This is a genomic window from Streptomyces sp. NPDC054770, assembly GCF_053611985.1.
In genome coordinates this window covers 213,529-270,149 of the sequence record NZ_JBSHBL010000001.1, presented here as the reverse complement: position 1 = coordinate 270,149, position 56,621 = coordinate 213,529, and the positions used below count along the sequence as shown (strand labels likewise).

Below are 56,621 nucleotides of genomic sequence, written 5' to 3'. Positions count from 1 at the left end.
GCCAGCGAACCGGCGACGACACCGACGACGACCTCGACCGCCATGAACGCGGTGATGAGGGTGAGCGCGATGGCCAGCCAGCGGCGGTCGGCGTCCGCCGAGACACCGTGGGAGTGCCCGGCATGCCCGCCCGCGCCGTGCCCCGAGGCGTGGTCGTGCCCGTGGTCGTGGTCGTGATCGCTCATGTTGACGTCTTCCCCCTCGCGACGGGTGCCCTGTCCGCAGTGAAACGCACCTGTCGGGGAATCGCCAAAGGCTGCACCGGTGACCGTTGTCATCTCCGTTAGCACGCCGCTGACCTGCGGAGATTCTCCAGGCCGGAGGAGCGGCGGAAGACGGCGGCCGGATCCGCTACGTCGCGCTCGGTTCCGCCGCCGGGCCGAACCCGCGCAGCTGCCGGATCGTGCCGCCGAGCCTGTCGCGGAACCCGCCCAGCATCTGCGGCTGGGCGCTGACGATCCAACGGGTGCCGACCAGGTACTTGCCGCCGTACCCGGAGGCGGAGTCCAGCCAGGTCTCCTTGAGCTCGTCGCTGGGGAAGGTGGTGATGAGGTAGTCGACCTCCTTCGTGTGGCACAGGCCCTGGCGCAGCTCCGCCGCGTCGATGCGGATCTTCGGCTCGCAGCCGGTCAGCTCGGCGATCACCTCGACCTTGGCCGGGGCCACCACACCGTTCGCGGGGGCGTCGGTCACGGCGGTCCTCGACTGCTTGCGCTCGCGCTCCGAGTCGTCGTCACCGCCGCCGCAGGCCGCGGTCAGGGGGACGAACGCCAGGGTCGCGGCCAGGGCCGCGCCGCGCATCAGGCGGCCGGGGTGCTGGACTCGGGGCTGCTGTGACACGTTGCCTCTCCGTCTCCGGGGGTCCCGCCCGCGGCCGAGGCCGACGGGCAGGTGTACGCCAAGGGGTACGGGTGAACATCCGTGGCCGTTCACCCCCTATGTCACGGCGAGTCCTTACGGGCCGCAGGCCTGGTCGGGCAGGGCGCCCGGCGTTACGCGCCCGGTCGCACGCCGAGGTCGGCGAGCAGGGCTCGTACCCGGGTCTCGATCTCGTCGCGGATCGGGCGCACCGCCTCGACGCCCTGCCCCGCGGGGTCGTCCAGCTTCCAGTCCAGGTAGGTCTTGCCGGGGAAGACGGGGCACGTGTCGCCGCATCCCATGGTGATCACCACGTCGGACGCCTGGACGGCCTCGGTGGTCAGGATCTTCGGGGTCTCGGCGGAGATGTCGACACCGGCCTCGCTCATCGCCTCGACGACGGCGGGGTTGACCGTGCCGGCGGGGGCCGATCCGGCGGAGCGGACCTCGACCGCGTCCCCGGCGAGGTGGGTGAGGTACGCGGCGGCCATCTGCGAGCGGCCGGCGTTGTGGACGCAGACGAAGAGGACGGAGGGGCGGTCGGGGGGCGGGGTGCTCATGGTGGCGTCTTTCCGGGAGGGGTCAGGGGAGGGTGGGGGCGGCGGCGGGGTCCGGGGCGCCGTGCGGGGCCGGGGTGTCGGTCCGGGCCGGGACCGTGCGCTCGAAGAGCCCGGCCGCCAGGGCCAGTCCCAGCCCGGCGCCGACCAGTTGTGCCGCGATGAACGGGGCGACCGAGCCGGGCGCGATGCCGGCGAAGGTGTCCGTGAAGGCGCGGCCGATCGTGACCGCCGGGTTCGCGAACGACGTCGAGGACGTGAACCAGTAGGCCGCGCCGATGTACGACGCCACGGCGACCGGGGCGAGAGCGGCGCGGCCGGCCCGGGACAGCCCGATGACCAGGAGGACCAGGCCGGCGGTGGCGACGACCTCGCCCAGCCACAGGTGCCCGGCGGCGCGGTCGTGGGTGGACCACCGGATCAGCGGCCTGCCGAACATGGCGTCCGCCAGGAGCGCCCCGGCGATCGCTCCCGCGGTCTGGGCGGGCAGGTAGGCCGCCAGGTCGCGTGCGGTCGGTCCGTCGCCGGTGCGGCGGCCGTCGAGCCAGGCCGCGAGCGTGACGGCCGGGTTGAAGTGGGCCCCGGAGACCGGGCCGAGCAGTGCGACGAGCACGCCCAGGCCGAAGACGGTGGCCAGCGAGTTGGCGAGCAGTTGTACGCCGGCGTCCCGGGAGAGTTCGGTGGCCTGGATGCCCGAGCCGACCACCACGGCGACCAGCGCCGCCGAGCCGACCGCCTCGGCGAGGGTCCGGCGCCCCAGGGAGGCGCTCACGCGAGCGCCGCCGCGGTCGCCGGCGTCCTCAGGAACACGGCCAGCCGGTCCAGGGCCGACGGCAGCACCCAGTAGTAGACCCAGGTGCCGCGCCGCTCGCAGTCGATGAGGCCGGCCTGGCGCAGCAGCTTGAGGTGGTGGGAGATGGTGGGCTGGGAGAGGTCGAAGGCGGGGGTCAGCTCGCACACGCACACCTCGCCGCGCCCACGGCCCTCGCCGCGCCCACCCCCGCCGTTCTGGCTGTCCTCGCCGTCCTCGCCGACCTCGCCGCGTGAGGCGATCATCGACAGCAGGCGGAGCCGGACCGGATCGCCGAGCGCCTTGAAGACCCTGGCCAGTTCGGCCGCCCGCTCCTCGTCCAGCGGGGCCTCGGACACCCCCGGGCAGCAGGCCGCGCCGCCGTCCTGGCCGAGCACCTCAAGCTCTTGTTTCGACATCCCTCTATGTTGACGTCTTTCGATTCAAGGCGCAAGGTTGCATCGACAGATGTCAATACAAGCCAGTGCCAGCCGATACAGCCGTCCCTCCGGGAGTGAGTCATGAGCGAGCAGTCCACCGGCCCGTCGACCGACCTGCGCGAAACCGTCCGGGCGCGCTACGCGGCCGCGGCCCTGAAGGTCACCACAGGCGGCGCCGGCGCCTGTTGCGGACCCGAGCCGGTCGAGGTCGACGACCACTTCGGCTCGGCGCTCTACGCCGCCGACGTACGCGACACCCTGCCCGCCGAGGCCGTCGCCGCCTCCCTCGGCTGCGGCAACCCCACCGCCGTGGCCGAACTCCGCGAGGGCGAGCGCGTCCTGGACCTCGGCTCCGGCGGCGGCATCGACGTCCTGCTCTCCGCCCGCCGGGTCGGCCCGGCCGGGAAGGCGTACGGGCTGGACATGACCGAGGAGATGCTCGCCCTGGCCGTGGCCAACGCCGAGAAGGCGGGGGCCGCCAACGTCGAGTTCCTCAAGGGGACCATCGAGGCGGTCCCGCTGCCCGCGAACACCGTCGACGTGGTCATCTCCAACTGCGTGATCAACCTGTCCGTCGACAAGCCCGCCGTCTTCGCCGAGACCTACCGGGTGCTCAGGCCCGGCGGCCGTCTCGGCGTGACCGACGTCGTCGCCGACGACACCCTCACGCCCGGACAGCGGGCCGAGCGCGGCGACCACGTCGGCTGCATCGCCGGGGCGCTCTCCTTCGCCGAGTACCGGGCGGGCCTGGCGGCCGCGGGCTTCACGGACATCGAGATCACTCCCACGCACCCGGTCGCCGACGGCATGCACTCCGCCGTCATCCGGGCGGCCAAGCCTGCCGACTCCGGTGGGACGAGCGGCTCGGCGCCGACGACGGCCGCCTGTTGCGGTGTCACCGCCTGCTGCACGCCGGACGAGCAGGCCGCCGACCCGTCGGCCACGGTGGCCGAGGCCAAGGCGCGCTCGGGGTGCGGTTGCCGGAACTGACAGCCGCACCGGGCGTCGTACCGGCGACCGGGCCTTCGGCGGCTACGCGGCCCTTCGGCGGCTACGCCGGCGGACGCTGACCGCGCGACGCGGGCGCACCGGGCAGTTCCACGGTGATGCGGAGTCCGCCGGCGGGGCGTGGGGTGAGGGTGAGGGTGCCGTCGTGGGCCTGGGCGATGGTCTTGACGATCGCCAGGCCGAGGCCAACGCCCGCGTGGTCGGCGTGGGTGCGTTCGGTGCCGCGCTGGAACGGCTCGGTGAGGGTCGCGGCCAGCTGCGGGGCGACCTGCTCGCCGGTGTTCTCGACGGTGAGCACCGCGGTCCTGGCGCGGACGCCGGTGCGGACCCACACGGTGCCCCGGCCGGGCAGGTTGTGGACGATCGCGTTGTGCACGAGGTTCGTGGTCAGTTGCAGCAGGAGCGCCGGTGATCCGGTCGTGGGGGTGATGTCGCCGCCGGTCTCGATGGCGATGCCGTGCTTCTCCGCGAGCGGGAGCAGGGTCTCGGTGGCTTCCTCCGCCAGGAGGGACAGGTCGACGGGTTCCCGGGCGAAGGACCGCTGGTCGGCGCGGCTGACCAGGAGCAGTGCCTCGGTGAGGTCGATCGCCCGGGTGTTGACGGCGTGCAGGCGGTCGATGATCTCGCCGGTGTTGTGGTCCGGGTCGGCGCGGGCCACGTCGAGCAGTGCCTTCGAGATCGCCAGCGGTGTGCGCAGTTCGTGGGAGGCGTTGGCCGCGAATCGCTGCTGTCCGGCGACGTGTGCTTCGAGCCGGGCCAGCATCGTGTCGAAGGAGTCGGCCAGTTCGCGGAACTCGTCGTTGGCACCCGGCAGCCGGATCCGGTGCGAGAGCGATCCGTCGGCGGCCATGCGGGTGGCGTCCGTGATCCGGGTCAGCGGGGCGAGCATGCGGCCGGCGAGCAGCCACCCTCCCGCGAGGCCGAACAACAGCAGGAACGTCAGCACGACCGCCGCGGTCGGGGCGAAGGAGCGCAGGACGGCGTAGCGGTAGTCGGGCAGGAGGACCAGCCCGACGTGTTTCACCTGGAGCAGGAAGACTCCCGCGGCCACGAGCAGCAGGATGCCGGCCAGCATGAGGAAACCGGCGTAGCTGAGGGTGAGTTTGAAGCGGACGCTCAGCCCGGGTGCCCTATCCATGCTCGCCGCCTTCGGCTCCGGCCGCCGGCCGCCGGGTGTCCATGCGGTAGCCGACGCCCGGCACGGTGGCGATGATCCAGGGTTCGCCGAGCCGTTTGCGCAGTGCCGAGACGGTGATGCGTACGGCGTTGGTGAACGGGTCGGCGTTGGCGTCCCACGCGCGTTCCAGGAGTTCCTCGGCGCTGACGACACCGCCCTCGGCGGCCACGAGCACTTCGAGCACGGCGAACTGCTTCCTGGTCAGCGCGACATAGCGGCCGTCCCGGTAGACCTCCCTGCGGAACGGGTCCAGCCGCAGTCCCGCGATCTCCCGTACCGGGGGCCTGCTGTAGCCGCGTCTGCGGTTGAGCGCCCGCAGCCTGAGCACGAGCTCCTGGAGCGCGAAGGGTTTCGTGAGGTAGTCGTCGGCGCCGAGTTCGAACCCGGACGCCTTGTCGTCGAGGCGGTCGGCCGCGGTGAGCATCAGGATCGGCATACCGCTGCCGGAGGCGACGATCCGGCCGGCGATCTCGTCACCGGAGGGTCCGGGGATGTCGCGGTCGAGGACGGCGATGTCGTAGGCGTTGACGCCCAGCAGCTCCAGAGCCGTGCCACCGTCACCCGCGATGTCGGCCGCGATCGCCTCCAGGCGCAGCCCGTCGCGGATGGCTTCGGCCAGGTAGGGCTCGTCCTCGACGATCAGCACACGCATGCCATCGAGGCTACGAGCCCGCGCATATCGTCGGCGTATCGAAAACCGCATACGCGCCGGCGACACGGCACCGCCTTGACTGGCGGTATGCATCGAGCCTCACCACCAACACGACCGACGACGCGCGTGCACCCGGCGGAGACCGGCCCAAACGCCTCCGCCCGCCCGGACACCCGCCCCGGCACCCGGCCCGGCCCCTGGAAGCGCGGCCCGGTGCTCGCGGCGTCGGCGCTGCTGCTCGGGCTGCTCATGCTGCTGCACGCGCGGATCACCGGCTTTGGGGGCCTGGGCAGTCTGGTGGAGACGTTCCTGCCGTGGTTCGGCCTGTTCGTTCCGGTGCTGCTGGCGGGGGCGCTGTGGCGCCGCTCCGCCGCCGCGGTGGTCGCGCTGGTGCTGCCGGTCACGGTGTGGCTGAGCCTCTTCGGCGGACTGCTCGGCGACAGGTCCCGCCCGGGCGGCGACCTCACGGTGGTCAGCCACAACGTCGACGCCGGCAACCCCGACCCGGCCGGCACCGCCCGCGAGCTGGCCGCCTCCGGGGCGGACCTGCTGGCGCTGGAGGAGATCACCCCGCAGGCCGAACCGGTGTACGAGAAGGGGCTGGCGAAGGCGTACCCGTACCACACGGTGCAGGGCACGGTCGGGCTGTGGAGCAGGCTGCCGCTGTCGGACACCCGGCCGGTCGACATCGAGACGGACTACGGGCCGCTGGCGAAGACCAAGCCGGCCGCCGTCAGGCTGGCCTACAACCGGGCGCTGCGCACCACGGTGACCACGGACCACGGGCCGCTGGCGGTGTACGTGGCCCATCTGGGGTCCGTACGCCTGCTGCCCGGCAGCGGCTTCTGGACGGAGAGCCGGGACCGCGGTGCGAGGGCGCTCGCCGCGGCCGTGGCCGCCGAGCCGGACAAGCGGGTGGTGCTGCTCGGCGACCTGAACGGCACCATGGACGACCGTGCGTTCGCCGGCCTCACCGCGCGGCTGCGCTCGGTGCAGGAGGCGGCCGGCGACGGCTTCGGCTTCAGCTGGCCGGCGGAGTTCCCGGTGGCGCGGATCGACCAGATCCTGGTCCGCGGGATGCGGCCGCAGAGCTCATGGGTGCTGCCCGCCACCGGCAGCGACCACCTCCCGGTGGCCGCCGGAATCGACTGGTGACGCTGAAGAGCGAGCCCTGTCCGGACACCTGCTTCGACTTTCCCGTCACCTGACGAGCGCGCCGGAGCCGGGCCAGGTGACGAAGTCGTCGGGGAGAGCGGCGGCTTGTGCGGCACGGTGTCAGGGGCCGTGCCGCACAAGCGGTCAGGGGCTGCTGTGCGCCGTCTCGCGGGTGCGATCGGAATCGGTGCGCAGGACTCCCGCGGCGGCAGCGGTGATCACACACAGCAGGGTCAGCAGCACGAAGGCGTGGTTCAGTGCCATGAGATGGGTCAGCCAGCCGATGACGGCAGGGCCGGCGAGCATGCCGCAGTAGCCGAGGCCGGCGACACGGGAGACGTTGGCGCCGGCGGCGGCGGGGTCGGCGTGCCCGGCCGCGCTGAACAACTGGGGGACGCAGCCGGACAGCCCCAGGCCGAACAGCCCCCACCCGGCGAACGCGGACCACACCCAGGGGGAGAAAGCCACGATCGTGATGCCGACGGCGGCTGTCGCCGAGCCGTGGCGGAGGATGGCCACGGACCCGAACCGGGCGACGAGACGGTCTGCGAGCAGCCGGCCGATGGTCATCGTCGCCGCGTAGGTGCCGTAGGCGAAGGCGGCGGTGCTCGCGGGCGTGCCGAGGACGTCCTTCAGGTGCAGGGCGCTCCAGTCGTTCGCGGCCCCCTCGCACAGCATGACGACGAGGGCGAGGCCGGCGAGGACCCAAATGCGCCCGGGGGCGCTGCGCCGCTTCGCGGCCGGTGCCCGCTCCGCTTCCGCGGAGCCGGAGCCGGAGCCGGTGGCAGCGGCAGCGGGTGCCGGCGCGGCCGGCAGCAGAGAACGCGCCGACGCCAGTGCGGTCACGACGCCGATGGCTCCCAGGGCGCCCATGGTCGCGGCCGGGCTCGCGCCGGTACTCGCGGCAGCCGCCGCGACGAGCGAGGCGATGACGCCGCCGACGGAGAACATGGCGTGGAAGGCCGACATGACAGGCCGGCCGTACGCCTTCTCCACGTGCACGGCGTGGGCGTTCATGCTCACGTCCAGGCAGCCGTTGGCGAAGCCGAAGACCAGCAGGGCGCCGGCCAGCGTCCCGGGATCACGGGACAGGCCGGGCAGCACCAGGGTCGCGCTGCACAGCACGCCGGCGGCGGGGACCACCACCCGTGCCCCGAGGCGGTCGGCCAGCCGCCCGGCGACCTGCATGCCGACGAAGGCCCCGAGCCCCAGCAGGACCAGCAGCCCGCCCAGCGTCGCGTGGCTGATGCCCACGCGCTCCTCGACGGCGGGGATGTGCACCACCCAGGCGCCCATCAGGGTGCCGCAGAGGATGAAGTAGACGAAGGTCGCCACTCGGGCGGCGCGAAGGGAGCGGTCCATGCCGGCCACCGTAACGAACATTTTTTATGTGCGAAAGTCATCCTTACGAACGCATTGAATGTTCATTTCGGGTGGTGTTCAATCACGCCATGACCAACACAGACCGGCACGGCCTGATCGCCCGGGCCGTCGGAGAGTCGGGCAGCGCCACGGTCCAGGACCTCGCCGAGCTGACCGGTGCCTCGGAGATGACCATCCGGCGCGACCTCGACACGCTGGCCGCGCAAGGCGTTCTCGAACGCGTCCGGGGCGGCGCGCGCACCCTGCTGCTCAGGGGCGAGGAGCCGCCCTTCGCGCTGCGGGCCCGCGAGGCCGTGGAGGCCAAGCGCCGGATCGCGGCCGAGGTGTCCTCGCTCATCGCCGACGGTGAGACCGTCGTGCTGGACAGCGGCACCACCTGCCTGGAGGTGGCCCGCCTGCTGCGTCAACGGCCGGTGACGGTGATGCCCCTGTCACTGCAGGCCATCCACCTGTTCGGCGAGACGCCGGGCCCGACCGTGCTGCTGGTGCCCGGCGGACGGCCCCGCGCCGCCGAGGGGGCCCTCACCGGCCCTCTCACGCTCGCCTCCCTGTCGGCCCTGCGCTTCGACACCGCGGTCATCGGCTGTTGCGGGTTGAGCGCGACCGAGGGCCTGACCGCCTACGACCTCGACGACGCGGCGGTGAAGAAGGCGGCCATCGCCTCCGCACGCCGCGTCATCGCCGCCGCGGACGGCGGCAAGCTCGGCCGCACCGCCCACGCCTACGTCGGCCCCTCCGCCCTCCTGCACACCCTCGTCACCGACGCCACGGCGCCCGCCGAAGAAGTCGCCGCGCTCGAAGGCACCAGCACCGTCGTCAGTACGGTCTGACGGGAGGGAGGACATCGGCGAGCTCATGAGCCACCGTGACGACATCGGGCAGCAGCCGGGGTCCGTCGAAGACGTGGTCCCGCGGGCGGTACCGGGCGAGACGGCGGCACGGGACTCCGCACTCCGGCTGGTGTCGGCCTCGCCCCTGTACCGCGGCGCGACGATCGCCCTGTTCCTGGCCGGGCTCGGGCAGTCCGCGGCCGCGCCGCAGATCGCCCTGTTCCTGACCAAGGAGCTGGGCGGCTCGCTGACCACCGCCGGACTGTTCTACCTCACCAGCCTGACCGCGCCGGTGGCCGGCTACCTGGTCGGTGCGCGGTCGGACCGCACCGGGGGACGGCTGGGGCTGTTCCGCGCGTGCGCTGTCGCGGGCTTCCTGGGCTGGGCGGGCATCGCCTGCGCGACGCAGCTGTGGATGCCCTTCGTCATCAGTGCCCTGGTCCTCGGCTTCGCCGGTGGTGCCGCCTCCCAGATCTTCGCCGCCATCCACGACGAACTGGGCGTCCGCCCCAGCGCGGCCGGCGACGGGGTGGTCTCCGTCGTGCGGATGGCACTGACCGCCGGCTGGATCGTCGGACCGTCCGCCGGAGCCGTCCTCTCGGCCCGCTTCGGGCTGCGGCCCATGCTGGCCGCCACCGCACTGTGCACCCTGGCGCAGATCGTCCCGCTGGGCGCGCTCCGCACACCACCGAAACCGGAGTCCGCGAGCCCGGAGTCCGCGAGCCCGCCGCCGGCAGCCGTGCCCGTGCGGCCCGTACCCGTGCGGCCGGACGCCGCCCCCCTTCGGACGAAGCTGCGGACGATGCGGCCGCTGCTGCTGTACACGGCGCTGTACGTATGCGTGTACGCCGGCGAGCCGATCAAGTACGCGTATCTGCCGATCTACATGACCGAGCGCCTGCACTTCCCCTCCGGGACCGAAGGCGCGGTCATCGGCGTCCAGCCGCTGGTGGAACTGGTGTTGATGCCGTTCGCCGTCCTGGCCGCCCGACGGATCGGGACGCTGCGGCTCATGGTCGTCGCGGCCGGGTTCGGTGTCGCCGCCAACATCTGCTTCGCCACCACCGGCAGCGCGCCCGGACTGTTCGCCGGTCAGATCCTGATGGGCGGGGTCTGGGGAGTCTTCGCGGCGCTCGGGATCATCATGGCCCAGCGTCTGCTGCCCAGCGCCGTGGCCACCGCTTCCGCGATCTTCATGAGCTCCACCGCGCTCAGTTCCGCGCTGGGAGGGTCCGCCGGAGGACTGGGAGTCGCGGCGGTCGGTCTGCCCCGTGCCTTCCTCGTACCGGCCGCGTTCGCGCTCGTCGCCGTCGTCGGGCTGTTTCTGCTGGACCGGTCCACCAGGAAGTCGCGGGCATCCTCCCCGGGGCCGGCGGGCCCGGCATGACCTCGCGGCTTCGGGGAACCCGGGAAGCGAACGGGGGTCATGGAACTGCAGGAGGTACAGTCATGATCGCCATCGGCCTCATCCTGCTCATCGTCGGATTCGTCACGGGCATATCGATCCTGTGGACCATCGGCATCATCCTGCTCGTCGTCGGGGCCGTCTTCTGGATCCTGGGATCGATGGGGCACGCGGTCGCCGGCCGACGCCACTACTGGTGAGCGTGACGCCGGCCGCGGACGCGGGCCTCACTTCGTGAAGGTGAAGTACTTCCAGGCGCCGTACGTCGTCGTGTTGACGCTGTCGCCCGAGCCGCTGACGTACGAGTTGCGGACCCGGTACCGGTAGCCGGTGGGCGGGGTGCCCGTGAGCGTGACGGCGGACCTGCCCTGGGAGTCGAGCTTGAAGTACTGCTTGGCCGTGGTCTGCCAGACACCCTCGGCGTAGATCTGGATCTGGAGCAGCTGCTTGCGGCCCGGGTACGGCGTCATCGTGGCGGTGACGACCGGGTCCTTGGACTGCCTGAAGTAGTAGTACGTGTGGTTCCACGCGTACTTGGTCTTGTAGGCGCCGGCGAGCGCGGTGGAGACCTTCACCCGGGCGCCGACCGTGCTCGTCGTCGTCCTCGGCGCGTAGCGCGCGTCGCCCGCGAACTTCGCGGTGAGCTCGGTCTTCCGCGTCAGGGTGAGGGTGACCGAGAGGTTGCCGGCCGAGTTGACCGTGCCCGACTTCACCAGGGTGCTGGGCTTGTCGGAGCCGTACGGGTTGGCCCAGATCTCGACCTTGCGGTTCTTGTAGGTCGTACCGAGGTGCGCCGTGAACGAGACGGACTTGGCGTAGTCGTACGCCTTGCCGTCGTTGTTCAGCGTCAGCGTGGGCGTGGCGCGCGAGACGTCGACGGTGTCCGAGGCGGTCGCCGCGGTGTGCGTGGCGTCACCGGCGTACGTCACCTTGTACGTCACCTTGCCGCCGGCCGGCGGGGTGTCCGTGAAGGAGTACGAGCCGCCCGTGCCGAGGTACTTGGTGCCGAGCGACTTGCCGTTCGGCGAGTCGAGGTCGGTGCGGGTGACCTGGAGCGGGGTGCCCGCGGGCAGCGCCAGGTTCGAGGTGAGTCTGCCCTTGACCGTGAGCGACGTGGCGCGGGTGGCCTTCGCCGGGGCGGCCGCCGTCAGGGTGGGGGCGTACATGCGGGGCGCGTCGACGGTCTGGAACCGCATGGCGTCGGCGGACCCGGTCAGCACGAACAGCCGCGAGCCGTCGGCCGACCAGACGGCGGAGTGGCCGCCCGGCATCCAGTCGCGCGACAGGTTGCGGACGCTGGCCGGCTGGGCCGGGTCGGTGCCGAAGACATACGTGTCGCCGACGTCGTCGGTGTCGAGGACGGTGGCCGCGACCGTGCCGTCCGGGGCGATGTCGACCGTCTTCGGTGCCGAGACGGTCGGGAAGGTGCGCACCTCGGACAGGTCGGAGAGACGGTACTCGGTGAGCGCCCGGGTCCCGGGTCCGGCGACGACCACGTTCTGGCCGTCCGGAGTGAGGGCCGCGTCATTGAAGAAACCATTCTTCTCGGCGGAGACGCGGATCGCCGGGGTGCCGGAGGAGATGTCGTAGACGATCATCGGGCCGGAGCTGATGCCCGCGTCCAGCGCGAGCAGCGTGCCCGGGTTGTCGGGGTCGGCGCGGAGCACGGGCGGGTCGGCGAAGTCGTGACCGGCCGCCAGGTCCAGAGTCACCGTGGGCGTCTCGGCGCTCAGGTCCACCTCGCCGAGCCCGGAGTCCCACTGGTCGCCGTAGCCGAACCACAGCCGGCCGTCGGCGTAGGCGAGGTGGGAGGGGACCGTCTTGTCGCCCGTCGGGTACTCGGCGCGCTGCGTGAGCTGCGCAGTGTCGATGGCGACGATCTTGTCGGCGCCGTAGACCGCGGCCCACAGCGTGCCGGAGTCCGGGCTCAGCTCCAGGTCGAGGACCTGGGGCAGGCCGGTGAGCCTGGTGACGACCTGGCCGGTGAAGTCGGTGACGACGATCTGGTTGTCGTAGGCGTCGCTGATGAACACCCGCTGGTGGACGCCGTCCACGACGGTGTCGTTCACGCCCCAGACCGGTATGGGCGTGCTGGAGTCGGCGGCCGCCGGTGCGGCGAGCACCACGGAGCCGAACAGGGCCGCCAGGGCGGTGGCGGCCGGAAGAGTGCGCAGACGCACGGTGTCGATCCCCCCGGAACGAAAATGAGCGCCAGGTGAGCGCCGAGTAAGCGAAGGGTAAATGACGGTCCGGGACACCGCGGCGGGGGGATGCTTTTCAGCCGCGGGGACCGTCGCAGAGGTCGAGGATCCTGGTGAACGGCCTGCGGAGCACCACGGCCATCGGCTCCGGCTCCTCCTCGGCGTACCGGGCCAGCGCGGCCCGCGCGGCGTCCGTGTCCGCGCGCGGGTCCCGCCCCGCGAGGATCGCCTCCAGGGCCCGCCCGGTGGCCTCGGCGACCGGGAGGAGGCGGGCCCGGGCCCGGGCGAGCGCCGGGGTGGGCCCGTCGCGCACGCTGAAGAACTCCACCTCGGCGGCCAGGTCCAGCAGCTGGGGCACCGCCCGTACGGCGCGGCCGATCCGGTCGCCCAGTTCGGCCACCTCGGCGCGGTGGCGCCGCCGCAGCGGATTGAACCGCATGGCTTGTTCCGCATCCCGCGCCGCCGTCCCGCAGCCGCGCAGCCGGTCGGCCGCCGCCTGCACCGTCGTCCGGTTCGCGCGCGCCGCCTCGGGTGACCCGATCGCGCGCGTGCCGCGTACGAGGCTGTCCGCCAGACCGGCCGCACACTCCCGTGCCAGCGTCTCCGCCTCCCGGCGGGGGTCCCGCGGCCAGAGCACCGGACCGAGGACGGCGGTGACCGCACCGCCCAGCGCGTTCTCCCACAGCCGGGCGAAGCCGTACGCCTCCGGCGCGGGATTGGCGAAGACCAGCAGCGAGGTCACCGCGACCTGCACGTTCAGTGTCGTACCGGAACTGATGACGGTCCCGCCGAGCAGGGCAAGACCCATCACGACGGCGAGCACGAGCGTGGTCGGCCGGAAGAGGCTGACCACGGTGACGCCCAGGGCCACCCCGGCCAGCACGCCGAGGATCCGCAGCAGCAGGGCCACCAGGGAGGAGGCGGAATCACCGCGCAGGCACAGCAGCGGGACGATGGCGGCGAACACCGGCGGCTGATCGGCACCGGCCCACAGGGCCGTCTGCCAGCAGAGCACCGCGACCACCAGGATCCGGGCCGCCGTCGGCCCCTGCACCCGGAGCCTGCGGCGCACCTGCGACCACGGGGAAACGCCCGTCACCCGCCCACCATAGGCACACGCCACGCTCCGCCGCCCTCCGGTGACACCGCGTGTCCGCACCGGTCGTGCCGCCCCGGCCGCAAACGCGTTCAGCCGAGGGTGGGGGTGGGCCCTGGAGGCGCTCGCCGAGGCACCTGCCATCGAGACCGGGCACTTCGGCGTCGAGGTGAGCATCGTGCGGCCCGGCGCGGTCTCCTCGGGCGGTGCCTGGCGCGCCAGGGTGTTCCTGGCGGACGACGACCCCTGCGCCCCGCTGTACCAGGCGCTGCCGGCGCTCCGCGGTGAGTCGATCACTCCGGAGGAGGTGGACGCCACGGTGGCCCACACGATCGAACGGCCCGACCCGCGCTGCGCGTGCCGGCCCGGATCGACTGGTAGACCGACCCGTGGATCAATCCGTGGATCAACCCGTGGATCGGCCGGTCGATCGGCCGGTCGATCGGCCGGTGGGCGTCACCCGGTGGTGTGAACTTCTTCCCCGTACGCCCGTGGTTGCCCATATGGCCGGTGATTTGGTGTGCTCTGTCCGGCCTAGACTCCGCGCACATGTCGCTGTGGCTGCTCAACCATTTCAGCACCTTCATGCTGGCCGTCATCACCGTCGGCGGGACCGTTCTGCTGGCCGTCACCGGCAGTGTCCTGCTGCGGCGCAGGTACCCGTCGCTGGCCGGTGGGGAGCACAACGACATGGTCGGGGTGACGCTGGGGATGTTCGGCGCCATCTACGGGATCATCCTCGCGTTCGTGATCGTCACGCTGTGGACGCAGCTGGAGGACACCCAGACCATCGTCGCCTCCGAGGCCACCGACGCCGCCCTCATCACCCGTGACGCCGCCGCGTTCCCGGCGGTGGTGCGGGCCCGTCTCGACTCCGCGATGAGCGGTTACGTGCACGCGGTCGTCGAGGACCAGTGGCCGCGGATGCGTGCCGGACACCCCAGCTACGGGGCCACGGAGACCCATCTCCGCGCCGCCTTCGACGTGTTGCAGACCTACTCCCCGAAGACCGAGCAGGAGCAGGTCTTCTACGAGCAGACCGTCGGCCATCTCGACGACGTGGCCTCCCAGCGTCGCGCCCGCATCACCATGGCCCGCCAGGAACTCCCCCTGCTGCTCCAGATCCTGGCCATCGGCGGCGCGATCGTCCTGGTCCCGCTCACGTTCCTCTACGGCATGCGCAAACTGAGAGTCCAGATCCTGTTCGTCGCCTCGGTCGCCGGGCTCGTCGGCTTCAGCCTGCTGCTCGTCTTCGTGCTGGACCGCCCCTTCGCCGGCGACCTGAGCGTCAGCCCCGCCCCGTACCGGGAAGGGGCCCTCGCCCAGTACTGGACCCGGTGAGCGGTCACCAGCTGATCGCGTCGTCCATCGACTGCTGCCAGTACGTGACCTTGAGCGAGTCGTCGACGTAGACGCCCTTCGCGGGCAGTGCCGGGTGCGCGCCCGTGCCGACGCTCTCGCTGCCGGAGCGGCCCTGGAAGTAGACGGTCAGCGACTTCACGGTGTGGCCGTCGGTGCCGCTGCCGTCGGTGGCGGACAGGTTCACCGAGGCGTAGCCGGACTCGCCGGGCGCGAGCGTGACGACCGCCTGCGGCTTCGAGTCCCCGATGACCGGGGGCACGGCCTGCGCCTCGCCGAAGCGGACGGCCGGGTAGCCGTAGAGGTAGCAGGTCCTGCTGCCGGTGTTGGTCACCGTGAGGAGCATGTGGTTCACGGGACGGTTCAGCGGGGCCGCGACCGTCCTGGTGACGGACCCCTCGCAGGTGACCGGCTTGCCTGCCGGGGCGGGCGCCTTCGACGCGGCGGCGGGGGCGGAGGTGCGCGCACCGGAGCCCGTCGTGCCGGTGGTGGCCCTGGCCGCCGGGGTGGCGGTGCCGGACGTGCCGGAGCTGCCCGCGGCGGAGGACCCGGCGGGGGAAGGGGAGTTCGTGGCCGGGGTGCCGGCCGCTGCGACGTCCTCGGTGTGGACGCCGGTGCCGTCGCCGCACGCGGTCAGGGACAGCGCGGCGAGTACGACGGTCGCGGCGGCGGCGACGAGACGGGTGCGGGAGGTGCGGTGGTCGGACATGTGGCCGTGCCCCTTCGGTGTTCGGGTGGCGGTGGTGATTGGATGACCGAAGCCTGCGAGGCGATCTGTCCCAACCGCCAGGCACGGCGGGCAGTTGGGGACACCGGAACGCGGAAACGCGCTCTGGCCAGGGAGAACGTGATGGCCCTGGAACGCGGGACTGGAACGCGAGGGGACGGGGAAACGGGTGTCAGGGGCAACAGGGGCCGACACGACGGAGGCGTTCGCGCTGCTGCTGCGGGAGCTCAAGGACCGCTCGGGACTCAGCTACGGGGCGCTTGCCAAGCGGCTGCACATGAGTACGTCGACCCTGCACCGTTACTGCAACGGCACGGCGGTGCCCGTCGACTACGCCCCGGTGGAGCGCCTCGCGCGGGTCTGCCGGGCGACACCGCAGGAGCTGGTGGAGCTGCACCGGCGCTGGATCCTGGCGGACGCGGCACGGGGGAGCCGGGGGGACCAGACCACGGCGACGGGCGCGGCACAGCGAACCGACGGCGAGAGCGACGGCCGGGGCGGCGACGGCGACGGCGGCGGGAGCGGCGAACCGGTCGCCTCGGCAGTCCCGGCAGTCCCGGTCCCGCCGGTGGTCCCGGCCGCCCCGGCAGCTCCGGCCGCCCCGGTCGTCGTCGACCTGCCGCGCGAGGCCGTGGCGCCGCCGCGTCGGCGCCGTACCGTGCTGATCGCCTCCGTCGCGGCGGCCGCCGTCCTGGGTGCCGTCGCGCTCGCCGTGGGTCTGCCGTCCGGCGGCGGGACCGGCGGGAACGGCGGTGCCGACGACCGGCGGGCGGCCGGTGACACCGCCGTGATCACCGGTACGGCGGCCGCCGGGAAGACGTCCGCCGCGCCGTCCCCGGGAGCCGAGGGGCACCGGCCGTCCGCATCGGCCTCCGCCACCCCCACCGAGTCCCGGTCCCAGGAGGCCGCGGACCCCGGCACCGACGGCAAGCAGGCGGGCGGCACCACCGGTGCCGCCGTCCCGCTCACCGTCAACACGCGTCCCTACGTCTACGACGACCCGTGCAGCCAGCACTTCCTCGTCGACAGCGAGCCCGCACAGGTCGGCCCGCCGGCGAGCGAGCAGGACGCCCCGCGCTGGGCCGCGGCCTACGGGGCGGTGTCCTCGGGCGAGCAGGAGATCGCCCTCACCGTCCAGGGCACCGGCGCGGAGACCGTCGTCCTGGAGGCGTTGCACGTGCGCGTGCTCAGCAAGGGCGCGCCGCTCGCCTGGAACGACTACTCGATGGGCGTCGGCTGCGGCGGTGGCGTCGGGACCAAGTCGTTCGACATCGACCTCGACAACGGCAGCCCCACGGTCACCGCCAAGAACGGCCAGCGCGACTTCCCGTACAAGGTCAGCGAGTCCGACCCGGAGGTCTTCTACGTCTTCGCCCGCACCACGGCACACGACGTCCGCTGGGATCTCACCCTGGACTGGTCCAGCGGCAGCCGCCACGGCACCGTCCACGTCGACAACGCCGGCACCTCGTTCCGTACCAGCGCCGACGTGAACCGCCCGGGCTACGACTACCCGCTGGGCGGCGGCGAGTGGATCGTGCGGCAGGGCGGCTGACGGTGTCCGGGCCGGCGGCCCTTGGGCGGCGTCGGTGCGCACGAGCAGGTCCTCGTGGAAGGGATCGCCGCTCGCGACGAAGGTCCACGGCCGCACCCCGTCCCGCATGCGCTCCGCATCCGCCTCGAACGGCACAGTGACCCCCTGCTCGGCCAGTGCCTCCATGACCCGCACCACGTCGGCCAATGCCCTGCCTCCACCCTCTCGAACAGGCGGCTCGCCCTACAGCGCGGCACTCACACGCCGTGCGTGATCGGACGCGGAGCGCTTCGGTGGGGCGAGCGGATGTGGTTCAGGGGTGATGTAGTCGTACGGGTTTGGTGTTATATGAGCCGTATGCACCAACTGCTCCGGCGGATGCGGACCTGGTACGGGATACGCACTGTTGCCGGCCAGATGTTCCTGCTGCAGGTCGGAGTCGTCCTGGTTCTCGGGGCGACGGCGGTCGCCGCCCTCCTGCTCCAGTCGCGGTCCGACGCCGACCGGGAGGCCCGCAACCGCACACTCGCCGTGGCCTCCGCGGTCGCCGCGGACCCCACCGTGCGGCAGGAGCTGGTGGGCACGCATCCGACCGCCGTTCTCCAGCAGTTGGCCGAGGAGACCCGCAAACGCTCGCACGTGGACTTCGTCGTCGTGATGAGCCCCAAGGGCATCCGCTACACCCATCCGAACCCCGCCCAGATCGGCCGCCGCTACATCGGCAGCATCGCGGCGGCGCAGCACGGCGGCATCGTCACCGAGACGACGACCGGGACCCTGGGCCCCTCCGTGCGGACCGTCGTGCCCGTGATCTCCCCCGAGGGCAAGGTGATCGGGCTGGTCTCCGCGGGCATCACCGTCCACCAGGTTGCTCTCGCGGCCGGCCGGCAGGCCCCGCTCGTGCTCACGGGCACCGGGGTGGCGCTCGCGGCCGCCACCGCCGGCACGGCACTCGTCGGCAGGCGCCTGTGCCGGCAGACCCACGGCCTGGGGCCGGTCCAGATGACGCGCATGTACGAGCATCACGACGCCGTTCTGCACTCGGTGCGCGAAGGTGTCCTCATCGTCGATCCGCACGGCCGCCTGCTCCTGGCCAACGACGAGGCGCGGCGCCTGCTGGGCCTCGCGGCGGACGTGGACGGCCGGCCCGTCACGGAGCTGGGGACCGCCCCCGCGGCCGCACAGCTCCTCGCCTCCGGCAGGGCGACCACGGACGAGGTGATCGAGGTCGGCGACCGGCTGCTGGCCGTCAGCCAGCGCCCCACGGACGCACCGTCCTGCCCGCCCGGTCGACCCGGCCCGCCCGAACCGCGCAGACCGGGCAGACCGGGCGGCTGGGTCGCCACCCTGCGCGACACCACCGAACTCAGCGCGCTGATGGGCCGGATCGAGGTGGTCCAGGGGCGGCTCAAGCTGCTGTACGACGCCGGACTGCGCATCGGCACCACCCTCGACGTGCGGCACACCGCGGAGGAACTGGCGGAGTTCGCCGTACCCAGGTTCGCCGACTACGTCACCGTCGACCTGACCGACGCCGTGCTGCGCGGCGAGGAACCGGACGCGGTGAACGCGGCGGAGCTGCGCCGGGTCACCCTGCACGGCATCCGGCGGGGGGTGCCGCTCTACCCGCCCGGCGCGCTCATCCACTTCGACCCCTTCACCCCGCAGGGCGAGGGCTTCGGCTCCGGCCGGATGGTGCTGGAGGCCGACATGGCGGCCTTCTCCGGCTGGCAGGCCCAGGACCCGGAACGGGCCCGGCAACTGGTGGCCTACGGCATCCACTCCATGATCGCCGCTCCGCTGCGGTCCCGCGGAGCCGTCCTCGGGGTGGTGACCTTCTGGCGTTCCAAGGAGCCGACCTCCTTCACCGGGGAGGACCTCTCGCTCGCCGAGGAACTGGTCGCCCGCGCGGCGATCAGCATCGACAACGCGCGCCGCTTCACCCGGGAGCGCACCATGGCGGTCACGCTCCAGCGCAGCCTGCTGCCGCAGGCCCTGCCGGAGCAGACCGCCGTCGACGTCGCGCACCGCTACCTTCCGGCGGGGGCGGGACCCGGCGGTGTCGGAGGTGTCGGGGGCGACTGGTTCGACGTCATACCGCTGCCCGGGGCGCGCGTCGCCATCGTCGTCGGCGACGTCGTGGGGCACGGACTGCACGCCGCCGCGACCATGGGCCAACTGCGCACCGCCGTACACAACTTCGCGACGCTCGACCTGCCGCCCGACGAACTCCTGTGGCACCTGGACGAGCTGGTCACCCGCATCGACCAGGACCGCGACGGCAACGGCGGCACCCCGACGCTCACGGGTGCCACCTGCCTCTACGCGATCTACGACCCGGTCTCACGGCTGTGCACCATGGCCAGGGCCGGCCACCTGGAACCCATCATCGTGCCCCCGGACGGCCGCGCCCACCTGCCCGGAATACCGGCCGGCCCGCCGCTCGGGCTGGGCGGAATGCCCTACGAGCGGAGCGAGGTGGTGCTGCCCGAGGGCAGCGGCATCGCACTCTTCACCGACGGCCTGATCGAGGACCGGCGCCACGACATCGACGTGGGCATCGAGCGGCTGCGCCGGGCCCTCGCGGTGCCGGGGCGGACCCCGGAGCAGATGTGCGGGGCGGCGATCGACGCCATGGTGCCGGGGGCGCCCCGCGACGACGTGGCCCTGATCGTGGCCCGCACCCGGATGCTGGACGACAAGCACACCGCGTCCTGGACCGTACCGTCCGACCCCTCGGCCGTCGCCGGTGTCCGGGCCGCGGCCACCGACCTGCTGCACGACTGGGGCCTGGAGGAGGAGGCGTTCACCCTGGAACTCATCCTCAGCGAGCTGGTCACCAACGCCATCCGGCACGCGACGGGCCCCGTCGGGGTGCGCCTGATCCGGGACCGCAGCCTCATCTGCGAGGTGTCCGACGGCAGCAGCGTCTCCCCGCACCTGCGCCGGGCCACCACCATGGACGAGGGCGGCCGCGGACTCTTCCTGGTGGCCCAGTTCGCCGACCGCTGGGGGACCCGCTACACCGACGACGGAAAGGTCATCTGGACCGAGCAACGGCTCTACGCGCAGCTGTGAGGACGGGCTTCCCGAGCCGTTCGGCTCCTTCCTCACGACCGGGTGAAGGCCAGGACGACGTTGTGGCCGCCGAAGCCGAAGGAGTGGCTGAGGGCTGTGCGAACGTGCTGGGAGCGGGGCTGTTTGGTGACGCAGTCGATGTCGAACTCGGGAGCGGGCGCCTGGAGATTGGCGATCGGCGGGACCCGTCGGTGCTGGATGGTCAGGACCGTGAGGGCTGCCTCGATCGCACCGGCGGCGCCGAGTGTGTGGCCGAGTACGCCCTTGTTGGCGGTGACGCTGGGGCGGTGCGGCAGGGCGCGGGCGATCAGTGTGGCCTCGGTGGCGTCGTTGAGCGGGGTGGACGTGCCGTGGGCGTTGACGTGGTCCACGTCGTGGGGGGCGAGGCCTGCTTCGTGAAGAGCGGTGCGCAGGGCGGCCTCCGCACCGTGGGCGCCCGGCGCCGGGGTGGTGGGGTGGTGGGCGTCGGAGGTGCTGCCGCACCCGGCGAGCAGAGCGCGTGGCCGGACGTTGCGGGCGGCCGCGTCCGCGGTGCGTTCGAGGACCAGGATGCCGGCCCCCTCTGCCATCACGAAGCCGTCGCGGTCGGCGGCGAAGGGCCGGGACGCCCCGGTGACGAGGCCGGTCCGCCCGGACAGGGCACCCATGCGCCAGAAACCGACCGTGGACATGCGGCTGATCGCGGCTTCGGCGCCGCCCGCCACGGCGACATCGCAGAGGCCGGCCACGAGCAGGTCACGAGCCAGCGCGATCGCGGTGGCTCCGGAGGCGCAGGCGGTGGCCGGGGCGAGGCTGACACCCTGGGCGTGCAGGTCGATGGAGACCTCGCCGGCGGCGAGGTTCGGGATGATCATGGGGACGGTCAGCGGAGACACGCGGTCGGGGCCGTGCCGGTCGAGCCGCGCGTACTGCTCCTCCCACTTCTCGGTCCCGCCCATGCCGCAGCCGACGACGGTGGCCACCCGAGCGCCCTGCCAGGTCGCAGGATCCAGGCCCGCGTCGCGCACCGCCTCCCGGGCGGCGAGGACGGCGAGTTTGGCGAACCGGCCCATGCGCCAGGACTTGCGGCCGACGGCGCGGTCGATGTCCTCCTCACTGCTGGGGAGCCGGCAGGAGAAGTCGACGGGCAGGCCGTCCAGGACCGGGTCGCGTGCGGCGAGGGACTGCCCCGCACAGACCGCGTCCCACGTGGCTTCGGCTCCCTTGCCGCCCGCGGTGACCAGGCCGAGCCCGGTGACGGCGATCGGCGGCTTCGCGGGGGTCATCGGGGGGTCGCCGGGGCTGCGCGCAGCTCGTCGAGGTGGGCGGTGACCTCGGCGAGGGTCGTGGTCCTGGAGGCGCGCTCGCCGTCGGGTTTCACACCGAGGCGTTCTTCGAGGACCAGGACGAATTCGGCGAGCGCGAGGGAGTCCAGGTCGAGCTGTTCCAGAGTGAGGTCCGGGGACAGTTCGTCCTCGGGGATCCGGAAGCTGGAGGTGAGGACGGCGCGGACGTGGTCGTAGGTGTCGGTGGTGTCGTTCATGCGGCGTCCTTGCGTGGTCGTGGTCGTGGTCGTGGTGGAGGATGCGCGGTGGGGGATGCGCCTCAGGCGGCGTCGGGGTGCCATTCCAGGAGGAGCATTCCGGCGGAGGCTCCGCTGGCGAGACCGAGGAAGGCCACCAGGTCGCCGGGCCGGAGCCGGTTCTCCTGGGACGCCCTGACGAGTTGCAGGGGGAGGCTCGCGGTGGCGACGTTGCCGTAGCGGGGGAAGGTGGTCATGGTCCTGTCCCGGGCGAGGCCGGTGGACTCCAGGATGGCGTGGGTGAAGGGAACGGATGCCTGATGCAGGCAGACGAGATCCAGATCGCCGGGTTTGTGGCCCCACTCGGCCAGTTCGGCGACACAGAACTTCTCCATCCCGCTGAAGGAGGCGGCCAGGGCCCGGGAGTCGAAGCGGACGAAGGGCGGCTGCGGGTCCGGTGAGAAGTACGGGCTGGTCACCGTCGCGGCCCGCCAGCCGGCGGAGTTGGTGCGCCAGCGCACCCCCAGCAGCCCGGGGCGGTCGCTGGCCTCGAGCAGCAGGGCGGCACCGAGGTCGCCGAGGGTGAGCGCGGGCAGCAGCAGGGCGAGTTCGTCGCGGTCACGTACCGGGAGGCGGGAGAGCGTGCTGCCCCGTTCCCCGGTGACGACGAGCACCCGGGCGTAACGGCCGGTTCCGATCAGCGCGTCGGCGATCTCCAGGGCGTTGAGGAAGCCGTTGCACGCGTTCTGGACGTCGAAGACGGGTGCCGTGATCCCGAGCTTGTCGGCCACGACATGGGCGGTGGCGGGTTCCTCCAGGTCCTCGCTCGCGGACGCGAAGACGAGCAGGTCCACGGCATCGGAACGCAGGCCGCACTCGTCGAGGAGGCTGCGGGCGGCCGCCGCGGCCAGGTCGGAGGGCCAGGTGCCGGCCGGCGCGACGCGGCGCTCCTCGAATCCGTACATCTGCCGCAGCACTCCCGGCAGCAGGCGGACGCCGGGGTTGCGGGAGCGGATGTCGTCCTCGATCTCCCTGCCGGTCTGCCGCTGTTCGGGCACGTGGACTGCGACTCGGCGGATCGTGCTGTGGCGGGGCTTGGTCATGGAAGTCAGGTCGTCTCCTCGGCCCTGGCCGCAGTCGTCGTCGGGCGACGTCACCGGCGGCGGGGGAGGTCAGTGAACTGACACCCGCAGACGCACCGCAACCGGATGCCGGTGCGGATCCACCATGGGAGTGATCATGGTCGGGAACTTCATCCCTGGGAGTTAAGCAGGTCACGTGACTTATCCAGGGACGCCGACAATGCTGCGGTGTCATCGACCGAGGCCGTGTCCGCCTGTCCCGACTACGACTTCGCCCCGCACTGGTTCACGCAGGGTGGTGTGCGTCAGCACTACCTGGACGAGGGGGAGGGCGCGCCGCTGCTCATGCTGCACGGCAACCCCAGCTGGAGCTACATGTGGCGGCACCTGGTGCGCGACCTGCGCGGGAGCCACCGGTGCATCGTGCCCGACCACATCGGCATGGGCCTGTCCGACCGCCCCCGGCCGCCTGCCCACCCGTACACCGCCACCGGCCGCCTGGCAGACCTGGAGCGCCTGGTAGGGCACCTGGTGACCGAACGCGGCCTGCCGGACCGGGGCTGGACCCTGGTCGGGCACGACTGGGGCGGCATCATCGGCATGGCCTGGGCACGGCGCCACCCGGAGTGGCTCTCCCGCATCGTCATGCTCAACTCGGCGGCCTTCCCCGTGCCGGCCGGCCACCGGCTGCCGTGGTATCTGCGCCTGATCCGCGACGGAGGCCGCCTGCCGGCGTGGTTCGTGCACCGCACCAACGCCTTCGCACTGGCCGCCGCCCGCCTCGGCGTGACGTCCCCGCTGCCCGCGCCGGTACGCCGTGCCTATGTGGCGCCCTACCGCGGCGCGCACCGGCGTCTGGCGGTGCTCCGTTTCATCCAGGACATTCCGCTGACTCCCGCCGACCCGGCGTGGCCGCTGGTCGACGTGGGCCCCGTCGAGGCACCGGAGATGACCGCACTGCCCATGCTGGTGTGCTGGGGCGGCCGGGACCCCGTCTTCGACCACCGCTTTCTCGCCGAGTGGCGGCGTCGCTTTCCCTCGGCCGAGGTGCAACTGCTGCCCCGTGCCGGCCACTTCGTCCAGGAGGACGCCCGCGATGAGGTCATCGCCCGTGTACGGGAGTTCCTCGCCCGCCGGCCGCAACGGCGGAGCTGACCCCGTGCCCGATTCCACCCCCGCCCCGGCCGGCCCGCAGGTGGGGCTGCTCGGACGGCTGTCGGACCGGCAGCGTTCCCAGCCCGGCGTCGTCGCACTCGACATCTTCCACGGCGGGCGCCGGGAACGCGTGACGTACGCCGACCTGTACAGCCGGTGCCTGCGCACCGCGGACGCGCTGGCCGCCGCCGGCATCGGGCCGGGCACGCGCACGGTGGTGATGACCCGCCGCCCACGGGACCTGCTCACCACGGTGTACGCGTTGTCCGCGCTCGGCGCCTGCGCGGTGCTGATCGACCCCGGCCTGCCCCGCCAGGCGCTGCGCCAGTGCCTGCGCGAGGCCGACCCGCAGGCTTTCGTGGGGGAGCCGCTCGCCCACGTGGCACGCGTGCTGCGCGGCTGGGTCCCCGGCGTCCGCACGGTGGTCTCCACCGGCTCCGGACCGTGGCCCACGATCACCGCCCTCGCCCGTACGGCACCGCGCGCGTCACTCGCCGCCACCGACGACAGCACGGCTCTGATCGCCTACACCTCAGGCTCCACCGGCACGCCGAAGGGCGTCGTCTACACCAACGAACAGCTGGTGCGGCAGTGCGGCGCCACCTCGGACCTGCTCGGCGCCCGGCCGCGCACCGCCATGCTCGTCGGCTTCCTGCCCTTCGCCCTGGGCGGCCCGACCCTCGGCGTCACCGTCGTGATCCCGCAGATGGACTTCCGCAGGCCGGCCCGGGCCCGCCGCGACGACCTGCTCCAGGCGGTGGCACGCTCGAACGCGACTTCCCTGCTGGGCTCCCCGGCACTCATGTCCGTGCTGGCTGCCGACGGCCGCGCCGAACCGGCCCTCGCCGGCGTGCGGTCGGTCGCCACCTTCGGCGCGCCGCTGGAGTACGACCTGCTGGATCGCCTCACCACCGCGCTGCCCGACGAGGCCCAGATCCGCACCGTCTACGGCGCCACAGAGAGCCTGCCGGTGAGCGCGGCCGACGGCCAGACCCTGCGCGCCGTGCGCGCCGCATCCGAACGCGGCGGCGGCCGCTGTGTGGGCCGTCCGCATCCGTCCCTGCACGTGGCGATCATCCCGGCCGGCGCAGGACCGATCGCCCACTGGGCCGATGTGGCGCCGCCACCCGCCCACACCGTCGGAGAGATCGCGGTCCGCGGCCCTTCGGTCAGCCGGACCTACTTCGGCCGCCCGCACGCCGACGCCCAGGCCAAGATCCTCGACGACGGGCACGTCTGGCACCGCACCGGCGACCTCGGCCGTACCGACACCGAGGGGAACCTCTGGTACTGCGGACGCAAGGCCCACGCCGTACCCGGCACCGACGGCCCCCTGTACACCGAGTGCGTCGAGCCGGCCTGCAACACCGTCGCCGCGGTCCGCCGCACCGCCCTGGTCGACGCCGGCGACGGTCGCCGCCCCCGGCCCACGCTGTGCGTGGAGACCGACGGCCCACGAGACAGCGCCGAACGGACCCGCATCGTCACGGACCTGCGCCGGACTCTCGCCACGCTGGACGGCGGCGGCCAGATCCGGACGATCGTCTTCCACCCCGGGTTCCCCGTCGACATCCGGCACAACTCGAAGATCGAGCGAGGCGCGCTCGCCCGGTGGGCACAGCAGCGCCTGACGGCGGACCCCCGTACCGCACCCGCCGTGGAGGATCGCGCATGAAGGTCCTCGTCACCGGCGGCAGCGGGTTCCTCGGTGCGGAGATCTGCCGGCGTCTGACGGCCCGCGGCCACGAGGTGCGTTCCCTGCAACGCGGCCGCCGGGCGCTGCCGCCGAACGGGGCCGAGACCGTGCTGGGCGACATCCGCGACACGGCGGCGGTCGCGCACGCCGTACGCGGCTGTGAGGCCGTCGTGCACACCGCCGCGCTGGCGGACGCATGGGGGCCGCGACGCGACTTCGCGTCCGTCAACATCGCGGGAACCGCGGCCGTGATCGACGCCTGCCGGCGGCACGGGGTGACCCGGCTGGTCCACTGCTCCAGCGCCAGCGTGGTGTTCGCCGGACGGGACCTGGAGGGGGCCGACGAGTCCACCCCCTACCCCAGGCGGTTCCTCGCCCCCTACCCCTGGTCCAAGACCCGGGCCGAGCAACTGGTGCTGGCCGCCGACAGCTCCCGGCTGGCCACCGTGTCGCTGCGTCCCCATCTGATCTGGGGCGAGGGGGACCCGCACCTGCTGCCCGGCCTGCGCGCCGCGATCCGGCGGGGCAGACTGCTGCTCCCGGGAACCGGCGCCAACCGCGTGGACACCGTCCACGTCACCGACGCCGCCGACGCCCACGTGCTCGCCGTGGAGAAGCTCACCGCGAACTCCCCCCTGGCCGGGGCGAGTTACTTCATCACCCAGGGCCTTCCCTGCACCCTCGCCGCCACCGTCCGCGGCCTGCTGGCACACCACGGCATCACCGCGGAGATCCGCTCGGTGTCCGCGACGGCCGCACGCACGGCCGCCCCGCTCATCGAACTGACGGCCAGGGCAACGCGCAGCCGACACCGCCCCCTGCTCACGCGCTTCCTGGCGGCCGAACTCACCCGCGCCCACTGGTTCGACATCTCCGCGGCCCGCCGCGACCTCGACTACACGCCCACCGCCCACTCCTGGCAGACCACCGTGCGAACTTAGACAGGCGGAGAGACCGGACCTAGCCTGGCAGGCCGAGGGGCGATGCGAAGGGCGCGTGCCCGGAGGCGGTGTCGCGGTGAGCAAGCCCGAGCTGGAGTTCCACCTCCCCGACGGCCCCTGGCGGACCCCGGCCGGTGCCGGTCCGGGGGTCGAGGAGCGCGTCCTGGCCGACGACCCGGAACGCGGATCCCGTACGGCGCTGGTCCGCTGGGCGCCCGGTGCCGACACCTCGGCGGCCGGCGTGACCCGCCACGACTTCTGGGAGGAGGTCTACCTGGTCGAGGGGGCGCTGCACGACCTGACGCTCGACCGGACCTTCACCGCCGGCATGTACGCCTGCCGCCCGCCCGGCATGCCGCACGGCCCCTGGACCTCCCGGGACGGCGTCACCATGCTGGTGATCACCTACCCGGCGGCCCAGGGCCGGCCCTGAGCGGACTCCGGACGGTGGTCGACGGCGGCGCACGCGGTGCGGAGGCCGCCGGTCGTCTCAGATCAGTTCGGGCAGCGGCGCCCGATGTCGTGCCGCCGGTTCCGCGGCCGGTTCCCAGTGCTTGACGGTGCGTATGTAGTCGTGGACCACCGAGACCATCGCGAGGACCAGGAGCGGTCCCGAGACCCAGGGATACCTGGCCATCTCCAGCGGCAGCCAGCGGTAGGACAGCAGGAGCGCGGCGAAGACCGCCGTACCGTGGGCGACCAGCCGGATGCCCGACGGGTCCCAGCCGCGGTCGTACGAGCGCAGGGCCGCCTCGACCGTGAGCGCGAACACCGCACCGGCCAGGAGGTCCGCGCCGTAGTGGTAGCCGAAGCCCAGCGTCGCGGTGAGCGTGGCGACCAGCCAGAACGCGCCGGCCCAGCGCAGCGCCCGGGGGGCCTGCCGGGAGTGCACGAAGATCGCGGTGGCCCACGCCGTGTGCAGGCTGGGCATGCAGTTCCGCGGGGTGAACCCGTCGTAGCGGAGGTGGTGCGGCGCCCTGACCGGCGGGGTGGTGTGCGGCCACAGGTGGGGCGCCGGCCAGTGTCCGCCGTGCGGCGGGTGCTCCGGCCAGAGGCTGACCGATGTCCAGTGGTCGGCGCCGGTGCCGTAGGCGAAGACCGGTCCGACCACCGGGAAGATCATGTAGATGGCCGGCCCGAGCAGGCCGATCACCAGGAAGGTGCGCACGAGATGGTGGCGCGGGAAGCGCCGTTCGGCCGCCACGCCGCGCAGTTGGTACAGCGCGACGGCGACCGCGGCCACGGCGAGCTGGCCGTAGACGACGTCGAGGAGGTTGAAGCCGACCGGGCCGGCGGCCGTGACGATCCGGCCCACCAGCCACGACGGGTTGCCCAGGGCGTGGTCGGTGGTGGCCACGTACTGGTCGAGCACCGTCGGGCGGGTCTTCGAGGTGATGAGCAGCCAGGTGTCGCCGGTCTTGCGGCCGGTCACCAGCAGCAGGCCCAGCCCGACGCCCTTCAGCAGCAGGGCGCGTTCCGGGCCGGTGCGGCGGGTCACGGCGACGACCGCGCAGCCGAGGATCACCCACAACGCGCCGTTGCCGAAGGGCTGGCCGTGGCCCACCCCGATGCCTAGTGCCCAACGGCCCGCGGCGAAGGCGAGGTCGACACCGATCGCGGCGCCGAGGGCGACGAACCGCTCCCGCCAGGGGAGCACCACCATCGTCAACGCCAGCCCGGCATACAGGAGAAAACCGGATTTGGGGGCGCAGATCACCTCTCTCGCCTGGGTGGTGATCGGCCCCGGCAGGCCGTAGTGCCGTGCGGCGACCTCCAGTGCGACGAGGAACGCGAAGGCCGTGGCGGCTGCCACGGCCCAGAGTCTGAGTGGTGTGTGTCTTCTCAAGGTTCGGCCGATGTGTCAGAGGTTGCGGGCGGGTTGCGGCAAAGTTGAAGGTCCTGTTCGACAAGGGGAGACGGAAAGTCCGCGGTCCGGGTTCCACCCTCGCCCGCAGAGGCCTGGCGGTCAATGGTGGGGTAACACGGGGTAAAGGGTTCGACATCGTCCGTTCAACGTACTTGATCTGTGCATGACCCGTTCGATGGGATGCGCGAAGACCACGTCGAGATCTCCTCGGAGACCGAGACCACTTCGTGAGACTCCGAATCGCAGGGGGATTCATGCACATAGCCCGTACCGGGCTGGGCGTCACGGCCGCCACGTCCGTCGCCGCCCTCGCGGCCACCGCGCTGACGGCTGCCGCGCCCACCGCCGTACCGCACACCCTCGCGGTACCGGCCGCCGTCGGGCACACCCTGGTGCACGGTGTGAGCAGCCCGCTCTCCAACGCGCAGTGCCAGGCCAAGTGGCAGATCAACTGCTACACCCCGCTCCAGTACCGCACCGCGTACGACCTGAACGCCCTGTACCGCAAGGGTGTTACGGGCAAGGGGCGCACCATCGTCATCGTCGACTCGTACGGTTCCCCGACCGTCCAGCACGACCTCGACGTCTACAGCAAGCAGTTCGGGCTGCCCAGCACCAAGGTGAAGGTCGTCAAGTGGGGGCACGTGCCCGCCTTCGACCCCAAGAACTCCGACATGACCGGCTGGGCCGGCGAGACCACGCTGGACGTCGAGATGGCGCACGCGGTGGCGCCGGCCGCGAAGATCGTCGTCGTCGAGACGGCGGTCTCCGAGACCGAGGGCACCACCGGTCTGCCGGAGATGATGGACGCCGAGAAGTACCTCATCGACCACAACGTCGGCGACGTCATCAGCCAGAGCTTCGGTGCCACCGAGAACACCTTCCCCGGGTTCGCCAAGGGCGACTTCTCCAGCATCAAGAAGCTGCGGTACGCCTTCCAGGACGCGAACCGCAAGCACGTCACCGTGCTCGCCGCCTCCGGTGACGGCGGCGCCACCGACCTCCAGGCGGACGGCAAGACGTACTACAAGAAGCGCGTCAACTCCTGGCCGTCCTCGGACCCGTTGGTCACCTCGATCGGCGGCACCCAGCTCCACCTGGACGACAAGGGCGACCGGGTCAAGCCGGACAGCGTCTACAACGACTACGGCTCCGGCGGTGGCGGCCAGTCCCACGTGTTCACCCGGCCGTCCTTCCAGAACGGCGTGAAGAAGCAGGTCGGCACCCGCCGCGGCACCCCGGACATCTCGATGTCCGCCGCGGTCAACGGGGGCGCCTGGATCTACTCCAGCTTCGACCCGACGGCCGTCGGCTGGGACGTCAGCGGCGGCACCAGCGAGGCCACACCGCTCTTCTCGGGCATCGTCGCCCTCGCCGACCAGGTGGCCGGCCACCGGCTGGGCAACATCCAGCAGAGCCTGTACGACCTCTACGCCCGCCACTCCAAGACCACCGGGGTCGTGGACGTCAACGACGGCACGAACAACAGCTACGAGGGCGTGACCGGCTACAAGGCGGTCAACGGCTACGACCTCGCCACCGGCATCGGCACCGTGGACGCCCTCCACTTCGTCCCGTCCCTGGCCAAGGACAAGCCCCGCACCTGACAAGAACCCACCCACAACCAACGGCCCGGGCCCCGCACCCGGGCCGTTCCCGTTCCCCCTTTCCGGCTGCCGGCCTCCGCGGCTGTCCCCCTCCCCGCTGTCCGCCTCCGCGACCGTCCCCCTCCGCGGGTGTCGTCCTCCGCGGCTGGCGGCCTCTCCGCTGTCCTCCTCCGCGACCGTCCGCCTCCCCGGCTGCCCCCCCGCCCCAGCTGTCGGTCTCTCCGCTGTCCGCCTCCGCGACCGTCCGCCTCCCCGGCTGCCCCCCCGCCCCAGCTGTCGGTCTCTCCGCTGTCCTCCTCCGCGCCTGTCGGCCTCTGCGGCTGTCCCCCTCTCCGCTGCCCTCTTCCGCGGCTGGCGGCCTCCCCGGCTGTCGCCCTCTGCGGCCGTCCGCCTCCCCGGCCGTCCTCCTCTGCGCCTGTCGACCTCCGCGGCTGTCCCCTCTCCCCGCTGTCCCCTCTCCCCGCCGTCCCCCTCCGGCCGTCTCCCTCCGCGGCTGTCCCCCCCAGCTGTCCCCTCAGCTGCCCCCCCAGCTGTCCCCCCTCCCCGCCCGCCCCCCTCCTCAGCCGGCGGAAGTGACGTGTGGGGGTGGGCGCAGGACGATGGGGGGAGGTGTGAGGAGGGTGGGGCGGTGAGATCGGGCGGTGAGCGGTATGGGTGATGCCACCCCGGCGAGCGGGAGCGGCGCCGTACCGCCCGCTCCGGCGGACCCGGCGGCCACGGCGGTCGTCGACGACCGGGGCGTCGTGACCGGATGGAGCGCGGGCGCCGAGCGGCTGCTCGGATATCCCTGCCAGGAGGCCGTCGGCAGCCCCGTCAGCCGGCTGGACGGCGGGGACGGGGAGGGGCTCGCGGCGCTGCGCGGGGGCGCGGCGACGGCCCTGCTCCGGCACCGGGACGGCCGGCCCGTGGCGGTGCGGGTGCGGGCGTACCCGTCGCTCGACGGAGAGGGCCGCGCCCAGCGGCTCCTCGTGGTGACGCCGGACGCGGTGACGGGCGACGAGGTGTTCGCCCAGTGCCGGCTGCCCGTGATGGTGTACGACGCCGGGCTGCGGGTCGTGAAGGCGAGCGCCGGTGCCGTGCGCGAACTCGGCCTGCGCGAGGAGTGGCTGCGCGGCCGGCACGTCGCCGACATCCTGCCGCCGCACCTGTGCCGGCGGATCGAGGACGGCATGGGCCGGGTGCTCGCGACGGGCGAGCCCGAGGAGTTCCACCTGCGGGGCCGGGTCCGGCCGGACGCCCCCGAGAAGGTCTGGTCCGTCGCGGTCTCCCCGGTCGTCACCCCGGCGGGGCGGGTCCGGCACGTGGAGGTCTCCGCGCTCGACGTCAGCGAGCAGTACCTGGCCAGGGAACGGCTCGCGCTGCTGAACGACGTCAGCGCCCGGGTGGGCAGCACCCTGGACGTGATGCGCACGGCGCAGGAGATGGCCGACCTGACGGTGGACCGGCTCGCCGACTTCATCACCGTCGACCTGCTCGACTCCCTGTGCCGCGGCGTCGAGCCGAGACCGTCCGGGACGGGCCGGGTCCCGCTGCGCCGCGCCGCGCAGCAGTCGGTGCTGCCCGGTGCGCCCGAGGCGGTGATCGAGCCGGGCGAGGTGGACGACTACCCGGCGTCCGCACCCCCGGTCCGCTGCCTGGCCACCGGCAGGTCCTCGCTGCACAACACCGCGGACGACGCCATCCGGGCCTGGGAACGCGCCGATCCCGAGCGGTCCGAAGTGGTCCGCCGGTTCGGGATCCACTCGGTCATGGTCATTCCGCTGCGCGCCCGCGGCATCACCATCGGGGTGGCGGTCCTGGTCCGGCACCGGCGCGAGGAGCCGTTCACCCGCGACGACCTGCTGCTGGCCGAGGAGATCGCCGCGCGGGCCGCCGTGGCCGTGGACAACGCCCGCCGCTACACCCTGGAACGCGGCACCGCGCTGGCCCTCCAGCGCAGCCTCCTGCCGCACCGGATCTCGGCCCAGGACGCGGTCGAGGTGGCCCACCGCTACCAGCCGGCCCGTACCCGGGCGGGACCGGGCGGCGACTGGTTCGACGTGATCCCGCTCTCCGGCGCCAGGGTCGCCCTGGTGGCGGGCGACGTGGTGGGCCACGGACTGCGGGCGTCGGCAACCATGGGCCGGCTGCGGACCGCGGTGCGCACCCTGGCAGACGTCGACCTGCCCGCCGACGAACTGCTCACCCACCTCGACGACCTGGTCACCCTGCTGGCGGCCGAGGAGGAGAGCAGCGCGGAACACGAACCCCACCTCGAAGCGTGCACCGATCTCATCGCCACCTGCCTGTACGTGGTCTACGACCCGGTCTCCCGCCGGTGCACGGCCGCCAGCGCGGGCCATCCGCCGCCCGCCGTCGTCGGGCCGGACGGCCCGGCGGACTTCCTCGACGTGCCGCCCGGCCCGCCGCTGGGCGCGGGCGGGCTGCCCTTCGAGACCGCCGAGCGGGAACTGGCCCCGGGCAGCCTCCTCGCGCTGTACACCGACGGCCTGGTCCAGGACGCCCGGCACGATCTGGGCAGCGGTCTGGCGCGGCTGCGCCGCTCCCTGGACCGGGTCGCGGCCCGGCCGCTGGAGGAGCTGTGCGACGAGCTGCTCCGGACGCTGCTGCCCGCGCAGCCCCAGGACGACGTCGCCCTGCTCGTCGCGCGCACCCGGGCGCTCGACGCCGGCCGGGTCGCCACCTGGGACCTGCCCTCCGACCCGGCCGCCGTCGCCGACGTCCGGGCCCGGGTGCTGGCCCGGCTGGCGGACTGGCGGCTGCCGGACGTGGCGTTCACGGCCGAGCTGGTGGTCAGCGAGCTCGTCACGAACGCCATCCGTTACGGGCAACCGCCCGTCCAGCTCCGGCTGCTCCGCGGGACCAGCCTGATCTGCGAGGTCTCCGACGCCAGCGGCACCGCCCCGCACCTGCGCCGGGCCCGCACCTACGACGAGGGCGGCCGCGGCCTGCTGCTCGTCGCCGGGCTCGCCCGCCGCTGGGGCACCCGCCACCAGCCCGCCGGCAAGACCATCTGGGCCGAGATCGAACTCCCCGGCCGGCCGGAGGGCGGTCGGCGGGCCGATGGCGCGTCGCCGGCGGGCGACGACGTCGCTACCGATCAGTAGCGACAGCGAAGATGGCGAAGACTGCGAAGGTGCTGCGGAGGTACTGCGGAGGCGGCGAAGTACCGGATATGGATGGCCTGTTGCCCGGAACGTGCCGCTCCGGCCCGTCCGTGGTTCCTGGTCCGCCACCCCTGTGAACTCCCGCCGTACCAGGCTGACCTGCGAGAACCGCCCCGCGGCCGCAGGTTGTGGGATGACGTGCACGGCACGGGCCAACTGCTCTTTTGTCCTTACGTCTTGACGTACCCGGTCACTACGCGTTTGCTTCCTTCACACCGTCGGTTGCCCATGACGCTCCCCAAATCTGGAAGGCGCCTGATGTGAGCGCTCCTACCCTCCGCGGGATCCCCCTGCCCCGCCTTGCGATAACCCTGGCCGCCTCCGCGTCCGCCCTCACGCTCACCGCGTGCGGCGTCGTCGACGGCATCGGCGGCGGCGACACCTCCGCGTCCCCGACGAAGGGCGACGACATCACGGTGGGGCTGCTCCTGCCCGACAAGGACACGGCCCGCTTCGAGGCCTTCGACCACCCCATCTTCAAGAAGGAGGTCGCGACCCTCACGCACGGCAAGGGCAAGGTCGACTACGCCAACGCCGAGGCGAGCCAGGAGAAGCAGAGCCGGCAGTTCCAGGAGATGGTGGCCAAGAAGGTCGACATCATCGTGGTGGACGCGCTGGACGCCAAGGCCATCGCACCGGACGTCCAGAAGGCGAAGGACGCCGGCATCCCCGTCATCGCCTACGACCGGCTCGCCCAGGGCCCGATCGACGCCTACGTCTCGCACGACAACGAACTCGTCGGCGAGGTCCAGGCCCGCGCCATCATCGAGGCGCTCGGCAGCAAGGCCGCCACCAGCAAGATCGTCATGATGAACGGCGACCCCGCGGACCCCAACACGGCGAAGTTCAAGGACGGCGCCCTCAGCGAACTCAAGGGCAAGGTCCGGATCGCCGAGGAGTACGACACCGACAAGTGGTCGCCCGCGGTCGCCGAGGCCAACATGAAGAAGGCGATCCAGGCCGTCGGCCTGAGCAACATCGCCGCCGTCTACTCGGCCAACGACGGCATGGCCGGAGCCGTCATCGACGCGCTGAAGAGTGCGGGCGCCACCACGATCCCCCCGGTGACCGGGCAGGACGCGAACCTGGACGCGGTGCAGCGGGTGGTCACGGGCGAGCAGTACATGACCGTGTACAAGTCGTTCCTGGACGAGGCCACCGACGCCGCGCAGATGGCGGTGTACAAGGTGCAGGGCCGTGACATCCAGTACGACGCGCTGACCCAGGACAAGGTCGACAGCCCGACCCAGAAGGACATTCCCGCGACGCTCGTGCCGGTGGTGGCCCTCACGAAGGACAACATCAAGGACACGGTGATCGCGGACGGCGTCTACACCGTCGCCGACATCTGCACCCCGAAGTACCGGTCGGCGTGCGACGCGATCGGCCTGAAGTAGCGGGGAAGTGCGGGGCGATCAGGCCGCCGAGCCCTCTGACGGCGGCGGCGGGGGCGCTGCCAGGAGGAACTCCACCACGGCCAGGACGAACAGCAGGCACAGGGCGATGCCGACCACCACCCAGCCGGTGGGGTACGGCCACAGCAGGTAGACCAGTACCGCCACGGCCACCAGGACCCAGGTGATCCAGGCGCGGTACCGGCGTACGAAGGGACCGACCGGGCCGGTGCGCAGTCCGGCGCGGTCGGCGGTGCCGCGTACCGCGCCGATCCCGGACGTCCACAGGCCACGGACCAGCCCGGCGTACCGGCCCGGTCCGGTGAGCCAGGCGGCCAGGGCGACGACGACGCCGAGGGCCACGACCACGCGCACGCCGGTCCGCAGGAAGTGGGTGAGCGCGTCGTAGACGGCGGCCGCCGCGCCGGGGGAGACGCCCGCGGGCAGCCGGTCCAGGTAGAACACCCGGAACACGCGCAGCCCGATGCCGAGCAGCCCGGTGGCGACGGCGACCCCGAGGCAGCCCGCCACCAGGGCCCGGCGCCGCCGGACCGCGAGCAGCACCCCGGCGGCGACGAGCAGCACGGCCAGCACGGGCAGCCAGTTCCCGGCGAGCTGGAGCAGCCGTACGTAGGTCTTGACCTTGCCGACCTGGTCGGACCTGACGAGGGTGAAGTCGGTGTGCACGGCGGGGATGTGCTCGGCGGGGGTCAGCCCGGCGGCGACGAGCCGCTGCTTGACCTGGTCCACCAGGGGCCCGATGTCGAGGGTGACGCTGTCGCCGGTCAGCTGCACCGCACCGCCGCCGCTGCCGGTGAGCGCCTTGTCGAGACTGCTGTGGATCCGGCGGTTGGCGTCGGTCCAGACGGTCCGGAACGCGTCGGACGCGGCGACCTCGCGGGCCTTGTCGTGGACGAAGCTGCGTACCGCCCCTTCGAGGGCGTCACCGAGGTGGCCGCCCAGCGCCTGCTGGAGGCGGGGCCGGTCCGCGGGCGCCACGTCGGCGAGCAGGGCGGGCAGGTCCAGGTGGCTCATGAGCGCGTCGGTGGCCCGGTCGGCCACGGCGTTCTGCACGTCGGGGTTCGAGGCGAGCGGGGCGACCGTGCTGACGTAGCGGTCGGTGTCGCCCACCTGGTCGGCCGCCCACGAGGCGACCACGGAGAGCGGGGCGAGCAGACAGCCGACGACGATCAGGACGGCCGCGAGGAGGCTTCTGGCGTGGTGCCGGGGCGGCCGGGCCCGTTCCTTCTCCAGGGCCGCGACCCGGGCCCGCAGTTCCCGGACGTCGTCGGACCGGTCGGCTCCGCCGTCCGCGTGCCCGCTGTCCTCCGTCACCCGTACCTCCAGATCGCTCCGGCCCTCCTCCAGCCGAACCGCCGGAGAGCGCACGCGCGAGCAGGGGTGGGCCGTCCGGGTCACGGCGCGGTCGGCCGTGCCGTGACGTCGGCAGCCGGGGAAACCGGAACGCCCCCCGGCCCGCACAGGGCCGAGGGGCGTTCCGGACGAACGGGCTACTTCACCGGCTCCGGCTCCGGAGCGGGCTCCTGCTCCGCCTCGCCGGCCGGGTCGACCGGGGTGCGGACCGAGTCGAGGAGCAGCTGGGCCACGTCCACGACCTGGATGGACTCCTTCGCCTTGCCGTCGTTCTTCTTGCCGTTGACCGAGTCGGTCAGCATGACCAGGCAGAACGGGCAGGCGGTGGAGACGATGTCGGGGTTCACGGACAGGGCCTCGTCGACGCGCTCGTTGTTGATGCGCTTGCCGATCCGCTCCTCCATCCACATCCGCGCGCCACCGGCGCCACAGCAGAAGCCGCGTTCCTTGTGGCGGTGCATCTCCTCGTTGCGCAGGCCCGGGACCTTGCCGATGATCTCGCGCGGGGGCGTGTAGATCTTGTTGTGGCGGCCCAGGTAGCAGGGGTCGTGGTAGGTGATGATGCCCTCGACCGGGGTGACCGGGACCAGCTTGCCCTCGTCCACCAGGTGCTGGAGCAGCTGGGTGTGGTGGATGACCTCGTAGTCGCCGCCGAGCTGCGGGTACTCGTTGCCGAGCGTGTTGAGGCAGTGCGGGCAGGTGGCGACGATCTTCTTGGCCGACTTGGGCTTCTTCGTCGCCGGGTCCTCGTCGTCCTCGCCGAACGCCATGTTCAGCGCGGCCACGTTCTCCATGCCGAGCTCCTGGAACAGGGGCTCGTTGCCCAGGCGGCGGGCGGAGTCGCCGGTGCACTTCTCGTCGCCGCCCATGATCGCGAACTTGACGCCCGCGATGTGCAGCAGCTCGGCGAAGGCCTTCGTGGTCTTCTTGGCGCGGTCCTCCAGGGAGCCCGCGCAACCGACCCAGTACAGGTACTCGACCTCGGTGAGGTCCTCGATGTCCTTGCCGACGACCGGGACCTCGAAGTCGACCTCCTTGAGCCACTCCAGGCGCTGCTTCTTCGCCAGGCCCCAGGGGTTGCCCTTCTTCTCCAGGTTCTTGAGCATCGTGCCCGCCTCGGACGGGAAGGCGCTCTCGATCATGACCTGGTAGCGGCGCATGTCGACGATGTGGTCGACGTGCTCGATGTCGACCGGGCACTGCTCGACGCAGGCACCGCAGGTGGTGCAGGACCACAGCACGTCCGGGTCGATGACGCCGTTCTCCTCGGCGGTGCCGATGAGGGGGCGCTCGGCCTCGGCGAGGGCGGCCGCGGGGACGTCCTTCAGCTGCTCCTCGGACGCCTTCTCCTCGCCCTCCGCGGTCTTGCCGCCGCCGGCCAGCAGGTAGGGCGCCTTGGCGTGCGCGTTGTCCCGCAGCGACATGATCAGCAGCTTGGGGGAGAGCGGCTTGCCGGTGTTCCAGGCCGGGCACTGCGACTGGCAGCGGCCGCACTCAGTGCAGGTGGAGAAGTCGAGCAGGCCCTTCCAGGAGAACTGCTCGACCTGGGAGACGCCGAAGACGTCGTCGTCACCGGGGTCGGTGAAGTCGATCGCCTTGCCGCCGGAGGTCATCGGGAGCAGGGCGCCGAGCGAGGTCTCGCCCGTCGCGTTCCGCTTGAACCAGATGTTCGGGAAGGCCAGGAAGCGGTGCCAGGCGACGCCCATGTCGGTCTTCAGGGCGACCACGATCATCCAGATGAACGAGGTCGCGATCTTCAGGCCGGCGAAGAAGTAGGTGAGGTTCTGGAGCGTGGAGACGTCCATGCCGCGGAACCAGGACACCACCGGGTACGAGATGAAGAACGACGCCTCGTAGGAGTCCACGTGGTGCTGGGCGCCCTCCAGGGCGTGCAGCGTGAAGATGCAGACGCCGACGATCAGGATGACCGTCTCGACGAAGTACGCCTGGCCGAAGTTGGAGCCGGCGAACCGGGACTTGCGGCCCGGCCGGTTCGGCTTGCTCAGCTGGCGGACGGCGATCAGCACGAGGATGCCGAGGACCGTCATGGTGCCGATGAACTCGACGAACATGTTGTACGGCGCCCAGTCGCCGATGACCGGCAGGATCCAGTCGGCCTGGAACAGCTGGCCGACGGCGTTGACGATCGTCAGCAGGAGCGAGAAGAAGCCGACCGCGACGAACCAGTGCGCCACGCCCACGATGCCCCAGCGGTTCATCCGGGTGTGGCCGAGGAACTCCCTGACCACCGTGACGGTCCGCTGGACCGGCTCGTCGGTGCGGGTGCCTGCGGGCACGTTCTGGCCGAGCCGCATGAAGTTGTAGATCTGCAGGACGGCGCGGGCGAACAACGCCACGCCGACCACGATCAGAACCAGCGACACGATGATCGCGGCGAGTTGCATGGGGGCTCCTCGGGCCTGCGAGGGGTCTCTTCGGGTCTCTTCACAGAGGGTTCCCGAAATTACTAAGCGGTAACTTATGCAGTCGGTTCGAGACTACCCGCATCTTTACTCGCACTGTAGCCAGGTGCGGGGTGATCTGGATCGCTGAGGTCTGCCTGGGCGGCACGCCCCAACCTGATCGTGTTATTCGTACGGAATTGTTACATTCAGGTCTAATTTGGACCTGTGCTCTACGGGATCGCCGCCGCCACCACCGCCTTCCTGCTCGCCGCCTTCCTCGCCGCGCTGATCCGGCCGTGCGCCCTGCGGCTCGGGCTGGTCGACCGCAGGCGGGCGCGCCGGGTGCCCGCCCTGGGCGGCCTGGCGATGGTCGGCGCCACCTGTCTGGTCGCGTTCGCCGGCGACTGGACCGGTGTCGCCCCGCTCGGCACCGGCGTCGGGGAGCTGGTGGCCGCCGGGGGAGCCGTGGCGCTGCTCGGGGTGGTCGCCGACGTGTGGCGGCTGAAGACGCGGTTCCTGCTGTTCGGTACGGCGGTGGCGGCCGCGTGCGTCGTGCCGTACGGCGAGTTCGGCGTCGCCGGCGGGCTGCTCGGCGCCGGGTGGATCGCCTTCGTCGCCGTCGCCTTCAAGGGGCTCGACCATGCGGACGGGCTCGCGGGGACCGTCGGGGTGGTCACCGCCTTCGGGGTGGGCGCCTGTGCCGCCGCCGAGGTGATGGACGGACTCGCCGTGCTGCTCAGCGTGCTCGCCGCCGCGCTCACCGGCTTCCTGCTGCACAACTGGCATCCCGCCCGGATCGCGCTCGGCGCCACCGGCTCGCTGTTCGCCGGGTTCGTGCTGGCCGCGGCCGCGCTGGTGACCCGGGCCGGGCACGATCCGGTCGCGAGCGCGGACGTGCTGTTCGCGCTCACGGCCGTCGCCGGCGCCGACGTACTGCTCGTCGTCCTGTCGCGGCTGCTCGCCGGGCGGCCGGTGCTGCGGCGCGGGCCCGACCATCTCGCGCACCGGCTGCGGCGACTCGGGCTCACCTCGCCGGGGGCCACCGTCGCCCTCGGCGCCTGCTCCTTCGCCGGGGTGCTCGTCGGGGTGCTCGTGCACGGCGGCTGGGTGGGCCGGACCGGCGCCACCTGCGTCGCCTGCGTCACCTTCAGCATCGTCCTGCTACTCCTTCGGGTTCCGGTCTACGGGCCCAAGGGGCTGGAATCCACGCAGGTCAGCGGCCACTTGCGTGTAAGGAGCGGATAAGACTTGAGTCCGCCTCACTCAGGTCTGTTGACCCAGGGCGAGGCTTGATGCACACTTGAGTCCGTTCCACTCAAGTCAGCTGGAGGAAATCACCATGGCACGTGCGGTCGGCATCGACCTGGGCACGACTAACTCCGTCGTCAGCGTTCTTGAAGGCGGCGAGCCCACCGTCATCACCAACGCCGAGGGTGCCCGGACCACGCCGTCCGTCGTCGCCTTCGCGAAGAACGGCGAGGTTCTGGTCGGCGAGGTCGCCAAGCGCCAGGCGGTCACCAACGTGGACCGGACGATCCGGTCCGTGAAGCGTCACATGGGTACCGACTGGAAGATCCAGCTGGACGGGAAGGACTTCAACCCCCAGCAGATCTCCGCGTTCATCCTGCAGAAGCTCAAGCGGGATGCCGAGGCCTACCTGGGCGAGAAGGTGACCGACGCGGTCATCACCGTCCCGGCCTACTTCAACGACTCCGAGCGCCAGGCGACGAAGGAAGCCGGCGAGATCGCGGGCCTGAACGTCCTGCGCATCGTGAACGAGCCCACCGCGGCCGCGCTCGCGTACGGCCTCGACAAGGACGACCAGACGATCCTCGTCTTCGACCTCGGTGGCGGCACCTTCGACGTGTCCCTCCTGGAGATCGGCGACGGCGTCGTCGAGGTGAAGGCCACCAACGGCGACAACCACCTCGGTGGTGACGACTGGGACCAGCGCGTCGTCGACTACCTGGTCAAGCAGTTCGCCGCCGGTCACGGCGTGGACCTCGGCAAGGACAAGATGGCCCTCCAGCGCCTCCGCGAGGCCGCCGAGAAGGCCAAGATCGAGCTGTCCAGCTCCACCGAGACCTCGATCAACCTGCCCTACATCACCGCCTCCGCCGAGGGCCCCCTGCACCTCGACGAGAAGCTCACCCGCGCCCAGTTCCAGCAGCTGACCGCGGACCTCCTGGAGCGCTGCAAGACGCCGTTCCACAACGTCATCAAGGACGCCGGCATCCAGCTCGGCGAGATCGACCACGTCGTTCTCGTCGGCGGCTCCACCCGGATGCCCGCCGTCGCCGAGCTCGTCAAGGAGCTGACCGGCGGCAAGGACGCCAACAAGGGCGTGAACCCGGACGAGGTCGTCGCCATCGGCGCCGCTCTCCAGGCCGGTGTCCTCAAGGGTGAGGTCAAGGACGTCCTGCTCCTCGACGTGACCCCGCTGTCCCTCGGTATCGAGACCAAGGGCGGCATCATGACCAAGCTCATCGAGCGGAACACGACGATCCCGACCAAGCGGTCCGAGATCTTCACCACCGCCGAGGACAACCAGCCCTCCGTCCAGATCCAGGTCTACCAGGGCGAGCGCGAGATCGCGGCGTACAACAAGAAGCTCGGCATGTTCGAGCTGACCGGTCTGCCGCCGGCCCCGCGCGGTGTCCCGCAGATCGAGGTCGCCTTCGACATCGACGCCAACGGCATCATGCACGTGACCGCGAAGGACCTCGGCACGGGCAAGGAGCAGAAGATGACCGTCACCGGCGGCTCCTCGCTGCCGAAGGACGAGGTCGACCGGATGCGCCAGGAGGCCGAGCAGTACGCGGAGGAGGACCACCGCCGCCGCGAGGCCGCCGAGACCCGCAACCAGGGCGAGCAGCTCGTCTACCAGACCGAGAAGTTCCTCAAGGACAACGAGGACAAGGTCCCGGGCGAGATCAAGACCGAGGTCGAGGAGTCCATCGCCGAGCTGAAGGAGACGCTCAAGGGCGAGGACACCGCCGAGATCCGCACCGCCACCGAGAAGGTCGCGGCCGTCTCCCAGAAGCTGGGCCAGGCCATGTACGCCGACGCCCAGGCCTCCGGGGCCACCGCCGGCGCCGCGCCTGCCGGTGACGCCGCCGACGACGTGGTGGACGCCGAGATCGTCGACGACGAGCGCAAGGACGGTGCCGCGTGACGGAGGAGACCCCGGGCTTCGAGGAGAAGCCCGACGTCCCCTCCGGCGCCACCCCCGACGACGCCGCGCCGAAGGCCGCTCCCTCCCAGGGGGCGGCCCCGGCCGGGGACTCAAGCGCACAGTTGGCCGGTCTGACGGCCCAGCTGGACCAGGTACGCACCGCGCTCGGCGAGCGCACCACCGACCTCCAGCGCCTCCAGGCCGAGTACCAGAACTACCGCCGCCGAGTGGAGCGCGACCGGATCACGGTCCGGGAGATCGCCATCGCGAACCTCCTGACCGAACTCCTGCCGGTGCTCGACGACATCGGCCGCGCCCGGGAACACGGCGAACTGGTCGGCGGTTTCAAGTCGGTGGCCGAGTCGCTCGAAACGGTCGCGGCGAAGATGGGGCTGCAGCAGTTCGGCAAGGAGGGCGAGCCCTTCGACCCGACGATCCACGAGGCGCTGATGCACAGCTACGCGCCGGACGTCACCGAGACGACGTGCGTGGCGATTCTCCAGCCCGGGTATCGCATCGGCGAGCGCACCATCCGCCCCGCGCGGGTGGCGGTCGCCGAACCGCAGCCGGGAGCCACCCCGGTGAAGGCCGAGGGGACCGAAGAGGCCCCCGCGGCCGAGGAGAAGGACAACGGCCCTGAGGAGGGCTGACGTAATAACGACCGAGCGGAAGGAGGGGCGTCGGGGATGAGCACCAAGGACTTCATCGAGAAGGACTACTACAAGGTCCTCGGCGTCCCCAAGGACGCCACCGAGGCCGAGATCAAGAAGGCCTACCGGAAACTCGCCCGCGAGTTCCACCCGGACGCCAACAAGGGCAACGCCAAGGCCGAGGAGCGCTTCAAGGAGATCTCCGAGGCGAACGACATCCTCGGCGACCCCAAGAAGCGCAAGGAGTACGACGAGGCACGCGCCCTCTTCGGCAACGGCGGTTTCCGCCCGGGGCCGGGCGCGGGCGGCGGCAACTTCAACTTCGACCTGGGCGACCTCTTCGGGGGCAACGCGCAACAGCAGGGCGGGGGCGGCTTCGGCGGCGGGTTCGGCGACGTCCTGGGGGGCCTGTTCAACCGGGGCGGCGGCACGGCCGGCCGTACCCAGCCACGGCGCGGCCAGGACATCGAGTCCGAGGTCACGCTGAGCTTCACGGAGGCCATCGAGGGCGCCACGGTCCCGCTGCGGATGTCCTCGCAGTCCCCCTGCAAGGCCTGTTCGGGCACCGGCGACGCGAACGGCACCCCGCGGGTGTGCCCGACCTGCGTCGGCACCGGCCAGGTGGCGCGGGGATCCGGCGGCGGCTTCTCGCTCACCGACCCCTGCCCGGACTGCAAGGGCCGCGGCCTGATCGCGGAGAACCCCTGCCCGGACTGCAAGGGCAGCGGCCGCGCCAAGTCGTCCCGGACCATGCAGGTCCGCATCCCCGCCGGGGTGACGGACGGCCAGCGCATCCGGCTGCGCGGCAAGGGCGCACCGGGCGAGCGCGGCGGCCCGGCCGGCGACCTGTACGTGATGGTCCACGTGGACGTGCACCCGGTGTTCGGCCGCAAGGACGACAACCTCACGGTGACCGTCCCGGTGACCTTCACCGAGGCGGCGCTCGGCGGCGAGGTCAGGGTCCCGACCCTGGGCGGGCCGCCGGTCACCCTGAAGCTGCCCCCGGGCACGCCCAACGGCCGCACCATGCGCGCCCGTGGCAAGGGCGCGGTCCGCAAGGACGGCACCCGCGGCGACCTGCTGGTCACCGTCGAGGTGAGTGTCCCCAAGGACCTGTCGGGGAAGGCTCGTGACGCGCTGGAGGCGTATCGCGAGGCGACCGCGGGCGAGGACCCGCGGGCCGAGCTGTTCGAGGCCGCGAAGGGAGCATGACAGAGATGGACGGCCGTCGGCGTAACCCGTATGAACTGACCGAGGAGACCCCGGTCTACGTCATCTCGGTGGCGGCCCAGCTCTCCGGCCTGCACCCGCAGACGCTGCGCCAGTACGACCGCCTGGGCCTGGTCTCCCCGGACCGCACGGCCGGGCGGGGCCGCCGCTACTCGGCCCGCGACATCGAACTGCTCCGCCAGGTGCAGGCGTTGTCGCAGGACGAGGGCATCAACCTGGCCGGCATCAAGCGCATCATCGAACTGGAGAACCAGGTCGTCGCGCTCCAGCAGCGCGTCGCCGAACTCCAGGCGGCGGTCGACGGCGCGGCGGCCGCGATGCAGCAGCGCGAGGCCGCAGTCCACGCCTCCTACCGCCGCGACCTGGTCCCGTACCAGGAGGTGCAGCAGACCAGCGCGCTGGTGGTGTGGCGGCCGAAGAAGGCGAAGGACTAGCGGCACCGCACCCTGCGTGAAGGGGCCCGGAGGTTCATCGACCTCCGGGCCCCTTTCGTCTGTGCCTGCGGTCAGTGGTCGCCTGCGGTCAGTAGTCCCAGATGCCGTAGGCACTCGACGTGATCGCGGCCTCGGCGCCCGAGGCGTCCAGGCGGACGACGCGGTAGTAGTACAGGCCCAGCGCGTCCTCGTGCACCGTGGTGTCCATGTACGACGACCTGTCTCCCGCCCTGCCCTCGGCCAGGGTCACATAGGCGGCCGAGGCCGGGTCCCAGCGCTCCACGCGGTAGGCGGCGAACCGGGAGCAGTCGCCGAGGCCGGAGCTCTCGGAACAGCCGACGTACAGCTCCGGGTAGTCGTCCGCGCGGATCCCGGTCCCCGTCCAGCCGGGCGGCCGGGTGTCGGGCAGGTCGACCGAGACGGTGACGGTGTGGAAGAAGTCGGGGCCCTCGTTCTCGTACAGATGGAAACCGTCCGCGGCGGCCACGCGGTAGACGTGGGCCGCGCCGTCGGGGACGGTCGGGCAGACGATCTCGGTGGCCGCCGAACTCCTTGTCCAGCAGTTCTTCTTCCAGACCGTCTCACCGGTGTCCGGGTCGGTGACGCCCTGCCACACGTAGTACTCGGTGACGTCGTCGTCGGCGGGCGGGGTCCAGGACAGGCGGACGCCGAGCGGAACCCGCTCCGCGGTCAGACCCACGACCGGGCCCGGCCGCTCGGTGTCCGGCGTGGTCGCCGTGGCGGCGGGGCCGGGCTGTGAGGAGTGTCCGTACGGGTCGACGGTCACGACGCGGTACTCGTACGCCGTCTCGGACTCGCCCGTGCGGTCGAGGCAGCTGCCGTCGATCTGCTTGCGGCCGGCGTACGCGGGGGCGTCGTCACCGGTCCAGGTCCAGTACGTGTCGGGGTCCTGAAGCGTCTTGTCGGTCCCGCTGGACGGCGTGCACTTGTCCAGGGTGGTGCTCCGACCGGTCACCACGTCGGTGCGGACGATCCGGTACGTCAGCAGCGGGCCGCCGTCGAAGGTCCACGGGTCGGCGCTGCTCCAGTAGACCAGCACACCGTCGCCGTACCGGTACGCGCTGGTCCGGAACGGGGCGACGGCCTCCGCGCGGTCCGCCATCGTCAGCGTGACCTCCACCGGGGCCGCCGCGTTGCCCTTCGCGTCCACCGAGCGCACCGCGTACCGGTAGGTGTCCGCGACCGCGAGCTGCTGGCGCGGGACGACGTCGGTGTCCTTCGTGGTGCGGACGGCGGTGCCGGTGCCGGTGCTCGTGCCGGGCAGGGCGTCCACCCAGCCGCCGGTCGCCGGGTCGTACTGGAGGACCTGGTAGGCGGCGGCACCGTCGACCGGCGACCACACCAGGTGGGGCAGGCCCGAGCGGTACTCGGCGCGGGCGTCGGCGGCGGTCGCCGGAGGCGTCAGGTCGGAGGTGGTGAACGTGGTGGCGGGTGAGTACGCGGACCAGTTCCCGGCCGCGTCCCGGGCCCGGCCCCGGTAGGTGACCCTGCTGCCGTCGGCCGGGTAACCGGTGTCGCAGATCGCGCCCTTGGCGCCGGTGTACACGGTGCTCCAGGCGCCCGTGACGGGGTCGCGCCGCTGCATCTCGTACAGGACGATGTCGGCCGCGTTCGCCGCGGTCGTGACGAGTTCGGGGGCCGCGTAGGGCTGGTCGGGCGGGCAGCCGTCCATCTCGACGAACGGCGCGGCCGGCGGGGTCCTGTCGGGGGTCGTGACGCCCTGGTCGGTGCTGCCGGCGGACTGGTTGCCCGCCTTGTCGTGGGCGCGGACCTCGTAGTAGTACGTGGCGCCGGTCCTCGGCGGAGTGTCGGTGTACGAGGCGGAGGCGGTCGTCGCCAGCGGCTTGCCGAAGGAGCCGCCCTTGAGCCGCCGGTAGACCTTGTACCCGGCGAGGTCCATCTCCTTGTTCCGCGACCAGGTGAGGGCGGCCTTGCCGGTCTTCGCGTCGTACGACACCTTCGGGTCCACCGGGGCGAGCGGCCCGACCTTGTCGACGCTCGCCGAAGTGCGGGGCGTGTACGTGAACTTGACCTTGGCCGCGCCGGTCCAGTTGACGTAGTCGACGCGGAGGGTGTGCCTGCCCTTGGGGACCGTGACAGCGACGGTCCTGCTCACCGTCTTCGAGGTGTTCTTCCACAGGTCGACCTTGCGGACGCCGTCGACGTACACCCGGATCCCGTCCAGGCCGGTGGCGGCGAGGGCGAAGGGGCCGCCGGAGCCGAAGTCCCGGGTCACCGTCCAGCGGGCGCCGAAGCCGTCCTTCGGGAGGCCGGAGGCCGGCGCGCCGCTCCAGCTCTCGTCGATCGCGGCGTCACAGGCGGTCTTCTTCGGGGTGCCCTTGAACGTGGTGTTCGCGAACAACTGCCGCTTGTAGACCGGGGAGGCGCAGGTCGTGGTGGCGGAGGCGGCCGAAGCGGCCGAGGAGGCGCCGAGCAGGGTGCCTGCCGTGGCGAGGCCCACGGCGGCGGCCACGGCGGTTCTGGCTGACTTCATTCGATCCTCTGGTCGTATCCGTACGGCGGGGCAGGCCGCCGGTGATCACGACTCGCGAGGAATGGAGTTGGTTGTACTGATCTTTGCCTCCGCGTGAACTCCCTTTGGATGGAGGGTCCGTAAAGAGAGTTTGGAGAGGATTCCGCTCCGTCTTCACAGGTTCAGCTGAGCGTGGTGTTGCGCACTCGTTAAGTAGTTCCGCTTGACGCCGGGTGTGGCGTACGCGTTGGCTTTTGAGACATCTGGGTCGCAAAGCAGACCACGTCCGGACCGCACCTGAAGTGAGCCCCCGTATGCGTCGTATAGCCATGTTTGTGGCCGCGTCCACGATGACCCTTTCGCTTGCCGGTTGCGGCGTGCTCAACGCGACAGGATCGTCGACGTCCGCGACCCCGACGAAGGGCAACGACATCACGGTGGGTGTGCTGATGCCGGACAAGATCAACACCCGGTACACCAACTTCGACTACCCGATCATGAAGTCGAAGATCGCCGAGCTGACCAACAAGCAGGGCAAGGTCGACTACCAGAACGCCGGGTCGTCCGCCCCCACGCAGGCGAAGCAGATGCAGAAGATGATCGACGACAAGGTCGACGTGATCATCCTGGACTCGGTCGACTCGCACGCCATCGCCGGCGCGGTGAAGAAGGCCAAGGCGGCGGGCATCCCGGTCATCGCCTACGACCGACTCGCCGAGGGTCCCATCGCCGCCTACGTCTCCTTCGACAACGAGCTGGTGGGCGAGGTCCAGGCCCGTACGCTCCTGGAGGGCCTCGGCAGCAACGTCGACACCTCCGACAAGGTCATCATGGTCAACGGCTCGCCGACCGACCCCAACGCCAAGCAGTTCAAGACGGGCGCCATGTCCGAGCTGAACGGCAAGGTGACGATCGCGGACTCGTACGACACCAAGGACTGGAACCCGGACATCGCCGAGCAGGAGGTCACGAAGGCCGTCGACTCGATCGGCAAGGACAACGTCGCGGCCGTCTACTCCGCCAACGACGCGATGGCGGGCGGCATCGTCAAGGCCCTCAAGGCGGCGGGCGTCACCAGCATGCCGCCGATCACCGGCCAGGACGCCGACCTCGACGCGATCCAGCGGATCCTCACCGGCGACCAGTACATGACGGTCTACAAGCCGTACCCGGACGAGGCCGAGGCCGCCGCCGAGATGGCCGTGTACAAGGTGCAGGGCAAGGACATCCAGTTCGACGCGCTCACCCAGGACACCGTCGACAGCCCGACCAACAAGAACATCCCGTCCCAGCTGGTCCAGGTGAACGCCGTCACCAAGAGCAAGATCAAGGACACCGTCGTCGCGGACGGCATCTACAAGATCTCGCAGATCTGCACGGCCGCCTACAAGACCGCCTGCGCAGCGGCCGGCCTCAAGTAGCACTCCGCCGACGGTCCTGAGGGGCGGGGTGTCACTTACCGGCGCTCGCAGGGTGCCGCCCGCGCCCACCCGTGCCGCCTGGGGGCACCTCCCAGGCCCTTAAGGCACTGGGGGAGGCACGACTGCCCGCGGCTGAAGCGCCCCAAAGGGGCGCGGGGCTGTGTCGATATGCGGCTCCGCCGCGTGGGCGCGACCAGCCCCCGCCGGCCTGCACCCGACCGGCTACGCGACCCTCGTGAACTCCACCGTCACCTCCGGGGCCCCTCCGGGTACGCCACGGTAGATGCCCTTGTGGGGCGTGACGTCGTCGTAGTCGCGGCCCCGGCCCACCACCACGTGGTCCTCGCCTGCCCGGACCCGGTTCGTCGGGTCGTACCCGCACCAGTCGCCTGCCCAGTACTCGATCCACGCGTGGCTCTGCCCGGCCACCGGCCGGTTCAGCTCGGCCTCCCGCTCCGGGTGCAGGTACCCGGAGACGTACCGGGCCGGCAGCCCCAGCCCCCGCAGCAGGGCGATCGTGAGGTGGGTGATGTCCTGGCAGACGCCCGCCCGCTGCTCCCACGCCTCCGCGGGCGAGGTGTTCACCCCGGTCGTCCCCGGCAGGTACGCCACCCGGTCGGCGACCATCCCGGAGACGGCCACCGCGGCCTCGTGCGGCCCCAGCCCCGCCGCCGCGGCCCGCGCCTTCTTCACCAGCTTCTTCGGCACCGTCGTACGGGAGGTCCCGCCCGCGAACTCCAGCAGCCTGGACCCGGCGGCCCGTTCGGCCAGCTCCGCCCACCCCGGCGCGGCCGGCAGCGGCCCCGGCGCCGAGGTCTCCACCAGGCTCGACGCGGTGATCGTCAGATCCTCGTGGGGGTCGACCAGGTCGAACCCGGTGACCTGGGTGCCCCAGTAGTCCCAGTACGACCAGACGGCGGTCGCCGGCTGCACGGTGACCCGCGCGTCCAGCGTGGTCTGCCCCGGCAGGGTCAGCGGGGTCATCCGGACCTCGTTGTGCGAGGAACTGGCGGGCTGGGCGTAGGGGACCCGGGTGGTGTGCCGGATACGGAGGCGACGAGCCATCTCAGGCTCCTTCCTGGGCCCACTCGACGGGCCCCTGGTACGGGAAGAACCGCTCGGCCACCGCGTCGGCGCACGCCATGCAGGCCTGCTGGAGGTCGCGCAGCAGAACGGGCAGCTGCTCCTCCAGGGAGGCGGTGTCCAGGTATTCGAGGCGGGTGCGGGCCCGGCCGACGGGGGAGCGGGCGGGGTCCTGGCGGGGCCGGCCGAGCGCGGCCAGGCACTCCTCCGCCGTGGTCAGCGCGTGCAGCGCGGACCGCGGGAAGTCCCGGTCCAGGAGCAGGAACTCGGCCACTCTCGGGGTGTCCCCGAACCCGCTGTGCACCCGGGCGTACGCCTCGTCGGCGCCGCTCGCGCTGAGCAGCGTCGGCCAGTCCGGCGCGTGCGCCGCGTCCAGCACGCGCACCGAGAGGAGTCGTACGGTCATGTCCACCCGCTCCAGGCTCCGCCCGAGGACGACGAACCGCCAGCTGTCGTCCCGGCTCATGGTCGAGTCGGCGAGGCCGAAGAAGAGCGCGGCCCGGCTGCGGACCAGCTCCAGGTAGGCGTAGGGGCCGGTGCGGCGGGCCGCGCGGCGCCGGTCGCCGAGCGCGTGCCAGGTGGAGTTGAGGCACTCCCACATCTCGGAGGAGACGGCCTCGCGGGCGCTGCGCGCGTTCAGCCGGGCGGCGCCCAGGGCGCCCTCGATGGAGCAGGTGGAGCGGGCGTCGAAGGCGAGCTGGTCCAGGACCTGTTGCATGTCGACCCGTTCGGCGCCCGCGTCGACGCCGAGGATCGCGTACAGCGACCGGCAGGCGGCGTCCTCGTCGCGCCAGGGGTCCTCCAGCATCCGGTGCAGGTAGGCGTCGAGGATCCGGCCGGTGGCGTCGGCCCGTTCGACGTACCGTCCGGTCCAGGTCAGCGATTCGGCGATACGGGAGAGGATCACGTCGTTCACTGCTGGTGCGCTCCTTCCGGTACGACGGCACGGGTGCCGTCCGGGCCGAGGCGGCGCGGGGCGACCGCGGGGATCGGGCCCGCGTCGACCGGCTCGGGGCGTCCGGCGGGGCCCTCGGCGAGCACCCAGGTGTCCTTGGAACCGCCGCCCTGGCTGGAGTTGACGATCAGGTTGCCCTCCTGGAGGGCAACCCGGGTGAGGCCGCCGGGCAGCACCCAGATGTCGTCGCCGTCGTTCACGGCGAACGGCCGCAGGTCAATGTGGCGCGGGGCCATCCGTTCACCCGAGAGGGTGGGGGAGGTGGAGAGGGCCACCGGGCGCTGCGCGATGAAGCCGCGCGGGTCGGCGGCGACGGCTTTGCGCGTGCGTTCCAGGGTGGCCCTGTCGGCCTTCGGGCCGATCACGATGCCCTGGCCGCCGGCCCCGTCCACGGGCTTCACCACCAGCTGGTCGAGCTGGTCCAGGACCGCCTCCAACTGGCCGGGTTCGTCAGGTCGGTAGGACTCCACGTTGGGGAGTACCGGCTCCTCGCCCAGGTAGTAGCGGATCAGGTCCGGGACGTAGGTGTAGAGGAGTTTGTCGTCGGCGATACCGTTCCCGACGGCGTTCGCGAGTGTGACGTTACCCGCGATGGCCGCGCTCAGGATGCCCGGGCAGCCGATCACCGAGTCGGGGCGGAAGTGCAGGGGGTCGAGGAAGTCGTCGTCGAGGCGCCGGTACACGACGTGCACGGGTACCTCGCCGCGGGTGGTCCGCATCCACACCCGGTTGCTGCGGCACACCAGGTCGTGCCCCTCGACCAGCTGGACGCCCATCAGCCGGGCGAGCAGGGCGTGTTCGAAGTAGGCCGCGTTGCTGGGGCCGGGGGTGAGGACGACCACCCGGGGATCGCTCGCCGACCCGCCCGGCGCGGCGGCGCGCAGGGCGGCGAGCAGCCGCCCCGCGTACCCGTCCACCGGGAGCACGTGCTGCTCGGCGAAGAGCGAGGGGAAGACCCGGGTCATCGCCCTGCGGTTCTCGATGACGTACGACACCCCGCTCGGCACCCGCACGTTGTCCTCAAGAACCCGGAAGGCCCCTGCTTCGTCCCGGACCAGGTCTATTCCGGCCACATGGATGCGCACCCCGCCGGGCGGCTCCACCGCGTGCGCCGCCCGGTGGAAGTGCGGCGAGCCAAGCAGCAGCCGCCAGGGCACCACCCCGTCCTCGAAGGCCCGCGCGTGTCCGTAGGCGTCGGCCAGATAGGCCTCCAGGGCCCGGACCCGCTGGGCCACGCCTCTTCGTACGAGATCCCACTCCAGGGCGTCGAGGATCCTCGGCACCAGGTCCAGCGGCCAGGGCCGCTCCTCGCCCGCGAAGGCGTAGGTCACCCCCCGGTCGGTGAAGGCCCGGGCCATCTGGTCGGCCCGGAACCGCAGTTCACTCGGCTCGATCGGCTGGAGCGCCGCCAGTACCGGCTCATAGGCGGTCCTGACCTCACCCGGCCGCACAAACATCTCGTCCCACGCGTCGGCCAACGCGTACGCGTCAAATATGTCCGCCATGGGGGGACGTTAGAGCGGGCACGTAACACGGCGATCACTGGCGGATTTCGGGGATTCGCCGGGACCGACGTGTCACGCGCCCGCGAGCGGCCCTCCCTTGCAACGCACCTCCCCCGTCGGTGCGTTGCAAAGGGCCCCGGCCCAAACGGGGGAGGATGGCCCGGGGCCCCCGTCGGGTGCACGGCAACACCCGTGGGAAGCGGGTCCCACGATGCCCCGCACGCCTCTTGGCCACCACCGTCATCTTGTTGCAACGCGGTCTGCGGAGGCGGTGCGATATCCGGCCGTATCCGGGTAATGCGACGCCCCGGGTGAGGGGAGCCGTGTTGCGGACCCGGTCCGGACCGCTCATAGTTGCGCTGCGGAAGAGGCAGCAAACCGGGGGTGGAATGGGCGATGGCCGGGCACGGGACGGAGGAGCATCCACACGGTGCCGACCGGCTGTGCACCGCCGGGGACCGCGTGTACTCCCGGGCCGTGCGCCGCGGCCGGGTGCCGCGCACGGACGCCGACGCGGTGCCGTGCCTGCTGGAGCTGGCGCTGCTGCACCCAGACCCCGATGACATGGACTGGCTGGTGCCGACCGCCCCGCAGGAGGTCATGACCCGGCTGCTGCGCGGGGTGTACGACGAGGTGACGGACAGCCAGCGGCGGGTGGGGTCGGCGGTCGAGGCGTTCGAGTGGTACGCGGGTCTCGGACGGCAGTTGCAGGCCGTGTCGGCGTCCGCGGAGGGCACGGCGGCCATCCGGGTGCTCGACGGGCTGTCACGGATCCAGGCGGCCATGGACGAGGCCACGAAGGCCTGCACGCAGGAGGTGCTGACCGTGCAGCCGGGCGGTATCCGGCGCGAGTCGGAGCTGACCGAGGGCCTGCACCGGGCGGTCGCCCTGCGCGGCCGGGGCGTGCGGATGCGCGACCTGTACACGCATGTCGCCCGGCACGGCCAGGGTCTGCTCAACTACCTGGAGCTGATGGGCGACGCGGTCGAGGCCCGCACGCTCGACGAGGTCATCGACCGGCTCATCCTCTTCGACCGCACGGTGGCGTTCATCCCCGCCAACGCGGACCGCACGATGGCCCTGGAGCTGCGCCACCCGGCCCTGGTCGAGTACTTCGTCACGGTCTTCGAGCGCCTCTGGCGCCTCGCGATCCCGCTCACCGCCCCGCTCCCCGACACCGGCATCGAGGGCATCTCGCACCGCGAGCAGTCCATCGCGGCGCTCCTCGCGGAGGGCCACCAGGACGCGGTGATCGCGGAACGCCTCGGCATCAGCGTCCGTACCTGCCGGGCCCACATCGCCCGCCTCTCGGAGACGCTCGGCGCGGCCAGCCGTACCCAACTGGGCGTGCGCATAGCGCAGGTGGGCCTGGACGGGCCGCCGGGCGGCACGAGCGCGGCCCCGGCCGCGGTCAGCCTTCCTGATCAAGGATCCCGGAGCGTCCGATGAGGTAGCCGAGCTGGGCGCGGCTCTCGCTGCCGAGGGTGGCGGCCAGTTTGGCGATGTGGACGCGGGCGGTGCGGATGTTCATGCCGAGGCGGTCGGCGATGACGGCGTCGGTGTGGCCCTCGATCAGGAGGGCGGCGATGGCCTGCTGGCGGGGGGTGATGCCGTTGACGGTGGGGCGGTGTTCGAGGGTCGGGTAGAGGGGCGTGGCGAGGCGCCAGAGGCGGCCGAAGGTGGTGGTGAAGTACCTGATCAGTGCCGGGTGCCGGGCCTCCAGGGCCAGGGAGCCGTCGTCGGCGGCGGGCAGGAAGGCGACGGCGTTGTCTATGACGATGAGGCGGTCCGGGGTCTCGTCGAGCCCGCGCACCTCGATGTCGCCGCGCAGCCGCTCGAAGCCGCCGTACACGGCCGGGACATGGCGCAGGGTGTGCTGGTAGAGCGCGCGGATGCGGGCGCCGCGGTCCAGGATCGCCTGGTCGCGCTCGCGGGCGGCCGCGACGGCGGTGCGGGCCCGGGGGCCGGTGAGCCCGGTGTGCGACTGGATGCAGAGCACTTCCTGGCCCGCTTCGGCCATGGCGTCGGTGATGGCCTGGTTGATGGGCTTGGTGCCGCTGTGCAGGCGCAGCGTGGGGGTGTCGCCGCCCGGGCCCGGGTCACCGGCCCGCAGCAGCGGTTCGAACTGCTCCATCAGCCGTGCCTCGCGCCGCCGTTCGTCGGCGATCCGGGCGGCGGAGGAGCGCAGCAGCCGGTGCAGGGCCGCGACGGCCGGCACCGGCTCCAGCCGGTCCAGATCGTCGAGGGCCGGGTGCAGCAGACCGAAGTCGGTGAGGCAGGGGGCCTCGGCGGCGTCCTCGGCGGGCACGTACCCGTCGCTCAGCGCACGTGCGTAGACCTTCTCCCCGGCCGTACACAGCTCCTCCACGCCGTGGTCGGGGTGGGCGGGGCGGGTCACAGGGGTGCCTCCGGCTCCTTGAGGATCCCGGAGCGTCCGATGAGGTAGCCGAGCTGGGCGCGGCTCTCGCTGCCGAGGGTGGCGGCGAGCTTGGCGATGTGGACGCGGGCGGTGCGGATGTTCATGCCGAGGCGGTCGGCGATGACGGCGTCGGTGTGGCCCTCGATCAGGAGGGCGGCGATGGCCTGCTGGCGGGGGGTGATGCCGTTGACGGTGGGGCGGTGTTCGGTCTTGGGGAACATCGGGGTGGCCAGGTGCCACAGCCGCTCGAAGGCGGTGACGAAGTACTTGATCAGTGCCGGGTGACGGACTTCGAGAGCCAGACTGCCCGGGCCGTCGGCGGGCAGGAAGGCGACCGTGTGGTCGAGGACGACGAGCCGGTCGGGCACCTCGTCGAGGCCGCGGGCCACGCTGTCACCGTGCATCTGCTCGACGTAGATGTACACGCTCGGCACATGGCGCAGTGTCTGCTGGTAGAGGGTGCGGAACCGGCCGCCGCGGTCGAGGAACGCCTGGTCGCGCTCGAGGGCGACGGGGTAGGCGTCGGTGCCGCGCGGGCCGACCAGACCGGCGTGCGGCTGGATGCACAGAACTTCCTGCTGTGCCTCGGCCATGGCGTCGGTGATGGCCTGGTTGATCCGCCGGGTGCCGCTGAGCAGCCGCAGGGCCGGGGAGTCCGGCGTCGCGTCGGGCCGGCGTTCGACGCGGGTCAGCGGTGCGAGGAGTTCGACCAGCTGTTCCGTGCGCCGCCATTCGTCGGCGATGCGGGCCCGCGGGCCGTACAGGAGCCGGTTCAGGGCGATGACCGGGGCGACGGGCTCCAGCCGGCCGGGGTCGTCCGGCGCCGGGCGCAGCAGGCCCAGGTCGGTGAGGCAGGGTGCGTCGGCGACGTCCGGGGCGGCTGTGCGGCCCTCCCGGAGGGCACGCTCGTAGAGCTCCCGGCCCGCTGCGCACAGGTCCTCGGCGCCGTGCTCGGTGTGCGGGGCGGAGGTCACGGGGTGGTGCCCTCTTCGGGAAGCGTCTGGTCCAGGATTCCGGACTGGGCGATCAGATAGCCGAGCTGTGCGCGGCTGCCGCTGCCGAGCACCTGGGCCAGCTTGGCGATGTGCGCCCGGCAGGTGCGGACGTTCATGCCCAGCCGGCGCGCGATGGCCTCGTCCACATGGCCCTCGACGAGCAGCTTCGCGATGGAGTGCTGGATCTCGGTGATCCCGTGGGAGGCGACCTCGTAGTGCCCGCCCGTGCTCAGCGGGACCGAGCGGTTCCACATGAACTCGAAGACCCTGATGAGATAGCGGACGAGGCCCGGCTGGCGCAGTTCCAGGGCGACCTGCTGGTCCTCGCGGATGGGGATGAAGGCGACCGTCTCGTCGCAGATGATGAGCCGCTCCACGAGTTCGTCGATGGTGCGGTACTCCGCCTTGCCGTCGGCGAGATGGGCGGCGTACGCCAGCTTCTCCGGGCTGTAGCGGGCGGTGTGCTGGTACAGGGTCCGGATCCGGACACCCCGTTCGTTCAGCGGTCGGTCCCGCTCCAGCGCCCGCTGCATGCTCTGTTCGGAGAGGCGGTCGCTCGGCTGGATCGTGAGCACCTCGGTCTGGCACTGCTCGGTGGCGAGATTGAGCGCGGCGTTGATCCGCTCGCTGCCCTCCAGGACGGTGACCGAGTCGCTGTTCGTCATGGTGTGCGCGCCGAGTGACATGAAAGGCTCGAAGGCGGCGGCGAGTTGCGTGGACAGCCGGCGGCGCTCCGTGATTTCGCGCTCGATCGGGCCGAGCCGGTGGACCAGGGCGAGTGCCGGGGGAACCGGCAGCAGCCAGTTCGGGTCGCCCGGATCCGGCTGGAGCAGAGCGAACTCCATCAGGCAGGGCGCGTCCGCGACATCCGAGCGGGCGACGCGTCCCGCACGCAGCGCGGCGGCATACAAACGGCCGCCTTCCTCGCACAGATCCGCCATCGCGTGGGGATGTGTCGCTTTCGCCCTATTCGTCACTGAATCTCCACCCCCCAGGGTCCTGAACATGCAGGAACATGATGCACCGATCGTGTGGCCATGACGTGCCCGAATGAGCCATCGTCTTATCCGTACGGGGGAAGAGGGGACCTTCAAGTGAGGACGAAGCCGAAGATGAGCAAGAAAATGCTTCGCTCGGTACTTGTGGCCGCCTTCTCTGCCGTGGCACTTGGCGGCATGTTGGGCGGTCTGTCCGATGCGAAGGTTGATGTCCGGGCCAACACGGGCTGGCCCAACACCGTTCAGGCCATCAACACCGGCTGGCCGAGCGTGGTGGCGACGGACACGGCTGACAACAGCACCACCGATGGGCTTGTCTCGACCGATGGAGCCGGGAGCTGAAGTGACCACCCCACCCGACGACCGATCCTTCCGCCGCGAAATGGCCACCGCCTACCGCTCCGGCTGGCACTTCATCGACCTGGTCACCGCCATCCCCCACAGTGGTGACTCGTTGATGGTGACCGTCTTCGGTGAGCCGGTCGTCGTCACGCGGGACGAGGACGAGGACGTACGGGCGTACCGGTGCCTGCGCAAGCCCCGGGGTGCGCCGCAGCCCGTGCGGTGCGCGATCCGGTACGGAATGATCTTTGTGAACCTGGACCAACGGGACCACCGGCTGGCTGAGCCGGACATCCCGGACGTCAGGACCATCTCGGCCACCCCCCGCAGTGCCTGACGCGATTCCCCCGTCGTAAAAAGATCGCTCAGGTGCTTCCCCCCGCAGCGGGGGGGGGGGGGGGCCAGAAAACCAGCGGGGGCCCCGGGATGGGGGGTTGGGGCTGGAGGATGAGGAACAAATGTGGTAAAACCCCCGCCCCGG

General features: G+C 71.9%; 48 protein-coding genes (1 of these 48 running past the window's edge). 24 read left to right on the top strand and 24 right to left on the bottom strand.

Annotated features, from left to right (window positions below):
- The 5 genes from ACWGKQ_RS01145 to ACWGKQ_RS01125 form a co-directional block, all read right to left on the bottom strand.
- Positions 1 to 185: the beginning of a cation diffusion facilitator family transporter gene (locus tag ACWGKQ_RS01145; RefSeq protein WP_453289755.1), read on the bottom strand. Its footprint begins 856 nt before the window's first position; only the first 185 of its 1,041 coding nucleotides appear in the window; the start codon lies at positions 183 to 185; its stop codon lies off the left edge, out of view.
- Between the two features lie 166 nt (positions 186 to 351).
- Positions 352 to 801, bottom strand: a complete 450-nt coding sequence (locus ACWGKQ_RS01140; protein ID WP_453290001.1) for a hypothetical protein — start codon at positions 799 to 801, stop codon at positions 352 to 354.
- A 191-nt stretch (positions 802 to 992) separates the two neighbouring features.
- Positions 993 to 1,418 carry an arsenate reductase ArsC gene (locus ACWGKQ_RS01135; RefSeq protein ID WP_453289754.1) on the bottom strand — a complete coding sequence of 142 codons (426 nt, stop codon included), beginning with the start codon at positions 1,416 to 1,418 and terminating at the stop codon, positions 993 to 995.
- Positions 1,419 to 1,440: 22 nt separating this feature from the next.
- Positions 1,441 to 2,187 carry an aquaporin gene (locus tag ACWGKQ_RS01130; RefSeq protein WP_453289753.1) on the bottom strand — a complete coding sequence of 249 codons (747 nt, stop codon included), beginning with the start codon at positions 2,185 to 2,187 and terminating at the stop codon, positions 1,441 to 1,443.
- Positions 2,184 to 2,624, bottom strand: coding sequence for an ArsR/SmtB family transcription factor (locus ACWGKQ_RS01125; protein ID WP_453289752.1), 441 nt, complete (start codon positions 2,622 to 2,624; stop codon positions 2,184 to 2,186). The genes ACWGKQ_RS01130 and ACWGKQ_RS01125 overlap by 4 nt, the downstream gene beginning before the upstream one ends.
- A gap of 102 nt (positions 2,625 to 2,726) precedes the next feature.
- On the opposite strand from ACWGKQ_RS01125, the gene arsM reads away from it, so the two are divergent.
- Positions 2,727 to 3,635, top strand: coding sequence for an arsenite methyltransferase (gene arsM, locus ACWGKQ_RS01120; protein WP_453289751.1), 909 nt, complete (start codon positions 2,727 to 2,729; stop codon positions 3,633 to 3,635).
- A 61-nt stretch (positions 3,636 to 3,696) separates the two neighbouring features.
- On the opposite strand, the gene ACWGKQ_RS01115 is transcribed toward arsM, so the two are convergent.
- Together ACWGKQ_RS01115 and ACWGKQ_RS01110 are read right to left on the bottom strand one after the other, a co-directional pair.
- Positions 3,697 to 4,791, bottom strand: coding sequence for a sensor histidine kinase (locus tag ACWGKQ_RS01115; RefSeq protein ID WP_453289750.1), 1,095 nt, complete (start codon positions 4,789 to 4,791; stop codon positions 3,697 to 3,699).
- Complete coding sequence (locus ACWGKQ_RS01110; protein WP_453289749.1) at positions 4,784 to 5,482, bottom strand: response regulator transcription factor; 699 nt, start codon at positions 5,480 to 5,482, stop codon at positions 4,784 to 4,786. Before ACWGKQ_RS01110 ends, ACWGKQ_RS01115 begins: the two co-directional genes overlap by 8 nt.
- A gap of 87 nt (positions 5,483 to 5,569) precedes the next feature.
- Between ACWGKQ_RS01110 and ACWGKQ_RS01105 the strand changes: the two genes are divergently transcribed.
- The gene (locus ACWGKQ_RS01105) at positions 5,570 to 6,637 is read left to right on the top strand and encodes an endonuclease/exonuclease/phosphatase family protein (RefSeq protein ID WP_453289748.1); all 1,068 of its coding nucleotides are present in this window, start codon (positions 5,570 to 5,572) and stop codon (positions 6,635 to 6,637) included.
- 144 nt (positions 6,638 to 6,781) lie between these two features.
- On the opposite strand, the gene ACWGKQ_RS01100 is transcribed toward ACWGKQ_RS01105, so the two are convergent.
- Positions 6,782 to 7,999, bottom strand: a complete 1,218-nt coding sequence (locus tag ACWGKQ_RS01100) for an MFS transporter (RefSeq protein WP_453289747.1) — start codon at positions 7,997 to 7,999, stop codon at positions 6,782 to 6,784.
- Between the two features lie 89 nt (positions 8,000 to 8,088).
- Here ACWGKQ_RS01100 and ACWGKQ_RS01095 point away from each other — a divergent pair, with 89 nt between their 5' ends.
- The 3 genes from ACWGKQ_RS01095 to ACWGKQ_RS01085 all read left to right on the top strand — a co-directional run bounded on the left by ACWGKQ_RS01095 (position 8,089) and on the right by ACWGKQ_RS01085 (position 10,455).
- On the top strand, positions 8,089 to 8,850 hold the full coding sequence (locus tag ACWGKQ_RS01095) for a DeoR/GlpR family DNA-binding transcription regulator (protein WP_453289746.1): 762 nt from the start codon (positions 8,089 to 8,091) through the stop codon (positions 8,848 to 8,850).
- Positions 8,851 to 8,875: 25 nt separating this feature from the next.
- The gene (locus ACWGKQ_RS01090) at positions 8,876 to 10,237 is read left to right on the top strand and encodes an MFS transporter (RefSeq protein WP_453289745.1); all 1,362 of its coding nucleotides are present in this window, start codon (positions 8,876 to 8,878) and stop codon (positions 10,235 to 10,237) included.
- A gap of 62 nt (positions 10,238 to 10,299) precedes the next feature.
- Positions 10,300 to 10,455 carry a DUF6131 family protein gene (locus tag ACWGKQ_RS01085; RefSeq protein ID WP_453289744.1) on the top strand — a complete coding sequence of 52 codons (156 nt, stop codon included), beginning with the start codon at positions 10,300 to 10,302 and terminating at the stop codon, positions 10,453 to 10,455.
- Positions 10,456 to 10,482: 27 nt separating this feature from the next.
- Here ACWGKQ_RS01085 and ACWGKQ_RS01080 read toward each other — a convergent pair whose 3' ends face one another.
- On the bottom strand, positions 10,483 to 12,435 hold the full coding sequence (locus tag ACWGKQ_RS01080; RefSeq protein ID WP_453289743.1) for a YncE family protein: 1,953 nt from the start codon (positions 12,433 to 12,435) through the stop codon (positions 10,483 to 10,485).
- A 97-nt stretch (positions 12,436 to 12,532) separates the two neighbouring features.
- On the bottom strand, positions 12,533 to 13,555 hold the full coding sequence (locus tag ACWGKQ_RS01075) for an FUSC family protein (RefSeq protein WP_453289742.1): 1,023 nt from the start codon (positions 13,553 to 13,555) through the stop codon (positions 12,533 to 12,535).
- A 546-nt stretch (positions 13,556 to 14,101) separates the two neighbouring features.
- On the opposite strand from ACWGKQ_RS01075, the gene ACWGKQ_RS01070 reads away from it, so the two are divergent.
- Positions 14,102 to 14,893 carry a bestrophin-like domain gene (locus ACWGKQ_RS01070; RefSeq protein WP_453289741.1) on the top strand — a complete coding sequence of 264 codons (792 nt, stop codon included), beginning with the start codon at positions 14,102 to 14,104 and terminating at the stop codon, positions 14,891 to 14,893.
- Between the two features lie 4 nt (positions 14,894 to 14,897).
- Here ACWGKQ_RS01070 and ACWGKQ_RS01065 read toward each other — a convergent pair whose 3' ends face one another.
- Positions 14,898 to 15,620, bottom strand: coding sequence for a DUF4232 domain-containing protein (locus ACWGKQ_RS01065; RefSeq protein WP_453289740.1), 723 nt, complete (start codon positions 15,618 to 15,620; stop codon positions 14,898 to 14,900).
- Positions 15,621 to 15,807: 187 nt separating this feature from the next.
- On the opposite strand from ACWGKQ_RS01065, the gene ACWGKQ_RS01060 reads away from it, so the two are divergent.
- Both ACWGKQ_RS01060 and ACWGKQ_RS01055 read left to right on the top strand, forming a co-directional pair.
- A complete protein-coding gene (locus ACWGKQ_RS01060) occupies positions 15,808 to 17,193 on the top strand; it encodes a helix-turn-helix domain-containing protein (RefSeq protein ID WP_453289739.1) in 1,386 nt (461 codons plus the stop codon).
- A gap of 336 nt (positions 17,194 to 17,529) precedes the next feature.
- A complete protein-coding gene (locus ACWGKQ_RS01055; protein ID WP_453289738.1) occupies positions 17,530 to 20,250 on the top strand; it encodes a SpoIIE family protein phosphatase in 2,721 nt (906 codons plus the stop codon).
- A gap of 32 nt (positions 20,251 to 20,282) precedes the next feature.
- Here the strand turns inward: ACWGKQ_RS01055 and ACWGKQ_RS01050 are convergent, their stop codons facing one another.
- From ACWGKQ_RS01050 to ACWGKQ_RS01040, 3 genes are all read right to left on the bottom strand, one after another.
- Positions 20,283 to 21,515, bottom strand: a complete 1,233-nt coding sequence (locus ACWGKQ_RS01050) for a beta-ketoacyl-[acyl-carrier-protein] synthase family protein (protein ID WP_453289737.1) — start codon at positions 21,513 to 21,515, stop codon at positions 20,283 to 20,285.
- Entirely contained in the window at positions 21,512 to 21,772 is a 261-nt protein-coding gene (locus tag ACWGKQ_RS01045) for an acyl carrier protein (RefSeq protein ID WP_453289736.1), read from the bottom strand. Before ACWGKQ_RS01045 ends, ACWGKQ_RS01050 begins: the two co-directional genes overlap by 4 nt.
- Positions 21,773 to 21,834: 62 nt before the next feature.
- Positions 21,835 to 22,854, bottom strand: a complete 1,020-nt coding sequence (locus tag ACWGKQ_RS01040; RefSeq protein ID WP_453289735.1) for a 3-oxoacyl-ACP synthase III family protein — start codon at positions 22,852 to 22,854, stop codon at positions 21,835 to 21,837.
- Positions 22,855 to 23,061: 207 nt separating this feature from the next.
- Between ACWGKQ_RS01040 and ACWGKQ_RS01035 the strand changes: the two genes are divergently transcribed.
- From ACWGKQ_RS01035 to ACWGKQ_RS01020, 4 genes are all read left to right on the top strand, one after another.
- A complete protein-coding gene (locus ACWGKQ_RS01035; protein ID WP_453289734.1) occupies positions 23,062 to 23,988 on the top strand; it encodes an alpha/beta fold hydrolase in 927 nt (308 codons plus the stop codon).
- 4 nt (positions 23,989 to 23,992) lie between these two features.
- Complete coding sequence (locus tag ACWGKQ_RS01030) at positions 23,993 to 25,663, top strand: fatty acid CoA ligase family protein (protein WP_453289733.1); 1,671 nt, start codon at positions 23,993 to 23,995, stop codon at positions 25,661 to 25,663.
- Positions 25,660 to 26,625, top strand: coding sequence for an NAD-dependent epimerase/dehydratase family protein (locus ACWGKQ_RS01025; protein ID WP_453289732.1), 966 nt, complete (start codon positions 25,660 to 25,662; stop codon positions 26,623 to 26,625). The genes ACWGKQ_RS01030 and ACWGKQ_RS01025 overlap by 4 nt, the downstream gene beginning before the upstream one ends.
- Positions 26,626 to 26,701: 76 nt before the next feature.
- Positions 26,702 to 27,058, top strand: a complete 357-nt coding sequence (locus tag ACWGKQ_RS01020; RefSeq protein WP_453289731.1) for a cupin domain-containing protein — start codon at positions 26,702 to 26,704, stop codon at positions 27,056 to 27,058.
- A gap of 57 nt (positions 27,059 to 27,115) precedes the next feature.
- Here ACWGKQ_RS01020 and ACWGKQ_RS01015 read toward each other — a convergent pair whose 3' ends face one another.
- Complete coding sequence (locus tag ACWGKQ_RS01015) at positions 27,116 to 28,438, bottom strand: phosphatase PAP2 family protein (RefSeq protein ID WP_453289730.1); 1,323 nt, start codon at positions 28,436 to 28,438, stop codon at positions 27,116 to 27,118.
- A 308-nt stretch (positions 28,439 to 28,746) separates the two neighbouring features.
- Here ACWGKQ_RS01015 and ACWGKQ_RS01010 point away from each other — a divergent pair, with 308 nt between their 5' ends.
- The 3 genes from ACWGKQ_RS01010 (at position 28,747) to ACWGKQ_RS01000 (ending at position 34,663) form a co-directional block, all read left to right on the top strand.
- The gene (locus ACWGKQ_RS01010) at positions 28,747 to 30,099 is read left to right on the top strand and encodes a S53 family peptidase (protein WP_453289729.1); all 1,353 of its coding nucleotides are present in this window, start codon (positions 28,747 to 28,749) and stop codon (positions 30,097 to 30,099) included.
- 650 nt (positions 30,100 to 30,749) lie between these two features.
- Positions 30,750 to 33,206, top strand: a complete 2,457-nt coding sequence (locus ACWGKQ_RS01005) for a SpoIIE family protein phosphatase (RefSeq protein ID WP_453289728.1) — start codon at positions 30,750 to 30,752, stop codon at positions 33,204 to 33,206.
- 320 nt (positions 33,207 to 33,526) lie between these two features.
- On the top strand, positions 33,527 to 34,663 hold the full coding sequence (locus ACWGKQ_RS01000; protein WP_453289727.1) for a sugar ABC transporter substrate-binding protein: 1,137 nt from the start codon (positions 33,527 to 33,529) through the stop codon (positions 34,661 to 34,663).
- A gap of 18 nt (positions 34,664 to 34,681) precedes the next feature.
- Here ACWGKQ_RS01000 and ACWGKQ_RS00995 read toward each other — a convergent pair whose 3' ends face one another.
- Positions 34,682 to 35,995: a hypothetical protein gene (locus ACWGKQ_RS00995; protein ID WP_453289726.1), complete on the bottom strand. Its 1,314-nt coding sequence runs from the start codon at positions 35,993 to 35,995 to the stop codon at positions 34,682 to 34,684.
- A 176-nt stretch (positions 35,996 to 36,171) separates the two neighbouring features.
- A complete protein-coding gene (locus tag ACWGKQ_RS00990; RefSeq protein ID WP_453289725.1) occupies positions 36,172 to 38,439 on the bottom strand; it encodes a (Fe-S)-binding protein in 2,268 nt (755 codons plus the stop codon).
- 225 nt (positions 38,440 to 38,664) lie between these two features.
- Here ACWGKQ_RS00990 and ACWGKQ_RS00985 point away from each other — a divergent pair, with 225 nt between their 5' ends.
- The 5 genes from ACWGKQ_RS00985 to ACWGKQ_RS00965 all read left to right on the top strand — a co-directional run bounded on the left by ACWGKQ_RS00985 (position 38,665) and on the right by ACWGKQ_RS00965 (position 43,928).
- Positions 38,665 to 39,684: an MraY family glycosyltransferase gene (locus tag ACWGKQ_RS00985; protein WP_453289724.1), complete on the top strand. Its 1,020-nt coding sequence runs from the start codon at positions 38,665 to 38,667 to the stop codon at positions 39,682 to 39,684.
- A gap of 94 nt (positions 39,685 to 39,778) precedes the next feature.
- Positions 39,779 to 41,614: a molecular chaperone DnaK gene (gene dnaK, locus ACWGKQ_RS00980; protein ID WP_453289723.1), complete on the top strand. Its 1,836-nt coding sequence runs from the start codon at positions 39,779 to 39,781 to the stop codon at positions 41,612 to 41,614.
- Positions 41,611 to 42,264 (top strand): nucleotide exchange factor GrpE, encoded by a 654-nt coding sequence (grpE, locus tag ACWGKQ_RS00975; protein WP_453289722.1) that lies wholly within the window; start codon positions 41,611 to 41,613, stop codon positions 42,262 to 42,264. Before dnaK ends, grpE begins: the two co-directional genes overlap by 4 nt.
- Positions 42,265 to 42,300: 36 nt before the next feature.
- Positions 42,301 to 43,476, top strand: a complete 1,176-nt coding sequence (gene dnaJ / locus ACWGKQ_RS00970; RefSeq protein WP_453289721.1) for a molecular chaperone DnaJ — start codon at positions 42,301 to 42,303, stop codon at positions 43,474 to 43,476.
- A 5-nt stretch (positions 43,477 to 43,481) separates the two neighbouring features.
- A complete protein-coding gene (locus ACWGKQ_RS00965) occupies positions 43,482 to 43,928 on the top strand; it encodes a heat shock protein transcriptional repressor HspR (RefSeq protein ID WP_046734448.1) in 447 nt (148 codons plus the stop codon).
- A gap of 88 nt (positions 43,929 to 44,016) precedes the next feature.
- On the opposite strand, the gene ACWGKQ_RS00960 is transcribed toward ACWGKQ_RS00965, so the two are convergent.
- Entirely contained in the window at positions 44,017 to 46,443 is a 2,427-nt protein-coding gene (locus ACWGKQ_RS00960) for a PA14 domain-containing protein (protein ID WP_453289720.1), read from the bottom strand.
- Between the two features lie 293 nt (positions 46,444 to 46,736).
- Between ACWGKQ_RS00960 and ACWGKQ_RS00955 the strand changes: the two genes are divergently transcribed.
- Positions 46,737 to 47,843 carry a sugar ABC transporter substrate-binding protein gene (locus ACWGKQ_RS00955; protein ID WP_453289719.1) on the top strand — a complete coding sequence of 369 codons (1,107 nt, stop codon included), beginning with the start codon at positions 46,737 to 46,739 and terminating at the stop codon, positions 47,841 to 47,843.
- A 222-nt stretch (positions 47,844 to 48,065) separates the two neighbouring features.
- On the opposite strand, the gene ACWGKQ_RS00950 is transcribed toward ACWGKQ_RS00955, so the two are convergent.
- From ACWGKQ_RS00950 to ACWGKQ_RS00940, 3 genes are read right to left on the bottom strand one after another with little or no spacing between them, the layout of a single operon-like run.
- Positions 48,066 to 48,908, bottom strand: coding sequence for a transglutaminase family protein (locus tag ACWGKQ_RS00950; protein ID WP_453289718.1), 843 nt, complete (start codon positions 48,906 to 48,908; stop codon positions 48,066 to 48,068).
- A 1-nt stretch (position 48,909) separates the two neighbouring features.
- Positions 48,910 to 49,842 (bottom strand): alpha-E domain-containing protein, encoded by a 933-nt coding sequence (locus ACWGKQ_RS00945; RefSeq protein ID WP_453289717.1) that lies wholly within the window; start codon positions 49,840 to 49,842, stop codon positions 48,910 to 48,912.
- The gene (locus ACWGKQ_RS00940) at positions 49,839 to 51,386 is read right to left on the bottom strand and encodes a circularly permuted type 2 ATP-grasp protein (RefSeq protein ID WP_453289716.1); all 1,548 of its coding nucleotides are present in this window, start codon (positions 51,384 to 51,386) and stop codon (positions 49,839 to 49,841) included. The genes ACWGKQ_RS00945 and ACWGKQ_RS00940 overlap by 4 nt, the downstream gene beginning before the upstream one ends.
- Before the next feature lie 396 nt (positions 51,387 to 51,782).
- Here ACWGKQ_RS00940 and ACWGKQ_RS00935 point away from each other — a divergent pair, with 396 nt between their 5' ends.
- Positions 51,783 to 52,835 carry a LuxR C-terminal-related transcriptional regulator gene (locus tag ACWGKQ_RS00935; protein ID WP_453289715.1) on the top strand — a complete coding sequence of 351 codons (1,053 nt, stop codon included), beginning with the start codon at positions 51,783 to 51,785 and terminating at the stop codon, positions 52,833 to 52,835.
- Here ACWGKQ_RS00935 and ACWGKQ_RS00930 read toward each other — a convergent pair.
- The 3 genes from ACWGKQ_RS00930 to ACWGKQ_RS00920 are packed head-to-tail and all read right to left on the bottom strand — an operon-like array spanning position 52,798 to position 55,741.
- Positions 52,798 to 53,784, bottom strand: a complete 987-nt coding sequence (locus tag ACWGKQ_RS00930; RefSeq protein WP_453289714.1) for a helix-turn-helix transcriptional regulator — start codon at positions 53,782 to 53,784, stop codon at positions 52,798 to 52,800. The genes ACWGKQ_RS00935 and ACWGKQ_RS00930 overlap by 38 nt on opposite strands.
- Entirely contained in the window at positions 53,781 to 54,779 is a 999-nt protein-coding gene (locus ACWGKQ_RS00925) for a helix-turn-helix transcriptional regulator (RefSeq protein WP_453289713.1), read from the bottom strand. Before ACWGKQ_RS00925 ends, ACWGKQ_RS00930 begins: the two co-directional genes overlap by 4 nt.
- On the bottom strand, positions 54,776 to 55,741 hold the full coding sequence (locus ACWGKQ_RS00920; RefSeq protein WP_453289712.1) for a helix-turn-helix transcriptional regulator: 966 nt from the start codon (positions 55,739 to 55,741) through the stop codon (positions 54,776 to 54,778). The genes ACWGKQ_RS00925 and ACWGKQ_RS00920 overlap by 4 nt, the downstream gene beginning before the upstream one ends.
- A gap of 171 nt (positions 55,742 to 55,912) precedes the next feature.
- Between ACWGKQ_RS00920 and ACWGKQ_RS00915 the strand changes: the two genes are divergently transcribed.
- Complete coding sequence (locus ACWGKQ_RS00915; protein WP_453289711.1) at positions 55,913 to 56,140, top strand: hypothetical protein; 228 nt, start codon at positions 55,913 to 55,915, stop codon at positions 56,138 to 56,140.
- Positions 56,141 to 56,180: 40 nt separating this feature from the next.
- Positions 56,181 to 56,477 (top strand): Rieske (2Fe-2S) protein, encoded by a 297-nt coding sequence (locus tag ACWGKQ_RS00910; RefSeq protein ID WP_189263483.1) that lies wholly within the window; start codon positions 56,181 to 56,183, stop codon positions 56,475 to 56,477.
- Positions 56,478 to 56,621 lie beyond the last annotated feature (144 nt).

Excerpts from the sequence above, each read along its gene's own strand:
- ACWGKQ_RS01115 (WP_453289750.1), bottom strand. The coding sequence starts at position 4,791 with ATGGATAGGGCACCCGGGCTGAGCGTCCGCTTCAAACTCACCCTCAGC.
- ACWGKQ_RS00955 (WP_453289719.1), top strand. The coding sequence starts at position 46,737 with ATGCGTCGTATAGCCATGTTTGTGGCCGCGTCCACGATGACCCTTTCG.
- ACWGKQ_RS01125 (WP_453289752.1), bottom strand. The coding sequence starts at position 2,624 with ATGTCGAAACAAGAGCTTGAGGTGCTCGGCCAGGACGGCGGCGCGGCC.
- ACWGKQ_RS01040 (WP_453289735.1), bottom strand. The coding sequence starts at position 22,854 with ATGACCAAGCCCCGCCACAGCACGATCCGCCGAGTCGCAGTCCACGTG.
- ACWGKQ_RS01045 (WP_453289736.1), bottom strand. The coding sequence starts at position 21,772 with ATGAACGACACCACCGACACCTACGACCACGTCCGCGCCGTCCTCACC.
- ACWGKQ_RS01135 (WP_453289754.1), bottom strand. The coding sequence starts at position 1,418 with ATGAGCACCCCGCCCCCCGACCGCCCCTCCGTCCTCTTCGTCTGCGTC.
- ACWGKQ_RS01100 (WP_453289747.1), bottom strand. The coding sequence starts at position 7,999 with ATGGACCGCTCCCTTCGCGCCGCCCGAGTGGCGACCTTCGTCTACTTC.
- ACWGKQ_RS00940 (WP_453289716.1), bottom strand. The coding sequence starts at position 51,386 with ATGGCGGACATATTTGACGCGTACGCGTTGGCCGACGCGTGGGACGAG.
- ACWGKQ_RS01090 (WP_453289745.1), top strand. The coding sequence starts at position 8,876 with ATGAGCCACCGTGACGACATCGGGCAGCAGCCGGGGTCCGTCGAAGAC.
- ACWGKQ_RS01055 (WP_453289738.1), top strand. The coding sequence starts at position 17,530 with ATGCACCAACTGCTCCGGCGGATGCGGACCTGGTACGGGATACGCACT.
- ACWGKQ_RS00920 (WP_453289712.1), bottom strand. The coding sequence starts at position 55,741 with ATGGCGGATCTGTGCGAGGAAGGCGGCCGTTTGTATGCCGCCGCGCTG.
- ACWGKQ_RS01050 (WP_453289737.1), bottom strand. The coding sequence starts at position 21,515 with ATGACCCCCGCGAAGCCGCCGATCGCCGTCACCGGGCTCGGCCTGGTC.
- ACWGKQ_RS01140 (WP_453290001.1), bottom strand. The coding sequence starts at position 801 with ATGCGCGGCGCGGCCCTGGCCGCGACCCTGGCGTTCGTCCCCCTGACC.
- ACWGKQ_RS00990 (WP_453289725.1), bottom strand. The coding sequence starts at position 38,439 with ATGCAACTCGCCGCGATCATCGTGTCGCTGGTTCTGATCGTGGTCGGC.
- ACWGKQ_RS01085 (WP_453289744.1), top strand. The coding sequence starts at position 10,300 with ATGATCGCCATCGGCCTCATCCTGCTCATCGTCGGATTCGTCACGGGC.
- ACWGKQ_RS01095 (WP_453289746.1), top strand. The coding sequence starts at position 8,089 with ATGACCAACACAGACCGGCACGGCCTGATCGCCCGGGCCGTCGGAGAG.
- ACWGKQ_RS01070 (WP_453289741.1), top strand. The coding sequence starts at position 14,102 with ATGTCGCTGTGGCTGCTCAACCATTTCAGCACCTTCATGCTGGCCGTC.
- ACWGKQ_RS01005 (WP_453289728.1), top strand. The coding sequence starts at position 30,750 with ATGGGTGATGCCACCCCGGCGAGCGGGAGCGGCGCCGTACCGCCCGCT.
- ACWGKQ_RS00950 (WP_453289718.1), bottom strand. The coding sequence starts at position 48,908 with ATGGCTCGTCGCCTCCGTATCCGGCACACCACCCGGGTCCCCTACGCC.
- ACWGKQ_RS01110 (WP_453289749.1), bottom strand. The coding sequence starts at position 5,482 with ATGCGTGTGCTGATCGTCGAGGACGAGCCCTACCTGGCCGAAGCCATC.
- arsM (WP_453289751.1), top strand. The coding sequence starts at position 2,727 with ATGAGCGAGCAGTCCACCGGCCCGTCGACCGACCTGCGCGAAACCGTC.
- ACWGKQ_RS01025 (WP_453289732.1), top strand. The coding sequence starts at position 25,660 with ATGAAGGTCCTCGTCACCGGCGGCAGCGGGTTCCTCGGTGCGGAGATC.
- ACWGKQ_RS01010 (WP_453289729.1), top strand. The coding sequence starts at position 28,747 with ATGCACATAGCCCGTACCGGGCTGGGCGTCACGGCCGCCACGTCCGTC.
- ACWGKQ_RS00915 (WP_453289711.1), top strand. The coding sequence starts at position 55,913 with ATGAGCAAGAAAATGCTTCGCTCGGTACTTGTGGCCGCCTTCTCTGCC.
- ACWGKQ_RS01065 (WP_453289740.1), bottom strand. The coding sequence starts at position 15,620 with ATGTCCGACCACCGCACCTCCCGCACCCGTCTCGTCGCCGCCGCCGCG.
- ACWGKQ_RS01105 (WP_453289748.1), top strand. The coding sequence starts at position 5,570 with ATGCATCGAGCCTCACCACCAACACGACCGACGACGCGCGTGCACCCG.
- dnaK (WP_453289723.1), top strand. The coding sequence starts at position 39,779 with ATGGCACGTGCGGTCGGCATCGACCTGGGCACGACTAACTCCGTCGTC.
- ACWGKQ_RS00965 (WP_046734448.1), top strand. The coding sequence starts at position 43,482 with ATGGACGGCCGTCGGCGTAACCCGTATGAACTGACCGAGGAGACCCCG.
- ACWGKQ_RS00960 (WP_453289720.1), bottom strand. The coding sequence starts at position 46,443 with ATGAAGTCAGCCAGAACCGCCGTGGCCGCCGCCGTGGGCCTCGCCACG.
- dnaJ (WP_453289721.1), top strand. The coding sequence starts at position 42,301 with ATGAGCACCAAGGACTTCATCGAGAAGGACTACTACAAGGTCCTCGGC.
- ACWGKQ_RS00935 (WP_453289715.1), top strand. The coding sequence starts at position 51,783 with ATGGCCGGGCACGGGACGGAGGAGCATCCACACGGTGCCGACCGGCTG.
- ACWGKQ_RS00910 (WP_189263483.1), top strand. The coding sequence starts at position 56,181 with ATGGCCACCGCCTACCGCTCCGGCTGGCACTTCATCGACCTGGTCACC.